53 protein-coding genes and 1 riboswitch are annotated in these 56848 nt (G+C 71.5%); of the genes, 24 read left to right on the top strand and 29 right to left on the bottom strand.

All coding sequences use genetic code 11. The features are described from left to right. The first annotated feature begins 870 nt into the window (after positions 1 to 870). The 3 genes from AWQ71_RS32590 to AWQ71_RS32580 all read left to right on the top strand — a co-directional run bounded on the left by AWQ71_RS32590 (position 871) and on the right by AWQ71_RS32580 (position 3139). Positions 871 to 1194 carry a hypothetical protein gene (locus AWQ71_RS32590; RefSeq protein WP_157570714.1) on the top strand — a complete coding sequence of 108 codons (324 nt, stop codon included), beginning with the start codon at positions 871 to 873 and terminating at the stop codon, positions 1192 to 1194. Between the two features lie 186 nt (positions 1195 to 1380). Continuing rightward, positions 1381 to 1980, top strand: coding sequence for an RNA polymerase sigma factor (locus tag AWQ71_RS32585; protein WP_245658707.1), 600 nt, complete (start codon positions 1381 to 1383; stop codon positions 1978 to 1980). Continuing rightward, complete coding sequence (locus AWQ71_RS32580) at positions 1973 to 3139, top strand: CU044_5270 family protein (RefSeq protein ID WP_067140650.1); 1167 nt, start codon at positions 1973 to 1975, stop codon at positions 3137 to 3139. Before AWQ71_RS32585 ends, AWQ71_RS32580 begins: the two co-directional genes overlap by 8 nt. 28 nt (positions 3140 to 3167) lie before the next feature. Here AWQ71_RS32580 and AWQ71_RS32575 read toward each other — a convergent pair whose 3' ends face one another. Then, on the bottom strand, positions 3168 to 4508 hold the full coding sequence (locus tag AWQ71_RS32575) for an MFS transporter (protein WP_067140648.1): 1341 nt from the start codon (positions 4506 to 4508) through the stop codon (positions 3168 to 3170). Between the two features lie 17 nt (positions 4509 to 4525). Next, the gene (locus AWQ71_RS32570) at positions 4526 to 5125 is read right to left on the bottom strand and encodes a mycothiol-dependent nitroreductase Rv2466c family protein (protein WP_067140693.1); all 600 of its coding nucleotides are present in this window, start codon (positions 5123 to 5125) and stop codon (positions 4526 to 4528) included. 274 nt (positions 5126 to 5399) lie between these two features. Between AWQ71_RS32570 and AWQ71_RS32565 the strand changes: the two genes are divergently transcribed. Beyond that, complete coding sequence (locus AWQ71_RS32565; RefSeq protein WP_067140645.1) at positions 5400 to 6515, top strand: PP2C family protein-serine/threonine phosphatase; 1116 nt, start codon at positions 5400 to 5402, stop codon at positions 6513 to 6515. 58 nt (positions 6516 to 6573) lie between these two features. Here AWQ71_RS32565 and AWQ71_RS32560 read toward each other — a convergent pair whose 3' ends face one another. From AWQ71_RS32560 to AWQ71_RS32545, 4 genes are all read right to left on the bottom strand, one after another. Beyond that, the gene (locus AWQ71_RS32560; protein WP_067140641.1) at positions 6574 to 7107 is read right to left on the bottom strand and encodes a DUF421 domain-containing protein; all 534 of its coding nucleotides are present in this window, start codon (positions 7105 to 7107) and stop codon (positions 6574 to 6576) included. A 194-nt stretch (positions 7108 to 7301) separates the two neighbouring features. After that, positions 7302 to 8480 carry a biotin synthase BioB gene (gene bioB, locus AWQ71_RS32555; RefSeq protein WP_067140639.1) on the bottom strand — a complete coding sequence of 393 codons (1179 nt, stop codon included), beginning with the start codon at positions 8478 to 8480 and terminating at the stop codon, positions 7302 to 7304. Positions 8481 to 8662: 182 nt separating this feature from the next. Then, complete coding sequence (locus AWQ71_RS32550; RefSeq protein WP_067140636.1) at positions 8663 to 9331, bottom strand: hypothetical protein; 669 nt, start codon at positions 9329 to 9331, stop codon at positions 8663 to 8665. 278 nt (positions 9332 to 9609) lie between these two features. Continuing rightward, positions 9610 to 10590, bottom strand: a complete 981-nt coding sequence (locus AWQ71_RS32545; RefSeq protein ID WP_067140633.1) for a patatin-like phospholipase family protein — start codon at positions 10588 to 10590, stop codon at positions 9610 to 9612. Positions 10591 to 10891: 301 nt separating this feature from the next. On the opposite strand from AWQ71_RS32545, the gene AWQ71_RS32540 reads away from it, so the two are divergent. Then, positions 10892 to 14458 (top strand): serine/threonine-protein kinase, encoded by a 3567-nt coding sequence (locus AWQ71_RS32540; protein ID WP_067140630.1) that lies wholly within the window; start codon positions 10892 to 10894, stop codon positions 14456 to 14458. Between the two features lie 251 nt (positions 14459 to 14709). Here the strand turns inward: AWQ71_RS32540 and AWQ71_RS32535 are convergent, their stop codons facing one another. Then, entirely contained in the window at positions 14710 to 15663 is a 954-nt protein-coding gene (locus AWQ71_RS32535; protein WP_067140627.1) for a MurR/RpiR family transcriptional regulator, read from the bottom strand. Positions 15664 to 15754: 91 nt separating this feature from the next. On the opposite strand from AWQ71_RS32535, the gene AWQ71_RS32530 reads away from it, so the two are divergent. The 5 genes from AWQ71_RS32530 to AWQ71_RS32510 are packed head-to-tail and all read left to right on the top strand — an operon-like array spanning position 15755 to position 20740. Next, positions 15755 to 16852: a C45 family autoproteolytic acyltransferase/hydrolase gene (locus tag AWQ71_RS32530; RefSeq protein WP_067140625.1), complete on the top strand. Its 1098-nt coding sequence runs from the start codon at positions 15755 to 15757 to the stop codon at positions 16850 to 16852. 34 nt (positions 16853 to 16886) lie between these two features. Then, positions 16887 to 17891 carry an ABC transporter substrate-binding protein gene (locus AWQ71_RS32525; protein ID WP_067140622.1) on the top strand — a complete coding sequence of 335 codons (1005 nt, stop codon included), beginning with the start codon at positions 16887 to 16889 and terminating at the stop codon, positions 17889 to 17891. Beyond that, the gene (locus tag AWQ71_RS32520; protein WP_067140620.1) at positions 17888 to 18910 is read left to right on the top strand and encodes a FecCD family ABC transporter permease; all 1023 of its coding nucleotides are present in this window, start codon (positions 17888 to 17890) and stop codon (positions 18908 to 18910) included. The genes AWQ71_RS32525 and AWQ71_RS32520 overlap by 4 nt, the downstream gene beginning before the upstream one ends. Next, on the top strand, positions 18907 to 19935 hold the full coding sequence (locus tag AWQ71_RS32515; RefSeq protein WP_084259533.1) for a FecCD family ABC transporter permease: 1029 nt from the start codon (positions 18907 to 18909) through the stop codon (positions 19933 to 19935). The genes AWQ71_RS32520 and AWQ71_RS32515 overlap by 4 nt, the downstream gene beginning before the upstream one ends. Before the next feature lie 7 nt (positions 19936 to 19942). After that, on the top strand, positions 19943 to 20740 hold the full coding sequence (locus AWQ71_RS32510; protein WP_067140617.1) for an ABC transporter ATP-binding protein: 798 nt from the start codon (positions 19943 to 19945) through the stop codon (positions 20738 to 20740). A gap of 141 nt (positions 20741 to 20881) precedes the next feature. Here AWQ71_RS32510 and AWQ71_RS32505 read toward each other — a convergent pair whose 3' ends face one another. Beyond that, the gene (locus AWQ71_RS32505; RefSeq protein ID WP_067140614.1) at positions 20882 to 21436 is read right to left on the bottom strand and encodes a Chromate resistance protein ChrB; all 555 of its coding nucleotides are present in this window, start codon (positions 21434 to 21436) and stop codon (positions 20882 to 20884) included. An 89-nt stretch (positions 21437 to 21525) separates the two neighbouring features. Here AWQ71_RS32505 and AWQ71_RS32500 point away from each other — a divergent pair, with 89 nt between their 5' ends. The 7 genes from AWQ71_RS32500 to AWQ71_RS32470 all read left to right on the top strand — a co-directional run bounded on the left by AWQ71_RS32500 (position 21526) and on the right by AWQ71_RS32470 (position 28124). Next, positions 21526 to 22317, top strand: a complete 792-nt coding sequence (locus AWQ71_RS32500) for a COG4280 domain-containing protein (RefSeq protein ID WP_067140612.1) — start codon at positions 21526 to 21528, stop codon at positions 22315 to 22317. Continuing rightward, on the top strand, positions 22314 to 22520 hold the full coding sequence (locus AWQ71_RS32495) for a hypothetical protein (RefSeq protein ID WP_067140609.1): 207 nt from the start codon (positions 22314 to 22316) through the stop codon (positions 22518 to 22520). The genes AWQ71_RS32500 and AWQ71_RS32495 overlap by 4 nt, the downstream gene beginning before the upstream one ends. 150 nt (positions 22521 to 22670) lie before the next feature. After that, a riboswitch (cobalamin riboswitch) is annotated at positions 22671 to 22874 on the top strand. A gap of 169 nt (positions 22875 to 23043) precedes the next feature. Beyond that, a complete protein-coding gene (locus AWQ71_RS32490; protein ID WP_067140606.1) occupies positions 23044 to 24255 on the top strand; it encodes an ABC transporter substrate-binding protein in 1212 nt (403 codons plus the stop codon). Next, positions 24252 to 25328, top strand: a complete 1077-nt coding sequence (locus tag AWQ71_RS32485; protein WP_245658706.1) for an iron chelate uptake ABC transporter family permease subunit — start codon at positions 24252 to 24254, stop codon at positions 25326 to 25328. The genes AWQ71_RS32490 and AWQ71_RS32485 overlap by 4 nt, the downstream gene beginning before the upstream one ends. Positions 25329 to 25330: 2 nt before the next feature. Further along, positions 25331 to 27211, top strand: coding sequence for an ATP-binding cassette domain-containing protein (locus tag AWQ71_RS32480; protein ID WP_218002053.1), 1881 nt, complete (start codon positions 25331 to 25333; stop codon positions 27209 to 27211). Beyond that, the gene (locus AWQ71_RS32475) at positions 27208 to 27756 is read left to right on the top strand and encodes a DUF7676 family protein (RefSeq protein WP_067140600.1); all 549 of its coding nucleotides are present in this window, start codon (positions 27208 to 27210) and stop codon (positions 27754 to 27756) included. The genes AWQ71_RS32480 and AWQ71_RS32475 overlap by 4 nt, the downstream gene beginning before the upstream one ends. Further along, positions 27753 to 28124: a hypothetical protein gene (locus AWQ71_RS32470; RefSeq protein ID WP_067140597.1), complete on the top strand. Its 372-nt coding sequence runs from the start codon at positions 27753 to 27755 to the stop codon at positions 28122 to 28124. Before AWQ71_RS32475 ends, AWQ71_RS32470 begins: the two co-directional genes overlap by 4 nt. Positions 28125 to 28211: 87 nt before the next feature. Here the strand turns inward: AWQ71_RS32470 and AWQ71_RS32465 are convergent, their stop codons facing one another. Further along, positions 28212 to 29204, bottom strand: coding sequence for a helix-turn-helix transcriptional regulator (locus AWQ71_RS32465; protein ID WP_067140594.1), 993 nt, complete (start codon positions 29202 to 29204; stop codon positions 28212 to 28214). Positions 29205 to 29300: 96 nt separating this feature from the next. Between AWQ71_RS32465 and AWQ71_RS32460 the strand changes: the two genes are divergently transcribed. Beyond that, the gene (locus AWQ71_RS32460; protein WP_067140591.1) at positions 29301 to 30434 is read left to right on the top strand and encodes an epoxide hydrolase family protein; all 1134 of its coding nucleotides are present in this window, start codon (positions 29301 to 29303) and stop codon (positions 30432 to 30434) included. A gap of 144 nt (positions 30435 to 30578) precedes the next feature. Here AWQ71_RS32460 and AWQ71_RS32455 read toward each other — a convergent pair whose 3' ends face one another. Further along, entirely contained in the window at positions 30579 to 31355 is a 777-nt protein-coding gene (locus tag AWQ71_RS32455) for a methyltransferase domain-containing protein (RefSeq protein ID WP_067140588.1), read from the bottom strand. Positions 31356 to 31523: 168 nt separating this feature from the next. After that, the gene (locus tag AWQ71_RS32450; RefSeq protein WP_067140585.1) at positions 31524 to 31979 is read right to left on the bottom strand and encodes a MarR family winged helix-turn-helix transcriptional regulator; all 456 of its coding nucleotides are present in this window, start codon (positions 31977 to 31979) and stop codon (positions 31524 to 31526) included. A 142-nt stretch (positions 31980 to 32121) separates the two neighbouring features. Here AWQ71_RS32450 and AWQ71_RS32445 point away from each other — a divergent pair, with 142 nt between their 5' ends. The 3 genes from AWQ71_RS32445 (at position 32122) to AWQ71_RS32435 (ending at position 34660) form a co-directional block, all read left to right on the top strand. Further along, positions 32122 to 32526, top strand: coding sequence for a DMT family transporter (locus tag AWQ71_RS32445; protein WP_084259532.1), 405 nt, complete (start codon positions 32122 to 32124; stop codon positions 32524 to 32526). Positions 32527 to 32575: 49 nt separating this feature from the next. After that, positions 32576 to 32893: a DMT family transporter gene (locus AWQ71_RS32440; RefSeq protein WP_067140582.1), complete on the top strand. Its 318-nt coding sequence runs from the start codon at positions 32576 to 32578 to the stop codon at positions 32891 to 32893. A gap of 192 nt (positions 32894 to 33085) precedes the next feature. Beyond that, positions 33086 to 34660 (top strand): TIGR03086 family metal-binding protein, encoded by a 1575-nt coding sequence (locus AWQ71_RS32435; protein ID WP_067140579.1) that lies wholly within the window; start codon positions 33086 to 33088, stop codon positions 34658 to 34660. 11 nt (positions 34661 to 34671) lie between these two features. Here the strand turns inward: AWQ71_RS32435 and AWQ71_RS32430 are convergent, their stop codons facing one another. The 6 genes from AWQ71_RS32430 to AWQ71_RS32405 all read right to left on the bottom strand — a co-directional run bounded on the left by AWQ71_RS32430 (position 34672) and on the right by AWQ71_RS32405 (position 39516). Beyond that, a complete protein-coding gene (locus tag AWQ71_RS32430; protein ID WP_067140576.1) occupies positions 34672 to 35220 on the bottom strand; it encodes a YceI family protein in 549 nt (182 codons plus the stop codon). A gap of 75 nt (positions 35221 to 35295) precedes the next feature. Continuing rightward, the gene (locus AWQ71_RS32425; protein ID WP_218002052.1) at positions 35296 to 35526 is read right to left on the bottom strand and encodes a winged helix-turn-helix domain-containing protein; all 231 of its coding nucleotides are present in this window, start codon (positions 35524 to 35526) and stop codon (positions 35296 to 35298) included. A gap of 190 nt (positions 35527 to 35716) precedes the next feature. Then, positions 35717 to 36145: an ester cyclase gene (locus AWQ71_RS32420; RefSeq protein WP_067140570.1), complete on the bottom strand. Its 429-nt coding sequence runs from the start codon at positions 36143 to 36145 to the stop codon at positions 35717 to 35719. A 28-nt stretch (positions 36146 to 36173) separates the two neighbouring features. Continuing rightward, on the bottom strand, positions 36174 to 36989 hold the full coding sequence (locus AWQ71_RS32415; RefSeq protein WP_245658699.1) for a hemerythrin domain-containing protein: 816 nt from the start codon (positions 36987 to 36989) through the stop codon (positions 36174 to 36176). 332 nt (positions 36990 to 37321) lie between these two features. Continuing rightward, a complete protein-coding gene (locus tag AWQ71_RS32410) occupies positions 37322 to 38476 on the bottom strand; it encodes an RtcB family protein (protein WP_067140565.1) in 1155 nt (384 codons plus the stop codon). A gap of 194 nt (positions 38477 to 38670) precedes the next feature. Next, positions 38671 to 39516, bottom strand: a complete 846-nt coding sequence (locus AWQ71_RS32405) for a TrmH family RNA methyltransferase (protein ID WP_245658697.1) — start codon at positions 39514 to 39516, stop codon at positions 38671 to 38673. Positions 39517 to 40069: 553 nt separating this feature from the next. Here AWQ71_RS32405 and AWQ71_RS32400 point away from each other — a divergent pair. Then, positions 40070 to 41248: a cytochrome P450 gene (locus tag AWQ71_RS32400; protein WP_067140560.1), complete on the top strand. Its 1179-nt coding sequence runs from the start codon at positions 40070 to 40072 to the stop codon at positions 41246 to 41248. 82 nt (positions 41249 to 41330) lie between these two features. On the opposite strand, the gene AWQ71_RS32395 is transcribed toward AWQ71_RS32400, so the two are convergent. The 3 genes from AWQ71_RS32395 to AWQ71_RS32385 form a co-directional block, all read right to left on the bottom strand. Next, the gene (locus AWQ71_RS32395; RefSeq protein WP_067140557.1) at positions 41331 to 41891 is read right to left on the bottom strand and encodes a sigma-70 family RNA polymerase sigma factor; all 561 of its coding nucleotides are present in this window, start codon (positions 41889 to 41891) and stop codon (positions 41331 to 41333) included. A gap of 322 nt (positions 41892 to 42213) precedes the next feature. Next, positions 42214 to 43224, bottom strand: a complete 1011-nt coding sequence (locus tag AWQ71_RS32390; protein ID WP_067140554.1) for an aldo/keto reductase — start codon at positions 43222 to 43224, stop codon at positions 42214 to 42216. Positions 43225 to 43282: 58 nt separating this feature from the next. Beyond that, on the bottom strand, positions 43283 to 43822 hold the full coding sequence (locus AWQ71_RS32385; protein WP_067140550.1) for a TetR/AcrR family transcriptional regulator: 540 nt from the start codon (positions 43820 to 43822) through the stop codon (positions 43283 to 43285). 84 nt (positions 43823 to 43906) lie between these two features. On the opposite strand from AWQ71_RS32385, the gene AWQ71_RS32380 reads away from it, so the two are divergent. Both AWQ71_RS32380 and AWQ71_RS32375 read left to right on the top strand, forming a co-directional pair. After that, positions 43907 to 44968 (top strand): aldo/keto reductase, encoded by a 1062-nt coding sequence (locus AWQ71_RS32380; protein WP_067140547.1) that lies wholly within the window; start codon positions 43907 to 43909, stop codon positions 44966 to 44968. Positions 44969 to 45092: 124 nt separating this feature from the next. After that, positions 45093 to 46694: an ABC-F family ATP-binding cassette domain-containing protein gene (locus AWQ71_RS32375; RefSeq protein ID WP_067140544.1), complete on the top strand. Its 1602-nt coding sequence runs from the start codon at positions 45093 to 45095 to the stop codon at positions 46692 to 46694. Between the two features lie 51 nt (positions 46695 to 46745). Here AWQ71_RS32375 and AWQ71_RS32370 read toward each other — a convergent pair whose 3' ends face one another. The 9 genes from AWQ71_RS32370 to AWQ71_RS32330 all read right to left on the bottom strand — a co-directional run bounded on the left by AWQ71_RS32370 (position 46746) and on the right by AWQ71_RS32330 (position 56751). Beyond that, entirely contained in the window at positions 46746 to 47678 is a 933-nt protein-coding gene (locus AWQ71_RS32370; RefSeq protein WP_067140541.1) for a S66 peptidase family protein, read from the bottom strand. A 13-nt stretch (positions 47679 to 47691) separates the two neighbouring features. After that, positions 47692 to 48615: an ABC transporter ATP-binding protein gene (locus AWQ71_RS32365; protein ID WP_245658708.1), complete on the bottom strand. Its 924-nt coding sequence runs from the start codon at positions 48613 to 48615 to the stop codon at positions 47692 to 47694. Between the two features lie 26 nt (positions 48616 to 48641). Further along, a complete protein-coding gene (locus tag AWQ71_RS32360) occupies positions 48642 to 49622 on the bottom strand; it encodes an ABC transporter ATP-binding protein (RefSeq protein ID WP_067140674.1) in 981 nt (326 codons plus the stop codon). A gap of 47 nt (positions 49623 to 49669) precedes the next feature. After that, entirely contained in the window at positions 49670 to 50566 is an 897-nt protein-coding gene (locus AWQ71_RS32355) for an ABC transporter permease (protein WP_067140535.1), read from the bottom strand. Next, complete coding sequence (locus AWQ71_RS32350; RefSeq protein ID WP_067140532.1) at positions 50563 to 51603, bottom strand: ABC transporter permease; 1041 nt, start codon at positions 51601 to 51603, stop codon at positions 50563 to 50565. Before AWQ71_RS32350 ends, AWQ71_RS32355 begins: the two co-directional genes overlap by 4 nt. Continuing rightward, positions 51596 to 53488, bottom strand: coding sequence for an ABC transporter substrate-binding protein (locus tag AWQ71_RS32345; RefSeq protein ID WP_067140529.1), 1893 nt, complete (start codon positions 53486 to 53488; stop codon positions 51596 to 51598). The genes AWQ71_RS32350 and AWQ71_RS32345 overlap by 8 nt, the downstream gene beginning before the upstream one ends. Positions 53489 to 53700: 212 nt before the next feature. Beyond that, a complete protein-coding gene (locus AWQ71_RS32340) occupies positions 53701 to 54336 on the bottom strand; it encodes a protein-L-isoaspartate(D-aspartate) O-methyltransferase (RefSeq protein WP_084259536.1) in 636 nt (211 codons plus the stop codon). 2 nt (positions 54337 to 54338) lie between these two features. Further along, positions 54339 to 55457: a CapA family protein gene (locus AWQ71_RS32335; protein WP_067140523.1), complete on the bottom strand. Its 1119-nt coding sequence runs from the start codon at positions 55455 to 55457 to the stop codon at positions 54339 to 54341. Between the two features lie 109 nt (positions 55458 to 55566). Beyond that, a complete protein-coding gene (locus tag AWQ71_RS32330) occupies positions 55567 to 56751 on the bottom strand; it encodes an RNA-guided endonuclease InsQ/TnpB family protein (RefSeq protein WP_245658695.1) in 1185 nt (394 codons plus the stop codon). Positions 56752 to 56848 lie beyond the last annotated feature (97 nt).

Genomic DNA, 56848 nt, shown 5'->3' with positions numbered 1-56848 from the left:
GACGATGCGCGAACAGGCAGTGACTCGGCGCGGCGGTCGATCACCGGTGATGCGGGCCCACCCACCGACCGGCCCGGCAGCATGGCCGAACTGTGCGTGCCGGAAGTCCAGGTGCCGGCGCTTCACGCGCCGGACATCGGCGGGGGGAGTCGCGCGGGTTCGTGTGAGTTTGCCCAAGTTCATCCTTCGGGGCGTTCGTGCTCTACTGGTGCCCTCCGCATTTGCCGCCATCATCGGAGGCTGCCGTGGCCCGGCTCTGCAGATAGACGGGCACCACCGCTGCTGCCCGTACGGGCGCATCTGCTGGAAAGACCGGCGACACGGCCGGGGCGTACGAACACCACCGGCGCGCCGCGAAGTCCACCGCCAGCATCGCCGAGCGGCGCTACCTCGAATCCCGGGCCAGCGGGGCGGCCGCCCGGCGGCCGGCTTGAAGCGTCCGGCCGATGCAGGCGCCGCCGGGCCCCCGCCGTGCGGTGGAGATGGCCGGGTGGCCGGTGCGGGCCGCGAATGGGCGGGCGCATGCTCCCATTCGTTTGGGTTCTCGTCCCAGATCATCCCCAGCTTGGCCAGCCTGGTGGTCGGGCAGCGCCGAGTAGCGCTGTGGGGATGTCGAGATCTCACCGTTGGTACCGACTCTCGGGTGAAGGGTGCCCACAAGCGCCGCAACCAAAGATCGAGAGGGCATGAACATCATGCAGAAGCTTGTGCAACAGGCCATTGACCAGCTGGTGGAGTCGGGCGCCGAGCTGGGTGTTCAGGTCGCGGTGTAGCGGCACGGTGAGCTGGTGGTGGACGCGGTGGCGGGCGTCGCCGATCCGGACAGCGGCCGCCACCGGCAAGCCGATCTCGCAAGTACTCAGGCAGGAGGTGGCGGCTCCGCTGGGCATCGCCGACGAACTGTTCTTCGGCGTCCCGGAGTCCGAGCTCGGCCGGCTCGCCCGGCTCGCGGAGGCGCCCGGTACCGCCGCGATGATGGCAGCGGTGCCCGCCGACATGCCGATGTTCAAGGCCACGCCGCCCGCCGTGACCCCCAGCGCCGAATACGGCGACAACCCCGTGGTGCTCACTTCGGACATTCCCGAGTACCGGACGCGGGTGCGCGCAGATCGTGCTGCCGGCCGCACGCGACTGGGCCGACGCGCCCGATCGCCCGGCAGGCCACCCGAAGGATTTCCGGAGCCGACCGCTTAGGTAGATCGGATCTTCCACATCGAGTTACGGAGCCGATCGACCGGAGGCCGTGGGACCTGATGGAAAAAGCGTGAAGGGTAATCGGCTCTGCGGCGGAGTACTGGGTGTGATCACACTGAAGGGGCGCCTCCTGCCCGACGACACGAGTAGACGCGGCCCCGGTCGCCGGACGGACGAGGAGGGCCCGTGACAGCGGAGAGAGACAGGCTGTCCGCCGTGATCGACGACGCGACCCTGATCGCGCAGTCCCGCCACCGACCCGACCGTTTCGCGGCGCTGTACGACCGACATTTCCGGGAAATCTACGCCTACATCAGTGGGCGGCTGGGCAGCCAGATCGCCGACGATCTGGCCGCCGAAGTCTTCCTCGTCGCCTTCCGCAAACGGGACACCTTCGACCCGGCGCGCGGAGCCGTACTCCCCTGGCTGTACGGCATCGCGACCAATCTCGTGGCGCAGCACCGCAGGAGCGAGACGCGGAGGCTGGATGCGCTCCGGCGGACACCTCCGGACACCACGGCGGAGCACGGCCACGAGGACCTGGTCGCCACCAGGGTGGCCGCCGCAAGCACACAGGGGCGGCTCGCGGCGGCCATCGGCGACCTTCCGCACCGCGACCGCGACGTGCTGGTGCTCGTCGCGCTCGGCGAGCTGACCTACGAGGAGGTGGCCCAGGCGCTGGACATCCCCTTCGGGACGGTCGGGTCCCGGCTCAATCGGGTCCGCAGAAAACTCCGAGCCCGCCTCGGCAATGTCAACCCCATGCTCGGAGAGACCCATGGATGACCTGACGAAAGTCCGCGACCTGCTGTCCCCGTCCGCGCCGACCGAGGAGGTGGTGGAAGCGGGCCGCGCCAGGCTGCTGGCCACCATCCACGACGCCCCGGCGGGTGCCCGGGTACGCCGAACAGGGCTCAGGACGGCCAGGTGGACGGCCGTGGCCGCCGGGCTTCTCGGCGTCGCCGCGGCGGCCACCGTGGTGATCACCTCAGGGGCGGCGCCACAGCACCCCCTGCCGTCGATCACGGCCACCGCCTCGGCTGAACGGCTGTCGGCCCGGCAGATCCTCCTGACCGCCGCGAACGCGGTCAGGAACACGGAGGACGGCGACCACTGGGTGCAGCGCATCCGCCGGGGCAGCCTGGAGAAGGACCCCACCGGCCGCTACACGCTGCTCCTGACGTACTCCTACGAGCTGTGGGTTCCCCGGGCGGCGGACAAGCCCACCTCGGTGATCAAGCGGTATCTCGGCGCGGCGCCCGCGACCCCGGCGGACGAGGAGGCGTGGCGCGCCGCCGGAGCGCCGAAGGTCTGGACGTACCCGTCCGAAGAGATCGTGAAGGGGGGAGAAACCATCAGGACCCCGAGCGAGGAAATCCGGGCCGAGCCCGAAGAGCCACACGCCTACCAGTGGCCCAGCGGCGGCTCGGTCGGGCGCCTCCTGCCCTCCACCCCGATGACGCTGGCCGATTTGGAGAAGCTGCCGACGACCGGCGAGGGGCTCCGCGCCTACCTGGAACCCCTCGTGGCGAAGGAGATCAAGCGGACGAACGACGCCGACCCCGACATCGGCCGGTACCTGTTCGACATCGGCACGAACCTCGTCAGCAATACCCCGATCTCGCCGGAGGTCACGTCCGCCGTCTACGAGATGCTCGCCTCGTTGCCCGGGGTGACGGCGACGGGCGAGGTCGTGGACGCGCTGGGCCGTACCGGACAGGCCATCACCCGGGTCGAGAAGGGGGTGCCGAGGAAGGAGCGGCTGGTGATCGATCCGAGCTCCGGGAGGCCGCTCTCGTTCGATCTGGTCGCCGGCACGACCACAGACCAGGAGCGGGCGGGGGACGTCTTCTCCTTCAAGGCGATCGAGCAGACCGGCTGGAGGGACGGAGAACCCGACCTGCCGGCCAAGCGGACCAAGCTCCGCGCTCCCCTGTACTTCTGATCGTCGCGGGGCCTCGTGGCCGCCGGACTCAGCAGCCGCTCGCAGACAGGGGCTCCGGTCCGGCGGCCTCCGGTGTGGCATCGGACCCGGCGGGCGTCGTACGTACGGGCTCGGGCCCGGGCGGCTCCGTCGCCCGGGTGCGCTCCGCCCAGCGGACGGCCGGGCCCATCGCCGCGCCCGCCGCCAGGAACAGGCCGCCGAGCAGCAGCCAGCCGGGCGTCCCATGGCCCATGACCAGCGTGGTCAGCAGCAGCGGCCCCAGCATCCGCGCGATCGCCGCGCCGCTGCCGAAGAAGCCCTGGTACTGGCCCTGCTTGTCCGAGGGCGCCAGGCCGAAGCCGATCTCCCACGCGCCGGCCGACAGCGTCATCTCCCCGATCGCCTGCAGGGCGGCGCCCGCGAGCAGGACGGCCACGGCCGTCCAGGCCGAGGCGCCCGTGGCCGAGGCGCCCGTGGCCGACAGTGCGAAGACGGCGCACGCGGCGAGCATGACCACGCCGGAGCGCCGGACGAATCGCGACGCGGTACGCAGACCCGTCACCCCGCGGGCCACCCGTACCTGGAACAGCACGACGCTCGCCGTGTTGACGACCAGCAGTGCCGACACCGTCCAGTGCGGAGCTGCTGTGTGCCCCACGATCCACAGCGGCAACACCAGACTGAGCAGCGGCATGTACAGCATCATGATCATGTTGAGGAACGTGACCAGCGCGTACGGCCGGTCCCGCAGCACGGCGAGCTTCGGGCCGGCGGCGACGACCGGTGCGGTCCCCGGAGCCGGAGCGGCAGGGACCGCCACGGCGGGCAGCCGGCGCAGCACCAGGGCGGCCGCCAGGAAGCTCGCCGCGTCCATGGTGAAGATCGTGAGATATGCCTCCCGGGTGTCGAGCTGCAGGGCCACCCCGCCGAGCGCCGCGCCGAGCGCGAGCCCTCCGTTGACCGTCGACTGGAGGTAGGCGCGGATCTCGGTCCGCCGCTCCCGGTCCACGAGCCCGGCGAGCAGCGCCTGCCGGGCGGCGGTGAGCCCGGACTGGCAGCTCGCATACAGGCAGGCCGCCACCGTGAACGCCCAGGGCGACCGGACGAGGAGGAACGACCCGATCGCCGCGGCGGTGGCGACCGCGAGCAGGATCGCCGTGCCCCGGGGGCCCCGCCGGTCGGCGAGGTGGCCGAGCGGGATCCCGGCCACGGAGCCGACGCCCCAGCCGAGGGTCAGGCCGAAGCCGACCTGTGTCGGGGACAGCCCCACGATCCGGGTGAAGAACAACGCCGAGCACACGATGAACGCGCCGTCGCCGACCGCGCCGGCGAGCTGGGCCAGCGCGAGCAGGCGCGGAGGTCCCTGCGGCGGGAGGATCCGGCGGAGCATCGGTCGCCTCGCCCCTCTCAGCCGACGACCGGACGGGTGCGGGCGCGCTTCAGCTCGGAGAACCCCTCGGTGCCCGCCGTCAGGAGCACGCCGTCCCAGAGCCGCCCGGCCGCCTCGCCCCGGGGCGTCGGCGTCACGACCGGCCCGAAGAACGCGATCGTCCGGCCGTCCGGCCCCGGCACGTGGATCGCCGGCGTGCCGAGGTCCTCGCCCACCGGGTCCAGGCCCGCCCGCTGGCTGACCCGCAGCGCCTCGTCGTAGTCCGTGCCGTCCGCGGCGTCGGCGAGAGCGGTGGACAGGCCGACCTCGGCCAGCGCGGCGGCGTACAGGTCACGGCCGACCGGCGCCTTCTCCAGGTGGATCCGGGTGCCGAGCGCGGTGTAGAGGTCGCGCAGCACCTCGTTGCCGTACTTCTGCTCGGCCGCGATCGCGACCCGCACCGGACCCCAGGCGTCGCGGAGCCACTCGCGGTACCACTCCTCCAGGTCGTCGCGGCCGTCGTTGAGCATCGCCAGGCTCATGACGTGGAAGCGCACCCGCACGTCGCGTACCCGCTCGACCTCCAGCAGCCAGCGCGACGCGATCCAGGCCCAGGGGCACTTCGGGTCGAACCACATGTCCGCGATCGTCACGTCACCGTCTCCTCGTTCGTGTCACCAGGTCTCGCCCCAGGCGGGCGAAGTCCGACACCATCAACGTAAAGTGCCGCTTGGCCCAATGGCAGAGCCAATTTCGATCTACTTGATTGGGCCAACATGGGCCGGTCGCCGGCCCCGGTCATGACGGGCGGCCCCGTCGCGTTCCCGCCGAAGCCGGGCCCTCCTCGCCGCTCCGGACCGCAGCGCGGTACCTACCGGGACCGCGCGGCGCGGCCGGGTGTAAGCAGGAGGTATGCGCCCGCGGCGGCTGATACCGCACCGGCATCGCCCCTGGCAGGCCAGTGACGCCCTGCTGGCGTTCCCGCTCGGCCTGATCGCGGCCATCATGGTGGCCGACCTGCTGACCCCCATCGGGATCCCGATGGGGCCGCTGCTGGTCGTGGCGCCCGCGATCACCGCGTCATTCGCCGGCGCCTTCGCCACCGCGATGGTCGCCGCGATCGCCGTCGTGGGCCTGGTGTCCGTCGGCGTGATCCTGGACCAGCACCTGCTCAGCACGATGTACTTCCAGTCCCAGATCATCTCGCTGGTGGTCGTCTCGGTGATCGTGACGGCGTTCCGGTACCTGCGGGATCGGCGCGTTCGTGAACTGGCGCAGGTGCGTACGGTGTCGGAGGCCGCACAGCGGGTGGTGCTCCGGCCGTTGCCGCAGCGGCTCGGGCCGCTGCGCGTGGCGTCGATGTATCTGGCGACGCAGGAACACGCGCAGATCGGCGGCGACCTTTACGCGGCCGCGCGAACGGCCGACGCCACCCGGCTGATCGTCGGCGACGTAATGGGCAAGGGCCTGACCGCCGTCAGCGACGCCGCCCTGCTGCTCTTCGCCTTCCGCGAGGCCGCCCACCGCCAGGCCGCCCTGTCCGATCTCGTCACCTATCTGGACCACAGCGTCTGCTGGAACCTGGCCGAATCCTCGGAACCGGAGAAGGCCGGGGAGTGCTTCATCACCGCCGTGATCCTCGACATCCCGGACGCGCAGCCGCGGATGCGCATGGTGTCCTGCGGACACCCGCCTCCCCTGCTGCTCCGCGGCCGGCAGGTCATCACGCTTCATGCCATGTGTCCCGCGCCGCCGCTGGGCCTGGGCGATCTGGCCGCCCCGGACTACCGCGCGGACACCTTCACCCTCGAACCCGGCGACCTGCTCCTGCTGTACACCGACGGCGTCGTGGAGGCCCGGAGCCCCGAGGGCCTCTTCTACCCACTCGCCGAACGTGCCGCCTCCTGGGCCGGGGACACCCCTCCGGCGCTCGTCCACCACCTGCGCGCCGATCTGCTCGCCCACGTCGGCGGACGCCTGGCCGACGACGCCGCCGCGATCGCCGTCCAGCGCGCCCCCGATCACTGACCGGCCGGGTGCCGCGGACGTCGCCGGGACGACCGCGTCCGTCGGCGAAGCCGGGGGATCATTCACCGGTGGCCGGATGTTCCACGCGCTCCAGCGCTTCCTGGGCGACGTCCCCCACGTCGGTGCCGCTGCCGATGACGCTGATCACCCCTTTCGCCTCGAAGATCACGTAGCGTACGGAGGAAAGGGACATGACACCCCGCTGGCGCAGGATCGTGTGCAGGTCCCCCTCGGTGAGTCCGGACCGCCTGAGCTGCCTCGGGTGGATCTTTCCTTCGGTCACGAGAACGCGCGGCGCGTGATCGAACCAGTGGGGAAACGGGTAGCGCAGTCGCAGCTGCGTTATGGCGGCGTGGACGGCGATCACCGTGAGGAGGGCCGCCGCTCCGGTGAGGTAGGAGGTGTCCAACGCCGTCGCGGTGCGCCCGACGATCGCGCCGACGGCGACCGCGGCCACGAAGTCGAACGGCGACAGCTCCGCGATCATGCGTCGCTTGGTCAGCCGCAGGCCGGCCACGGCGGTGACGTAGAGCAGGATCGTCTTGACGGCCACCCACCCCAAGGTCGCGACCTGCCCGAACAACAGCGACACGGCTCCTCCCAAAGGATCGCGGGAGGAGCTCGGCCGAGGCGCCGGGTGGCCGCCGTCCTCCCCCACCGGATGGCCTTCCCCCTGTCCCCGGCGCCGCTATCGCCGCTGGGCAAGGACTGGAACGCACCATGGACGACCTTGGTTCGCGGTGCGCCGTCGAGACACGCTCCGGCAGGCCGAGGACGTGCGGTACGTCAGGCGTTCGGCGGTAGATCCGTACCGGCGCCGCGGCGGCGCACCGCCACCAGGTCGGCACGGGCGGATCCGGCGGTTTCCCGCTCCGGGCCGTCGCCGTCACTGTCCTCGTCACCGTCGCCGTCACCGTCGCCGTCGCCGTCGAGCACGCCGTCTCCGGCGGCGACCGGGTCCCGTCGATGCTCGGGCAGCGTGGCGGCGTCCCGCTCCTCCACCTCGAAGCCCGCGTCCGTGATCATGTCCAGGTCGGCCTTGCCCGCCTGGCCTTCGCTCGTCAGGTAGTCGCCCAGGAAGATCGCGTTCGCGATGTGCAGCGCGAGCGGCTGCAGCGTCCGCAGATGGATCTCCCGGCCGCCGGCGACCCGGACCTCGATGTCCGGGCAGACGAACCGCGCCATCGCCAGGATCCGCAGGCAACGCTGCGGCGTCAGGGCCCATTCCCCGGCCATCGGGGTGCCCGTGAACGGGATCAGGAAGTTCACCGGGACCGAGTCCACGTCCAGCTCACGCAGCGCGAACACCACGTCCACCAGGTCCTGGTCGGTTTCCCCCATGCCCGCGATCAGGCCGGAGCAGGCCGACATACCTTCGGCGCGGGCCCGCTGTACGGTGCCGACCCGGTCGGCGAACCCGTGCGTGGTGCAGATGTCGCCGTACACCGCCTCGGCGGTGTTGAGGTTGTGGTTGTAGGCGTGGGCGCCGGCCTCCCGCAGCCGCGCCGCCTGCCCCTCGGCCAGGAGCCCGAGACAGACGCAGATCTCCACGTCCGCGTCCCGCTCCTTGATCGCGGCGATGGTGTCGGCGACCCGCTCCACGTCCCGCCCGGTCGGGCCGCGTCCGCTCGCCACCAGGCACACCCGCTTGGCACCGCCCGCCACACCCGCCTCGGCGGCGGCCGCCGCCTGCTCCGGCTTCAGCCACGTGTAGGTCAGGACCTCCGCCTTCGACCCCAGCCGCTGCGAGCAGTACGAGCAGTCCTCGGGGCACAGCCCCGACTTCAGGTTGACCAGGTAGTTGAGCTTGACCCGGCGGCCGAACCAGCGCCGGCGCACCTTGCCGGCGGCGGCCACCACGTCGAGCAGGTCGTCGTCGCCGGTCGCCAGCACCGCCAGCGCCTCGGCCCGGGTCGGCGTCTCGCGCCGCAGCCCCTTGTCCACCAGAGTGTTCAGCAGGTCCATGGCGCCGATCCTCACCTGATGGGGCGGTCGGTCCAAGGACCGGCACCTACAAGGCGGACCGATCAAGATGTGCCGGTCCCGACAGCGTGCCCGGCGCCGGAGGCCCGCGGTGTCCGCTGCCCGGGACGCACGCCCGCTCGTCGACGGCGGCCATCCTCGACCGTGACGACGGGGCGCGCGGTTCACCTCGCCCGGCGCCGGGCCCTGATGTAGCCCGCCACGGACACCGCCAGGAGGACGGCGAAGACGGCCAGCAGCGGGTTGACGAACCCGGGCACCGTGTCGGCGCCGCACAAGGTGTCGCTGAGCGGCAGCAGGCTCTGCTCTCCACCGGATCCGGCCGCCCCGCCTGACGCGTCGTAGTCGAAGCGGCACACCCGGTCCTTGACATCCACCATCCCGGCGTCCAGGCGGGTGAGTCCGTATCCGTAGGTCGCCAGGAGGCCCAGCAGCCCGGCCCACGACAGCCGCGCCCACGTCCGCCGGGCCGTCAGCCCTGACGACCGTACGGATCTGACGGCCACGACCGCCATCACGCAGGCGGCGGTCGCGGTCAACGGCCACCCCAAGATCAGGAACAGCGCGGCGGCGAGCACCGGCAGCAGCGCGTACCTCGGTTCGATCACAGCCAGGAGCAGCAGCCCGGCGCCCAGCAGAGCGGCGGCCCACCACCCGATCCGGCGTCGGCCGCCGTGGCGGACCGCCGACCAGATCGGCAGGACGAACACCGCGACCAGCAGTCCCGGTACGACGACCAGGAAGAGGCTGTTCAGGGCGCCTTCGCCGAACGCGGCGAACGCCAGCGCCATTCCGCCGACCAGCGTGACGGCGGCGGCCGCCGCGCGTTTCACGAGCGTAGCCCGCTCGGCATTCACCGCGCGTTCCCGGCGCCGGAAAGCGGAGCCGACACGGGCGTACCCCACCGGCGTCCGCGCGTCCGCGTGCGGTCCTGGGCGTACTCGAGAAAATGCGCGCTCTGCGTCATGGCCAGCAAGTCCAGCAATGCGGATAAAACATGTCAAATATCGCTACCAATAATGAACAGATATCCGATCGCATATCGGCCCTGGTCAGCCCACGCACGACGCTCAGTTCGTACGCTCCGCCACGCGAGTGTCCGCCCCCTCGATCACCTGCCCGCCGCCCTCCCGTGGCCCGGATGCCGGGCATGGCGATCGTCCAGGGACCGGGTGAGGCCCGGGTGTGGCTCGCGCCGCTCCAGCCAGTGCGCCGTGGCTCGCGTGGCGCGGTCGATCAGGTCGGCTGTCTGCGCGAAGTCGATGGGCAAGACCTCCACCGGACACAGCGGCGGCAGCACGTGCATCCGCGTACGTGACGTGTTGTGCCGGATGGAGGCGCTGATGCGCTGCTCGCTGAGCAGGTTGTATCCGTGCAACGCCATGGCGATCGCCGTGGACGGCGCCCCCGGGAGATGGCAGGAGAAACCGGGCGCGAGCAGGTACACCTCGTCGGCCCCCGCGTCCACGGCGTAGTCAAGAGTCGTCTGGTCCGCGACCCCGCCGTCCATCAACACCTGGTCGTCGATGGTGACGGTGGGGTAGAGACCGGGGATGGCGGCGCTGGCGAGCAGGGCCGCCAGCGCCGATCCGCGGGAGAGGACGACGGCGTGCCCGCTGCGGACGTCGGCGGTCAGCACCGAGAGCGGGACCCGGGTCTCCTCCAGATCGCGGATCGGAAGTATGCGCTGGAGGAACCGCCGCATGGAGTGGTTGTCGAACAGGTAGTTGCGACGGCCCAGCATCGCCTCGGTGACCGTGACCGGATTGATGGGAAATGCGTAGTTCAACGCCCCGAACGCCTGCAGAGCGCCGCGAAGAGGGTGGAAGGGAAGGTTGGCCGCCAAGCTGCGCAGGGCTTCCGTCCTGCTCAGCGGGTAGACGTCGTGGCTGCTCACCGACAGCCACAGCCGGGCGAGCTCCTCCACGCCCTCCACATCGGGCCGCGCGGCGTAGTACGCGCCGTTGAGCGCGCCCACCGACGCGCCCACCACCATGTCGGCGTGGATCCCCTGCCGGGTGAGCGCGCGGAGCATGCCGACCTGGACGGCGCCGAGGCTGCCGCCTCCCCACAGGATGAACGCTGTCGTCATGATCTCCCCCCGGGTCCCCTGTGCCGCCCGCCTGATGACATGCCCCGGATGCGGTCGTTCGCTCGCGCTCCGAACGCGAGCCGACGAGGCGCGACGCCGGGGAAGCCGCCGTACGCGTCCAACTGAGGCGTACCGGCCGGTGGCCTGAACTCGTGGTGGTTGTCCGCTGCCTCGTCAGCGAGCGGCTCGCACGCTGTCCGGAACTCATGGCCCCGGCACACGGCGAAAGAACGCGGAACTTCTCCCCCTCGTCCGGTGTCTAATCGCTCGTACTCGTGACCAGCCGGAGGGAGCCGATCGTATGGCGCTCGCATCTGCCCTGCTTCCCGGAGACCCTCCGCGGCTGGGGGACTACTGGCTCGCCGGACGTGTGGGCGCGGGCGGGCAGGGCGTCGTCTACGAGGCCTACGACCCCGAGGGCGTCCGGGTCGCCGTCAAGGTCCTCCACGGCGACGCGGCGGGCGATCCCGCCCTACGCGCCCGGTTCGGCAAGGAGGCCACGGCGGCCCGCCGGGTCGCCTCCTTCTGCACGGCCCGCGTCCTCGCCGTCGACCTCGACGGGCCCAAGCCGTACATCGTCAGCGAGTACGTCGAGGGGCCGAGCCTGCGCAGAGCGGTCGCGGAGGGCCGCCGGTTCGGCGGCGACGACCTGCACCGCCTGGCAACGGCCGTGGCGACCGCGCTGGCGGCCATTCACGACGCCGGCGTCATCCACCGGGACCTCAAGCCGGACAACGTGCTCCTCGGGCCGGACGGCCCACGGGTGATCGACTTCGGGGTCGCCAGAACGCTGGAGATGTCCCTCACCGCGAGCGGACTCGTCACGGGTACGCCCACCTACATGGCGCCGGAGGTCTTCATGGGCCGGCGCGCGGGAGCTCCGGCGGACGTGTTCTCGTGGGGCGCGATCGTCCTGTACGCCGCGAGCGGCGACGACCCGTTCCGCGCGGAGAGCCTGGGGGCGGTCATGCACCGCGTGCTGGCGACCGACCCCGATCTCGGCGGGCTGCCCGACTCCCTCCGCCCGCTCGTCGAGGCCGCCCTCAGCAAGGACCCGCTCGGGCGGCCCACCGCACGGGAGCTCCTCCTCGGTCTGCTCACCGGCTCCGGCGACAGCCCCGCCGACCTCCTCAGGGCGGGCAGCGCCGAGGCCGGGCTGCTGGGCCTCGGCCTCGCCCCCGATCCCGGTCTGGCGACGCTCGCCGAGGACGCGTACGGATTCCTCAGCGAGACCGAGCGCAACCTGGTGCCCGACGTCTTCCTCCGGATGGTGCGCGCGGGCGAGGGCGGGGAGATCACGCTCCGGCCGGTCCCCCATGCCGAACTGTTCGACGGCAGACCCGCCGACGAAACGGCGGCTCTCCAGCGGATCCTCGACGTCTTCGCCTACCTGGTCGCGCCCCGGGGCGACGAGATCGCGCTCGCCCGGCCCGGGTTGCTGCGCGCCTGGCCCCGCCTGCGGGCGTGGGTGGACGACGAGCGCCACGGCCTCGCCGTACACGAGATGATCCGGGCGGCGGCCCGGCAATGGGACGGCCACGGGCGGCGCGAGGGCGACACCCTGCAGGGCGGCCGGCTGGAGACCGCCGTGCGCTGGGCCGCCACCGGCCGCCGCCACCTCAGGCTCGGTCCGATGGAGCGCGACTTCCTCGCCGCCTGCGACGGGGCCACCCGCCGCCGCGTCCGCCGCCGGAGGCTGCTGACCGCCGTCCTGGCCGCGCTGCTCGCCGTCTCGGTCGCGGCCGGCGCGACAGCCGTACGGCAGAGCGGTGTCGTCGCGCAGCAGCGGGACCAGGCCCTCGCCGGCCAGGCCGCCGCCGAGGCCGACAGCATCCGTACGTCGGACCCCGTGCGGGCCATGCTGCTCGGCGCCGCCTCCTGGCGGCTGGCCAGGACGACCCAGACCCGGGGCGCGCTGCAGAACTCCTGGGCGCAGCGTGAGCGCGCGGTCTTCACCGACCCCGAGTCCACCGGCGAGTCCGTACGGATGATCTCCGCGGACGGGCGCAGGCTGGTCGGCGTGACCGCCCGGGGCGTCCGGATCTACGACCTCAGGAGCGGGAAGCGGATCGGCGGATGGGACGGCCTGGGCATCGACGGCGACGTGCTGATCGGCGCCGCGCTCAGCGCGAGCGGCAGGATCCTCGCGGTGGCGTCGGGGCGGCGGGACGGCCCGCCGACCGCGGTTCACGTGTGGAACACGACGACCGGCAAGCCGACCGGCAAGGTGTTCAAGCTGGAGCCCGCGGTGCCGTTCACCGGCGTGGTGGCCGGCACGAGTGACCGCTATCTGGAGATCCACCAGGGGGACGGCACGACGCTGTGGGACATCCGCACCGGCGCGACCTACTCCTCACTCTCCGGGGTCATGAACGCGTCCTTCAGCCAGTCGGGCGACCTGGTGGCGTTCGCGGACCTTCGCGGCGGGTTCCACCTCTGGCGCCTGCCGGGCGGCCACCCGGTGCGCCGATGGCACGAGAAGGACGCCTGCACGGGAGCCGCCCAGTCCATCGCGATCAGCCCGGACGGCCACACCCTGGCCTGCGCCACGCGGTCGGGCGTCTCCCTGATCGACCTCAGGACCGGACGGCTGCTCCCGGCTCAGCCGGGTCTGGGCTGGGACTCGAACGGCGGCCGGGTCCGCTTCAGCCCGGACGGGCGCCTCCTCGTGGCCGGAGGTGACAAGAACGTCCAGCTCATCGAGGTCGCGACGGGAAGAACGTTGCTGACCTATCGGGTGGACGCGCAGGCATTCGGCTTCGACGGCACGACCCTGCGCTACCTGGTGGACGACACCGTCGTGGCCCTCGACATCTCCGACCTCCTCGCCCCGCCGCGGCTACCCGGGGCCCCGCCGGACAGCGCGTTGCTCAGCCCCGACGGCCGGCTCCTGGTGACGCACGCGGCCGACGCCCGGGAGCTCGTCCTGTGGGACGCGGCACGCCGCCGCACCCTCGGCGCGCCCATCCGGCTGACGGAGGCGGAGAACATCCTGCAGCTCGCGTTCAGCGGCGACGGGCGCCTGCTCGCCTTCGTTGACGGCCTCGCCGGCGACGTCATCCGCGTCTGGGACACCGGGCGGCACGCGCAGACGGAGCGCGTCACCCTTCCCCGGGGCTGGTACGCGACCGGCCTGGCCGCGAACGCCGACGGCGGCCTTCTCGCCGTACTGGCGGACACCCCTGAGCAGGACGGAACGCAGGAGCGGCATCACCGGCTTCTCGTCCGGGACATGCGGCAGGGCCGCTGGATCAAGACGATCGACCTGCCCGGCAGTATGGAGATCGCCTTCAGGCCCGGGAGCACCATGGTCGTCCCGCTCGGTTCCACGGCCAACCACCTGATCGACCTGTCCACGGGTCGTCCCTCCGGCCCCGCGGTGGGGCCCGGCGGCATCGACGCGTCCATGGTCTTCTCCGCCGCGTTCAGCCCCGACGGTCGGATCCTCACCACCGGAGACATCGCCGGCCGCCTGACCTTCTGGGACCTCGCCGCGGACCGCAGACACGGCCCCGTCTTCCGGCTCACCTCCACGGATTCCGGGATCTCCGGCCTCGCGTTCTCCCCGAGAGGCGACGTGGTCGCGTCCGTGCTCGGGGACGGGACCGTTCAACTCTGGGATCCCGCGACACCCGCCAAGATGGGGTCGTCGATACCCGGCGGGAGCGCCGACGTCGAGACCGCCGCCTTCGCCTCCGGCGGCCGCGTCCTGCGCATCCTCGACGCGACCGGGACGCTGCGGGAGGTCGCCGTCGATCCGGACGACCTCGTCGCCGCCGTCTGCGCCCGTGCCGGGCGCACGCTCACCGAGGCCGAATGGGCCCGTGATCTCCCCGGCGCGTCATATCGGGACATCTGCGCCCCCTGACCGCGGCTCAGGTAACCGCTGAGCGCCCCCTGCAGCCGACCGCCGGCGGCTTCGCCCGTCTTCATGGGAGCGTTCGGCCCGCGTGCCACGACCGGAGCGTTCGCCCCCTTGCGCCCGCGTCGCTCCCGGGGCACTATTGCGGTGAGCCTGTAGTAGTCACTACATAAGGAGCCGAATGAATGTAGGCGACACGTCAGAGCTGCTATCGGGCGCCGGAATGGTCTCCTTGGTCGAGTTCGCGGAAACGCCAGTCATCCCCGTCCGCGGGGATCCTCGGGATCGGTGGGCTCCTCCTCATGGCGTTCTTCGCCATCGGCCGCGCCGGCGTCCGGCCCGAGCGACGACCAGCCCACGTGCTCCTGACGGCCGAGCAGCGCACGGAGCCGCTCCAGCTCCGCGAAGTGGCGCTCGCCGCGCCTCCGCGACCTGGACGCGACTGACAGCGCCAGGGCGTCCGCCACGAGCAGTGACGTCGTATAGGAGCTGAGCATGCTGCTGCGCACGACCGGCGCACTGAGCACCACCTGCACCTGCGGGCCGAGAACCCGGCCCAGGGAGTCGGTGATCAGGATCACCGGGGCGCCGACCCTGGCGGCCTGCTGGAGCACTACCTCGGTCTCCCGCCGGATGCTGTCGTACGCGAACATCACCACGACGTGGTGCCTGGTCAAGTTCAGCAGGTCGTCGGCCAGCCGGAAACCCGTGGCGGTGGCGCCGTACGCCGGGACGCCGACGCGGACCAGCCGCAGCGCCAGGTAGTCGGCGACGAACCCGAGCGGGCCGATGCCGAAGACGAGCACCGACGAGGCCCGGTCCAGGAGCTGGACGGCGCCGCTGAACTGCGCGGGCGACAGCGTGCGCCGCGCGTCCTCGAGCAGGGTCGCGTGCAGCTCCAGGGTGTGCGCGAGCACGGTCTCCGGATCGGCCCCGGCCCAGTCCAGGCTGCGCTGCAGCCGACGGACGGGGTTCAGTCGGTCGTCGATCGCCTGCTTGACCTCCTCGCGCAGCTCGTCGAGCCCACCGTAGCCGAGCCGCTTGATGGTGCGGATCACCGTGGCGTCGCTGGTCCTGGTGAGCCGGCCGAGCTCCGCCGAGGAGAGGAAGACCGTGGTTTCGGGATTCTCCAGAAGGAAGTCGACAACGCGCTGAGCCGCAGGGCTCAGTTCTCCACGCCGCGCCTGCACGCGTTCCAGCAGGGCGTTCACCGGTATCGCTGTAGTAGACACATCACACCCTTGACCGACCTTGTAGTGACCTCTACCTTACCCGTACACCAGCCGATGCGAAGGAGACATCATGGCTGTGGATCTCGTCCAAATCTCCGGAACCCCTCGCGAACGCGGCCGCCAGTACGGCGAGGCGGCCCGGGACAAGATCGATAAAGCCGTCGAGTGGTACGCGCACAGCTTCGCGCAGAAGGCGGGCCTGCCGTGGGCCTCCGTCACCGAGCAGACACAGGGCTGGGTGCCCCTCATCGAGGCGTACCACCCCGAGATCCTCGACGAGGTGCGCGGGATCGCCGAAGGGGCCAATCGCACCTTCCACGAGATCCTCGCCCTGAACGGGCGCGGGGAGATGCACAACGGAAATCCTTTCGCCGCCTCCGAGGAGGAGTGCTCGTCCTTCGCCGTGCTCGCGGAGGCGTCCGGCGACGGACGCGTCTACTGCGGGCAGAACTGGGACTGGCAGTGCGCGACCGCCGAGACGGTCATGATGCTGCGCATCGAGCAGCCGGGCAAGCCGACGATCATCATGCAGGTCGAGGCCGGCCAGGTGGGCCGGCAGGGGGCCAACTCGGCGGGCATCGCCCTGAACGCCAACGGACTCGGTCCCCGCTTCGGCACCGGGCTCGGCGTCCCCGGCCCGTTCGTCCGCCGCAAGGCGCTCGACTCCTGGAACATGCACGACGCGCTCGACGCCGTCTTCCACGTACGCCAGGGGTTCTCCACGAACATCCTGCTCACGCACCGCGACGGCTTCGCCATCGACATCGAGACCACCCCCGGCCGCCACCACTGGATGTATCCCGACGACGGGGTCCTGGTCCACGGCAACCACTTCGAGGCGTTCGTGCCCGAGCAGATCAACGACTCCTACAAGCCCTTCGCCGTCGACTCCCTCTACCGGGTGCAGCGCATCCGGCAGGGGCTGCGCGCGGTGCGAGACACCACGGAGCCGGCCAAGGTCAGAGCGGTTATCCGCGACACGATGTCCGACCACTTCGGCTGGCCGGAATCGGTGTGCAATCATCCGAACCCAAACAAGCCGGACACCGACCGCTACCAGACCGTCGCCTCCAGCCTCGTCGACCTCACCTCCGGCGACTACTGGCTGACCTCCGGCAACCCCTGCGAGAACGGCTACGACCTGATCCCTGTCAACCTCTACTCCTGAACTCTCGGCGTACCGAAGAGGAGTGCCCCTCACCATGAAGTTCTCCACCCTGAGGCCGGCGGCCATCGCGCTGCTCCTCGTCATTTCGCTGGCGGCGTGCGGGGGCACCGCCGGCTCCACGGGCTCCCAGGGGGCCGCCGGCCTCGCCGGCGGCGCGGGAGACGGCGCCGGGGGCGGCGCCGGTCAGTGCGGCAAGACCGAGAGGACCATCGCGCACGCGCTGGGCACGACGACCGTCACAGGCGATCCGTCCCGCGTCGTCGTGACCGAGTTCTCCTTCGCCGACGGGGCCGGCCTGCTGGGCGTGCGCCCGGTCGGCGTGGCGGACGACAGCGACCGGAACCGCATCATCCAACCGATCAGGGAACGTCTGGGCGACTACACCTCCCTCGGACTGCGCAAGTCGCCCAGCCTGCCGGTGATCGCCTCGCTCAGGCCCGACCTCATCATCATCGACGCCAAGCGGAACGCCGACATCTATCCGCAGCTCTCGGCGATGGCCCCGACGATCGCGCTGACCAGCCAGGAGGGCGACCTCGCCGCGAACATCGCGGCGATGCGCGTTCTCGGCCAGGCGCTCAACCGGTGCGCCGAGATGGAGAAGGCCGTGACGGGTCTCCAGGACAAGCTCGCCTCGATCAAGACGAGGATCGACGGGCTGCCCGCCAAGCCGAAGGCCCTGTTCGCCGTCGCCGCGGACAAGACGTTCAGCGCGCACAATGGCGCGGCGTTCGTGCCCAGCGTGCTGTCGGCGATCGGCCTGGAGCCCGCGCTTCCGGCCGACCAATCCCAACCGCAGGCGGACATGGGGCTGGAGACCCTCGTCGCGACCGCCCCCGAGGCGATGTTCATCGCGAACTACACCCCCCAGAACCCGATCACCGCGTGGCGGGCCAACAAGCTCTTCACGGGGATACCGGCGGTGGCGTCGAACCGCCTGTTCTCCGTCGACCCGGACGTGTGGGCCCGCAACCGGGGGGTGACCGCGGCCGAGATGGTCGCCGAGCAGGCGGCCGACCTCCTCCTGAACGCGAAATGACGGCGACCCTCCGGCGACGGCACCCGGCGCGGCCGTGGCTCGCGGCCGCGGCGGGTGGCCTCGTCCTCGTCATCGCGGCCGCCGTGTGGCATCTCACGCTGGGGGCCGTACAGGTCCCGGCCGGTGAGGTGATCAGCGTGCTGACCGGCCACGCGTCCACCCCCGGCGAGATGATCGTGGCCGACATCCGGCTGCCCCGTGTGCTCGTCGCCCTCGCCGTCGGGGCGGCCCTGGCGGCGGCGGGCGTGGTCATGCAGGGCGTCACCGGCAACCCGCTGGCGGCCCCCGACCTGCTCGGCGTCACCGCGGGCGCGAGCTTCGCCGTGGTGCTGGCACTCACGGTGGTGCCGCGGCTCGCCGAGGTGTCCACTGTCGCGCTCGCGCTGTGCGGCGCGGCGGCGGCCGGCTGCGCCGTACTCGCCCTAGCCGGCCGGAGCAAGGGCTCCGGGCTGCGCGAGAACCGCCTGATCCTCGGCGGCGTGACCGTCTCGGCTCTGCTGCTCTCCCTCACCCAGGGACTGATCATCTTTCACGAGAACAACGCGGAGAGCGTGGTCTACTGGCTGGTCGGCGGGGTCAACCTGAGCCAGTGGCGCGAGGCGTGGACCATCCTGCCCGTCGCCCTGGCCGGGATCGCGGGCTGCCTCGCCATGGCGAGCCGGCTCAACGTTCTCGCCCTCGGCGAGGAGATGGCCCGCTCGCTCGGCCAGCGGGTCGCGCTCGTACGGCTCTGCGGGGCCGCGCTGGTGATCCTGATCAGCGGCGCCTGCGTGGCGGTGGCCGGGCCGATCGGCTTCGTCGGCCTGGTGGTCCCCCACATGGCGCGACGGCTGGTCGGATCCGACCACGTCCGGCTCCTGCCGGTGTCGGCGCTCTTCGGGGGCGCGCTGCTGGTGCTCGCGGACGCGGTCAGCCACTTCGTCAACCCGCCCAACGAGGTGCCCGCCGGCGTCGTCACCGCGCTGCTCGGCGCGCCGTACTTCGTCTGGCTGGCCCGGCGAGACAGGAAATCCGCATGACCGCCATCGCGCCCTCGCCGTCGCCGGCCTCGACCGCCGCGTCCCACCGCACCGCGCGGGGCAGGTGGTACCTCGCCGCCGCCGGCCTCGCGGTCGTCGTCACCGCGTACAGCCTCACGGTGGCCTCGGTCCCGCTCCCCTTCGGTGACGTGGTGGACGCGCTCACCGGCCGGGCGGACGACGCGCTGAGCCGGCTGATATGGGACTACCAGATCCCCCGGATCATCCTCTGCTGGGCGGTCGGCGCGGGGCTCGGCGCCTCCGGCGCGGTCCTGCAGAGCGTCATCCGCAACCCGCTGGCCTCGCCGGACGTGCTCGGGGTGACCAGGGGCGCCGGCGTTACCGCCCTGTTCGTGGTGCTGATCCTGCCCGCCACCCCGCTCAGCCTGCTGCCGGTCGCCGCGCTGGCCGGCGGCGTGACCGTCACCGTCGTCGTGTACACGCTCGCGTACCGGGGCGGCACCACGCCGATCCGGCTGGCCCTGGTCGGAGTCGCCGCGAGCGCCTGCTGCGAGGCAGTGATCCGCTTCCTGCTGATGCGCTATCCGCAGAACGTGAACGGCTCGCTGATCTGGCTGGCCGGCAGCTTCTTCGGGAGGACCTGGCAGACCGTGGCGATCACGGTGCCGTGGGTCGTCGTCTGCCTTCCCGTGGTCGTGTTCCTCGGCCGGCGGCTGGACGTGATGGGGCTCGGCGATCCGATGGCGGTCGGGCTGGGCGAGCGGGCCGAGGGCACCCGCCGGCTGGCCATCGCGGTGGCCGTCGTCCTGGCCTCGGGCGCGGTCGCCGCCGCGGGCACGCTGTCGTTCGTCAGCCTGATCGCCCCGCACATCGCCCGGCGGTTGATCGGCGGCCGGATGGCGGCGCTCACGCCCATGGCCGCCGCCGTCGGCGTCCTGCTCACGCTCGGCGCGGACACCCTCGGTCGCGGGATCAGCCCTCCCCTGGAGATCCCCGCCGGCCTGATCACCGCGGTGATCGGCGCGCCGTATTTCCTCTACCTGCTCATGCGAACCGGAAGGTAGGCCCGACATGCGCCTTTCCGCCGAGGGTGTGGAACTGCGCTACGACCGCAAGGTGGTGGCCAGGAACCTCTCCCTGGAGATCCCCGACAACCAGGTGAGCGTCCTCATCGGTCCGAACGGGTCGGGAAAGTCCACCGCGTTGAAGAGCCTCGCCCGGCTGCTACGCCCGGCCGGGGGCCGGGTGCTGCTGGACGGCGCCTCCATCCAGTCCCTGCCCACCAAGGAGATCGCCCGGCGGCTCGCGATCCTCCCGCAGGTGCTCACCACCCCGGAGGCCATCACCGTGGAGGACCTGGTCTGGTTCGGGCGCCATCCGCACCGTCGTACCGTGGGCGCGCCCTCACCGCAGGACCGCGAGATGGTCGAGTGGGCGCTGCGTTCGACCGACACCGCGGCGCTGCGCGACCAGTACGTCGACCAGCTCTCCGGCGGCCAGCGCCAGCGGGTGTGGATCGCGGTGTGCCTGGCACAGCAGACCGGCCTGCTCCTGCTGGACGAACCGACGACCTTCCTCGACGTCACCTACCAGCTCGAACTGCTCGACCTGCTGGCCCGGCTCAACGGCGAGGAGGGCAAGACGATCGCCATGGTCCTGCACGACTTCAACATGGCGGCCGAGTACGCCGACCACATCTTCGTCCTCGCCGCCGGCGAGCTCGTCTGCCAGGGAACGCCGCGGGAGGTGCTGACCAAGGAGACCATGCGGACGGTCTTCTCGCTGGACGTGGAGATCGGCGTCAACCCGCGGAGCGGACGCCCGCTCGTCATCCCGTTGCGCCGGCGTCCGGTGTCCCTCCCGGCATGATCGCCCGTACGAGCTCCTCCGGGGCCTGGCGCCGCCCCGGCGGGACCGTCGTGCGCGGGGCTTCTCCCGCGTACGGCTTGGTGCGGGGTGACCTGGTGCGGCGGGGGCTCCGCGCCGCGCGGTTTCCTGCCGCGCGGCTCGTCAGACCCCGCCGGGGTCGCCGACCCGCTCGTAGACATCGGCTTCGAACAGGTCGAGAAGCCGTTCGCACTCCGCGACCTTCTCGTGGGCCAGGTCCCTGCCGGGGGCGCCCATCCAGTCGCGCGCCTCGACCTTGCGAAGCCAGCGGCGCAGCTTCTCGAGGTCCTGACGGATCTCCTCGGCCTCCTCGAACGTGTAGTTCTCCCGGAACCGCTCGAACTCGATCTCCTTGAAGAACTTCGTCTCGCACTCCTCCACGATCTCGGCGTACTCCTTCGCCGAGTTCTCGCGGAACGACTCGACGAGCGCGTGGCGCTCGCGCTCCTCGACCTCGGTCAGCACGAAGATCATGCTCTCGCCGCCGAGCTCGTCGATGCGCTCGCGGACCTTGTCCAGGCGTTCCCGGACGCCGGGACGGTCCGGCAGCACGCACACGGCCTGCTGGATGTAGAGGGCGCCCAAGCGCTTCAGCTCACGCCACACCGCCACCCGGGCGCGCGATGTCGTCGAGGGGACCCGGTACACGAGCTGCAGGAAACGCTCGTCGATCGTCATGGCACCCAAGGCTACCCAGTTGACATATCCGACATACACCCTGAAGCATTAGATGCAGTGAAACATCTGTTACAAATCAAGGAGCCGCCGTGACAGGCGCAACCTGGGGCCTCGTCGCCTCAACCTTCGCCGCCTCATTCGTCGAATTCGTCGAAGCTCTCACCATCGTGCTCGCCATGGGCGTCACCCGTGGCTGGCGCTCCGCCCTCGCCGGCACCCTCGCCGCACTGGTGGCACTCACCGCGTTCACCGCCGCCGCCGGATACGCCCTCAGCACCTGGCTCCCCGAATCACTCCTCCAACTCGTCGTCGGCACCCTCCTGCTGATCTTCGGCCTCCAATGGCTCCGCAAAGCCGTCCTGCGCTCCTCCGGACTGAAGGCCATGCACGACGAGGAGGAGGAATACGCCACCCAGACGGAGGCAGCGCGGCAGGCCGCACGCCAAAGCCGCTTCGGCATCGACACCTTCGCCTTCGTCATCTCATTCAAGGGCGTCTTCCTCGAAGGCGTCGAAGTCGTGTTCGTCGTCATCACCTTCGGGCTCAGCGCCGCCAACATGCCCGCCGCCATCGGCGGCGCCGCCGCCGCCGGCATCCTCGTCCTGCTCGCCGGCCTCATCCTGCACCGCCCGCTCGCCGCCATCCCCGAGAACGCCCTCAAGTACGGCGTCGGCCTGCTCCTGGCCAGCTTCGGCGCCTACTGGGCCGTCGAAGGCCTCGGCGTCTTCACCCACACCGGCGAAAGCCTCGAATGGCCCGGCGGCGACTGGGCCATCCTCGCCCTCATCGCCTGCTGGCTCCTCATCTCCCGCGTCCTGGTCCGCTACCTGCCCCGCCTCAAGCCGCAGACCGCCCACCTCAAGCCGGAGACCGCCCGATGAAACTCATCAAGGGATTCGCCCACTTCTGGTACGACTTCATCATCGGTGACGACTGGAAGATCGCCGCCGCCGTCGTCGCCGCCCTCGCCCTCACCCTCGGCGTCGTGCTCGCGGGCGCGTCCGCCGCCACGGCCGCGATCGCCGGCGGCGCCCTGCTCGTGCTGTTCTTCGTCGTCAGCGTCGTCATCGACGTCCGGAGCTGACCGATGACCGCCCCAGCCGTGGAACTCCACACCCACGTCATCGCCTGACGGTCAGGCCCGCCACCCCCACCGGAAACCACCGGCCCCTCAACCGCCCCGCGCCTTGCGGCCCCGTTGAGGGGCCGAGGCATTGCCCCGGCCCCTCAACCATGGCCTTTGTGTCGGCTATGCGCCGTATGCGATCATGACCACAAAGGCGACGGCGGAACGAGGAAGCCGGTGTGAATCCGGCGCGGTCCCGCCACTGTGATCGGCGAGCGAACCCCGACGACGCCACTGCCCATACGCGGGTGGGAAGGCCGGGGCGAGCTTCGACCCGAGAGCCAGGAGACTCACGCGGTCGCCTCCTCATGGAAATTGGGGCGGATCTCCCCAAGAGAGGACGGTGGCCGCATGCCGTACGACCGGCGTGGCGTGCTTCGCGCTGCCCGCACAGGCGGGCCTCTCCCGGGCGATCCGACCCTCGGCCGCCGCGTGTGCCGTCGAGGAACGGTGGGCGCGGCTTATCGCCAGGAGATCATCGATGGGTATCCCCCGCCCGATCGGCGGCGCGCTGCTCGCCGTACTGCCCGCGGTTCTGCTCACCGCCTGCGGCGGAACCGAACCGTCCGCATCCCCCGCGACGGCCGCCTCGGCGGCTGAAGGTCGCTGTGTCACCTCCTATGACGCGAACACGGACTACTTCCCGGTCAAGCAGACCCTGAGGCACGCCGCCAACTTCACCCTGACGTATGCCAAGAACTACCAGGTCGTCACGGTCAATCAGCCCGCCCCCGGCGCCAAGCCGGAGACGTACGTGCTGGTGCGCTGCGGCACGCCCGCCCCCAAACTGACCGGGGAACTCGCGGGCGCGGTCACCGTCGAGACGCCCATCGAGTCGCTGTACTCCGCCTCGACCACACACCTTCCCTTCGTCACCGAACTGGGCGTGCTGGACCGGCTCAAGGCCGTGGCCTCCGCCGGACAGATCACCTCCCCCGAGGTACTGGAGCGGGTGAAGTCCGGCGCGATCACCGAGTACGCCTCCGGAAAGGAGGTGGACACCGAGAAGGTCATCGGCGCCAAGCCCGACGTGCTCATGACGCAGGGCACCGAGGACAAGGCGTACGGACCGCTGCGCCAGGCCGGGATCAAGGTGGTCGCCAACGCCGAATGGCTGGAGTCCACCGCCCTCGGCCGGGCCGAGTGGATCAAGCTGATGGCCGCGCTCACCGGCACCGAGGTCGAAGCGAACGAGGTGTTCGGAAAGATCGAGTCCGACTACACGGCGCTGGCGGCCAAAGCGAAGGCGGCCACGCCGGTCACCGTGCTGCCCGGCCAGATGTACCAGGGCCAGTGGTACATGCCCAACGGCGGCAGCTACGTCGCCGGGCTGATCAAGGACGCGGGCGGGACCTACCCCTGGGCGGGCACCTCCGGCTCCGGCAGCTCCACACTGGATCTGGAGGCGGTGCTGGCGAAGGCCAAGGACGCGAAGGTGTGGCTGGCCCAGGTCAACGAGTGGACGTCCCTCGGCGACGTGCGGAAGTCCGACGCCCGCTACGCCAAGTTCGCCGCGTACGAGACCGGTGAGGTGTGGTCGGCGAACAAGACCATGGGCCCGGGCGGCGGCAACGACTACTGGGAGCGCGGCGTCGGCCGTCCCGACCTGGTCCTGGGCGATCTGGTGGCGATCCTGCACCCCGACCTCGCCCCCGGTCACGAGTTCGCTTTCTACCAGAAGATGACCAAGTGACCGCGGCGGCGCTGAAGGTCGTCCCGGCAGCGCTCCGCCGCCGGACGACGGCCCTCTCGATCATGGCGATCGCGGTGCCGATCGCGTTCGCGCTGGCGGTCACGCTCGGCTCGACCTCGATCCCTCTGTCCCGGGCGTTGCCCGCGCTGCTGGGCGACGGCTCGGCCGACCCCGCCGTCCGCGAGATCATCTGGACGGTACGGCTGCCGCGCGCGATCACCGCCGCGCTGGCCGGAGCCGCCCTCGGCACGGCGGGTGTGCAGATGCAGACGCTGTTCCGCAACCCGCTGGCCGAGCCGTACATCCTCGGGGTGAGCTCCGGAGCGAGCCTCGGCGTGTCACTGATCATCATCGGCTGGGGCGGGGCGGCGGGCGCGTTCACCGCGGGTGTGGCCGGGCTCGGCCGGGCCGGAGTCGTCGTCGCGGCCTCCGCGGGGGCGGCGGCGGTGCTCGCCCTCGTGCTCACGCTGTCGCGGCGGGTACGGTCCGTGATCACGCTGCTCATCGTCGGGGTGATGGTCGGCTCGGCCGCCACCTCGGTCATCACGGTGCTGCTGACCTACACCGACCCGCAGCGCGCCCAGCAGTTCATCAGCTGGGGCCTGGGCAGCTTCGCCGGGACGACGTGGGCCGATCTCGCCCTGTTCGGCCCGGTCTGCCTGGTCGCGCTGGCGGCGGCGCTGGCCGGGGTCAAGCCGCTCAACGCGCTGCTCCTCGGCGAGAACTACGCCCGCACCATGGGGGTGCGGGTGCGGCTGACCCGCACGCTCACCCTGCTGGTGTCCTCGGTGCTCGCCGGCACGGTGACCGCGTTCTGCGGGCCGGTCGCCTTCCTCGGCCTGGCCGTCCCGCACATCGCCCGGCTGGCGCTCGGCACGGCCGACCATCGGCTGCTCATGCCCGGGGTGGCACTGCTCGGCGCCGCGGTCGCGCTGCTGTGCTGCGTGGCCGCCCAGGTGCCGGGCGGCGGGGTCGTGCTTCCGCTCAACGCGGTGACCACCATCCTCGGCGCGCCCGTGGTGATCGCCGTACTGCTGCGCAGCCGCGTGGCCAGAACCGGACTGGCGGTGTGACCGTGGACGAACGAGGTCTGCGCCTGGAGGGCGTGTGCGCCGGATATCCCGCGCGGCGCGGCCACAGTGCGCGTCGGGTGCTGGACGGCCTGGACGCGACCGCCCCGCCCGGCGCGCTCACCGCGCTGATCGGCCCGAACGGCGCCGGGAAGTCCACCCTGCTGCGGACGATGGCCGGGCTGCAGCCCGGCCTGGCCGGGCGGGTCCGGATCGACGGCGTCGCCGTCGAGTCGGTGCCGGCGGCCGCGTTGGCCCGGCGGCTCGCCGTCGTGCTGACCGAACGGGACCTGCCCGCCCTGCTGACCGCCCGCGAGCTGGCCGGGCTGGGACGGCACCCGCACACCGGGTTCACCGGGCGGCTGTCGGCCGCGGACGGGGAGATCGTCACGTGGGCGCTGGAGGCGGTCCACGCCGGCCACCTGACCGACCGTCCGGTGACCGAGCTGTCCGACGGGGAGCGCCAGCGGGTGCTGGTCGCCCGCGCTCTGGCGCAACAGCCCTCGGCGATCCTGCTGGACGAGCCGACCGCGTTCCTGGACGTCACCTCCCGGGTGGCCCTGATGGGCCTGCTGCGCCGCCTCGCCCGCGAGCGGGATCTGACCGTCGTGGTGTCCACCCACGATCTGGAGCTGGCGCTGCGGGTCGCCGACCGGATCTGGCTCCTCGCGCCCGGCGGCGTCCTGCACGCCGGGACACCGGAGGAGCTGACCGCCCGGGGAGTGATCGGCGCCGCGTTCGACGGGGACGAGCTGTCCTTCGACCCCGCCTCCGGAGTGTTCGTGCTGCAGGCGGGCAGCGGAGGATGCGTGCGTGTGACCGCCGACGACGTCCACCGCCCGCTGCTGGAGCGTGCGCTGGCCAGAGAGGGCTGGCGTCCGTCCCCGGTCAGTCATGCCGACGCGGGCGAGTCGGCCGAACCGTCCAGCCCGGTGGAGGCCACGGGCGATGGAGGCTCCCCGCTGTCCGCCGGTCCCGAACTGGCGGTACAACAGGCGGGCGACGGATACCTCGCCGCTTTCGACGGCGACGTCGTCAGGTTCGCCACGCTGCCCGAGCTGGCCGCATGGAGCCGCCGGGCGGCGGACGCGCTGAGGGAGGAACCTCCGGCGTTGCTCCCCGCCACTCCCCTGACCGTTTCCGGCGCGGTCGCCGACGTCTCCACCGTCAGCGGCTACTTCGAACTCGGCATCGGTCACATCGAATCCGGATGGCGGCCACTCGCCGACCTGTTCACCGATCCGGGCGTCCTGGAGGCCAGGATCGGCGAGACAGCCGAGCGGCTGAACACCACCGAGACCCGGGTGGCCGCCTCGATCCTGTTCCAGGGGATCGCCGCCCGGATGTGGTCGCCTTCGCTCGGCGCGGCGATCGCCCACGACCTGCTCGTCGACCTGGATCCCGGACGGGTTCACTGGCAGGCCGTGACCGGTGGCCCGCTACCGCTGCGCGCCACCGACCTGCACGGATGGCGAGTCCACGATCCGGCCCGAATCGCCGAACGGCTGCACCGCACCGTGGTGTCCGGCCTGCTGGAACCGCTCGCCGCGGCGGTTCAGCGGAACGTGAAGCTCGCGCCCGGCCTGCTGTGGGGAAACGCGGCCTCCGCGCTGGCCGGGAGCGTCCGCACCCTGGCCCGCGTACGCCCCGAACTCACCGGGGCCGCCGTCGCGCTGGGCCGCGAACTGCTGGCCCTCAGCCCGCTGCGCGACACCGGGGAGCTGGCCGAACCGGCGCCCGGCCATCCCTTCTTCGTCCGTCGCAGCTGCTGCCTCTACTACCGCCTGCCCGGCGGCGGCAAGTGCGGCGACTGCGCCCTGATCGACCCCGACACCCGCCACGCGCAGTGGGCGCGTGCCGTACGAGAATCTCAAGGAGCCCGATGAGCCACACCGTCGTCGAGGAACAGGGCAACGGCACCCTGCACGTGTGGGCGCTGCCCACCGACGAGCAGACCCTGTTGTCCCTGGTGAAGGACATCTTCGAGAAGTACTGGGAGCACATCTGGTTCGGCGTGCTCGTCCAGGGGGCCGCCTGGGAGGTCGCCGCGCCGAACGCGCCCGAGCGGATCAGTCTGTACGACGGCTACGTCACCGTCGACTTCGGCCGCTGGCACTTCCACCTGTGCATCGGCGAGCACACCGCGAGCGGCCCCGAACTCGGCCGGATCCGCCGCTGCTCCCGTGCCGAGCTGTACCGCCGCATCGGCGCCGACGGCAGCCCGACCTCGTGGGGGGTGCGTCTGTTCAACGGCCGGGACGAGCAGATGATGACCGTGATGCTGCCCAACCCGTTCCTCACCGACCGCCAGCAGATCCAGGACCCGCCGGCTTTCGCCCAGCTGGCCGCCTGGGACGAACTGCGCGCCACCTACCTCGGCCTGGAGCCGGATCCGCTGGACCGCACCGGCAAGGGGTTTGCCCACGGATGAGCGGGATCGTCGTCTGCCGCGGCTGCTGCTGCGGCAGCAGCCGTAAGGTGCCGCAGCTCGACCACGACGCGCAGGTGCGCAGGCTCGCCGAGGTCGCCGACGTCCGCATCACGGACTGCCTGGACGTGTGCGAACAGGCCAACGTCGTCGTGGTGCGGCCCTCACCCGCCGGGCGGGCGGCGGGTGGCCGCCCGGTCTGGCTCGGCCTGGTCAACCAGCCGGAGGCGGCCGACGACATCGCGGAGTGGATCAGTGCCGGCGGCCCAGGACTGGCCGAACTACCCGCGGTTCTCGGGCTTCACGTCTTCCAGGGGCCCCGGTCGGCACGCCGCCGCGTCGATCCACGAGGGGACCCGGTCACTGGCTGATGCTCAGGAAGTTGCTCGACCAGGCCGGCCGCGCATGGGCGGCCTGGTCACCAGGGACCACCAGACGACGATCCCGGGCCGCCCGGATCATCCGGCCGCCGCCGCGCCTCCCCTCTCGGAGGCGTCGTCGGTCGCGCGGAGCGCGCGGGCCGCGATCGTGCGCAGGTGCGCCCGCAGCTCCGGCGGCTCGTGCACCTGGAACTCGCAGCCCAGCAGGAGCAGCCGGGACGCCAGCCACTCCAGGGTGTCGGCGTGTCCGCGCAGGCGGCAGCTCTCCTCGTCGATCGGCTGGACCTCGCCCGGCGCGGCGCCGAGCCGCTCCGCCGCCTGGGCGGCGGGAAGACGCACCGTGGCGAGGACCTCGTAGGTGGGAGCGAGCGAGTACATCTTGCCGGTGACGAAGGCGGCCGCGTCCCCGCCGGGCGGCTCCCGCGGCGGGACCCGTACGCCGGTCGGCCGGACGTCGGTCATCCGGTCGACGCGGAAGATCCTCCAGTCCTGCCGCTCGTTGTCGTACGCCAGTAGGTACCAACGGCGCCCGGCCAGCACCAGACGGTGTGGCTCGACCAGCCGGCGGGTCTCGTCGCCGTCCCGCGTCCGGTAGGCGAACCGCAGGCGTTCGGAGGCGGCGGCGGCTCCGGCGGTCACGGCGAGGACGCTCGGGTCGGCGCCGGGGCCGTTCCCGGTCAGCATCGACACCGCGGCGGCCCGGAAGGCGCCGACCCGGTGCCGCAGCCGGGACGGCAGCACCTGTTCCAGTTTGGCCAAGGCGCGCAGGGACGCCTCCTCGATGCCGTTCACCGGGTTGCCGGCCACCGTGCTGAGGCCGACCGCGATGGCCACCGTCTCCTCATCGTCCAGCAGGAGCGGCGGCATGGCCGTGCCGGCGGCGAGCCGATAACCACCCGCGGCCCCCATGGTCGCCTCCACCGGGTACCCCAGCTCGCGCAGGCGGTCGACGTCGCGGCGGACGGTACGGGGACTGACCCCCAGCCGCTCCGCGAGCTCGCTGCCGGGCCATTCCCGAGGGGTCTGCAGGAGCGACAGCAGGGTGAGCAGCCGGGCCGAGGGATCGTTCATGGCGTCCATCATGCCCCGCCATGTAGGCCGGGATCTGACCTATATGGCCTCTACGGTCGGGGACGTTCACATGAGATCCCGAGGAGAACAGCACCCATGACCAATGGCATCCGCCCTTTCCGCATCGACGTCCCCCCGAGCGAGCTGGACGATCTGCGTGACCGCCTGGCCCGAACCCGGTGGCCACGGCAGCTTCCCGGCGAGGGGTGGCGCCGCGGCGTGCCCGTCGCCTGGTTGAAGGAGCTGGCCGACTATTGGCGCGACGGCTACGACTGGCGCCGCCACGAGGCGCGCCTGAACGAGTTCGCCCAGTTCATGGTCGAGATCGAGGGGCAGGACATCCACTTCCTGCATGTGCGGTCGCCGGAGCCCGACGCCCTGCCGCTCATCCTCACGCATGGGTGGCCGAACTCCTTCGTCGAGTTCGCCGACCTCGTCGACCGCCTCACCGACCCCCGTTCGCACGGCGGCCACCCGTCTCAGGCGTTCCACGTCGTGATCCCCTCGCTGCCCGGTTTCGGGTTCTCCGCACCCCCGCGGGAGGCCGGCTGGGACGCCGCCCGCGTGGCGCGGACCTGGGCCGAGTTGATGCGCCGCCTCGGCTACGACCGCTATGGCGCCGAAGGAGGGGACTTCGGCGCGTACGTCGCCCCCGAGCTGGCCAAGGCGGCCCCGGAGCATGTTGTCGGCGTTTACGTCATCAGCGGGCTCGGGTTCCCCACCGAGGAGGACGTCCCCGGCATGACACCGGAGGAACTCGCCCAGTACGAGGGGATGCAGCAGTGGGCGGGCGGCAGCACCGTCGACCATCACGCGCTGCTCCGCACGGCACCCCAGACGTTCGCGTACGGGTGGCATGACTCCCCGGTCGCCGCGCTGGCGTGGATGATGCAGAAGTTCGAGGATTTCAACACGGCCCCGCAGCCGGCGGACGAGCTGATCGACCGCGACCTGATCCTCACCAATGTGAGCCTGTACTGGTTCACCGGGACGTTCGGCTCCTCGTCGTGGCCCTACTACGACAGCACCGGCTTCGGCTGGCCGGAGGGCCAGAAGGCCGCACCGACCGGTGTGTACAGCGGACCGCCCGGATTCCGCCGGCTCGCCGAACGGCACAACACCGTCGTGCACTGGCCGGTGGACAACCCGGGCCGCCACCATTTCGTGGCCATGGAGAGGCCCGACGCGGTCGCCGCCGACATCCGCGCGTTCTTCGACAAGATCCGCTGACCACGGGCACCGACGCGCCGCCTGGTCAGGGGCCTCGGCCCGGCGGCGCGCCCCTCACCCGCCGCCGGCGGATCCATCGCCTTCCGGCGTCGATTGCCGCGGAGGGCGCGTTCACTGCGAGACGGACCGGCTGCCGAAGACGAGTCAGGCGGGCACTTCCGCCGTCACCAGGAACAACAGGGCCGTGGCCAGGAAGGGGCCGGAGGCTAACGTCTCGATCCATTGGGCGGCATCGCCGTCGAGATAGCCGGCGTCGGCGGCACGGGCCGCGTTACGGCGCAGACCGAAAATCTGGTCAGCCACGGCGAAGTCGCGGAACACCGGCGCCACGGTCAGCACGGAGCGCACGCTGAGGCCGGATTCCACACAGAGCCGCGCCAAACTGCGGCCGACAGTCGCGTTGCGGACGACCTCGCCGGTGATGAAGCGGGTCAGCTCTCGGCTCCTCGCCGGTTGAGGAGAGTCGATCAGCAGGCCATCCCAGTCAGGTTCGGCCATGACGATGCGCCCTCCGGGCCGAGCGACCCGGCGAAACTCGCTCAACACCCGGGCCGGGTCCGCCACGTGCTGGAGCACACGATCGGTGCGCGCACGATCGACACTGCCGTCTTCCAGCGGCAAGGCATGGACGTCGCCGGAGCGCACTTCCACCAGCGGGTGCTCCGCGACGCGGGCTTGTGCCTCCGCGATCATGGCTGGATCTCGGTCGACTCCGATCACTCTGCCACCCGGCGCGACAGCGGCCGCCATCGCTGCCAGGTCGGTGCCCGGCCCACAGCCGATGTCGAGCACACACTGCCCCGGATGGAGATCGAGCAGGTGGAGAACCCGCTGCTTGTACGCCTGGCCTGGCAGGCTCGCCGCTACCCCGTCGAGGTAGGCGATCGGGTCGGGACGGAACACGCTGTTGGCGTCGATCATGACCTGAAGCCAACCAGACGCCCATGCAGACCGTGAGCAGAAGCCGTCAAGGTCTTGTACAGGCCGGCCCGATCCCCGCTGGTCGCGATCACTCGCCGTCGGCCGGGCGTGCACGCGTTCCGAACGAGCCGGTTCGAATGGCCGGCCGCCAAGGATGCGGCGCCGGCGTCACAGTGCGTTGCGCAGCGCCTGGACGACGCCGGCGAGTTGGGGGTCGGCGCCTGCGGCGTCGAGTTCGGAGGCGAGCACCTCGGCGTAGGTGCCGCGTGCCGCGTTGTAGCGATCGCGGCCCTCGCCGGTGATGACCGCGTAGACACCTCGCCCGTCGACAGTGCAGACGTCTCGGTACGCGAAGCCGACCGCGTCGAGCCGACCGACCAGGCGCGTCACCGAACTCTGGTTGAGCCCGATTCGGTCGGCCAGCTCTTGCATGCGCAGTTCGCCGTCGTCGGCCTGGGCGAGGTCCGCCAGCGCGCGGTATTCGGAGAGTCCGATGCCGTGTGCGCGCTGGAGGCTCTGGGTCAGCTTGCGTTCCACCCGTGTGTGCAGGGCCAGAACCTTGCTCCAGACAGCTTGGTCGGAGGAGGCGGGCAGGGCGTCAGCGCTCAAGTTCGTCTGCGCCATGGTTCGAACGGTCCTCCCGTGGTCGGTGCGTTTGACAACAGGATACATGTACATGCAAGCTCTTGTTCGCCACCCCTTCCCGCCTCATGGCGGAGCACATCCACACTTATATGCATGTACAAGCAATCTTTGGAGGCTCTTCATGTCCGCCAACCCGACGCCTGCCGGCTCGACGTCCGGCTCAACGTCCAACTCGACGTCCAAAGGCTGGGCCTGGCTGCTCTTCTCGTCCCTGTTCGAGATCACGTTCGCGCTCAGCACCAATGCCACCGACGGATTCACCCAGCTGTGGCCGTCCCTGCTGACCGCCGCCGCGGCCTCGTGCGGCATCTTCACCCTGTCTCAGGCCCTCAAGACGATCGACGTGGGCGTCGGTTACACCGTCTGGTCCGGCATCGGCGCCGTCGGAACGGTCATCTTCGGCACGATCATCTACGACGAGCCCATGACCGTCTGGAAGGTCATCGCCTTCATCCTCATCATCGGCGGCGCCCTCGGCCTCCGAATCTCCGACAACGTCGCGGCCAAGAGGGCCGCGGTCGCCTGACCTTCCCATCCAATTCGGCTCAGCCACCCCGCACAGAAAGATCACCGTCATGACCTGGGTCTACCTCGGCGTCGCCATCCTCTTCGAAATCGCCTTCGCCCTCGGCACCAACGCCACCAAGGGCTTCACCCGCCCGGTCCCTTCCATCCTCACGCTGCTCGCCGCGGCGGGCGGCATCTACACGCTCTCGCTCGCCCTTCGCCAGCTGGACGTCAGCGTCGGCTACACCATCTGGACCGGCATCGGCGGCGTCGGAACGGTCGTGCTCGGCGCGATCTTCTTCAAGGAACGGATCACCGCCGCGCGGCTGATCTCCTTCGCCTGCATCATCAGCGGTGCCATCCTGCTCCGCCTGACCGCGGTCTGAGCCGGGAGCGCACGCTGCGCGCGAGGTGATTCCTGGTCGGTCACGACCGGGGCGGCGTGCCACCCCGAGGGCACCCGTGGCGTAGCCGTACTCGCCGTTCGGCCATACTTCGGGGGCTGTCGACTCCGGGGCCGGTCGCCGTCCCGCGAGGAATTTGACTCTCCCATCGTGGGAGACCCGAAGGTAGGACATGTGAGTGACGACCTGCTCAGCATCGGCGAGCTGGCCGAGCGGACCGGCCTGTCCGTGAAGCTGATCCGGCACTGGTCCGACATCGGTGTCGTGCCTCCGTCGGCGCGTACCGCGGCCGGCTACCGGCGCTACGCGCCCGAGGCGGTGGCCCGGCTGGAGCTGGCCCGGACGCTGCGCGAGCTCGGGCTGGCCATGCCGGTGATCCGCGAGGTCGTCACCCGGGAGCGTGACCTCGCCGAGGTGGCCGCCCTGCACGCGGACGCGCTGGAGGCGCGGATCCGCACGCTGCGGACGCGTCAGGCGGTGTTGCGCTCGTTCTCCCTGCAAGGATCGACGACCGAGGACCTGACCGACATGACTGACCTGGCACACCTGTCCGCCGCCGAACGCAACGCGATCGTGCACGACTTCATGACCGAGGCGCTCGGCGACCTCGACCCGTCCGCGTACCGGGAGGGGCTGCTGCTGGCCATGCCCGACCTGCCGCCCGACCCCACCGCCGGGCAGGTCGAGGCGTGGATCGAGCTGGCCGCGCTCATCCGCGACCCGGAGCTGCGCGCCTCGGTCCGCCGGATGGGCGAGTACGCCGCCGCGCAGGCCGTTCGCGAGCACCGCGAGGAGGATGTGCGGGAGGCGCAGGAGATCACGGATCTGTGGGTCGCCCGCGTCGAGGCGGCCGTCGCGGCCGGGACCGCCGCCGACTCGCCGGCGGCCGAACCGGTCGTGGCGGGCATCGTCGCGGCCTGGCTGCCCGGCCAGATCCGCGCCGGCTTCTCCCCGGACGGCCGCGGCGACGGTGACGGCCCGGCGGCCCGGCGCCGGCTTCTCGAACAGCTCGAGACCGCCGCCGACATCCGGCTGGAACGGTACTGGCAGCTGATGTGCCTGATCAACGGACTGCCGATGCGCCCCAACATCGCCGCGGCGGGCACGTGGCTCGCGACCGCGCTGCGCGCCAACCCCGAGCCCGGCGCGCGGGCCGACCGCATCGGCGAGATCCTCGACCAGGGGCCCGACGTCGATCCCGAGGCCAAGCTGGAGGCGTGCGCGCGGGTGCTCGCGGAGGTGGAGGAGCTCGTCGCGGCCGTCCCGCCGGACCGGTTCGGCGATCCGACTCCCTGCGGCGACTGGGACGTGCGCGCCCTGCTCGACCACCTCGTCTGGGAGAACCTCGTGTGGACCGGGCTCGCCGAGGGGACGCCCCGCTCCGACTTCGACGCCGACCATCTCGGCGCCGACCATGTCGCGGCGTTCCGCACGGCGGCTCGCGCCACGCTCGCCGGATTCCGCCGCCCGGGGATGCTCCGGCGGCTGTACGGCGGGGCCCCCGGCTGGCGCCTGGTCGAGCAGCTCACCATCGAGATGCTGGTCCACGGCTGGGACCTGGCCCGGGCGATCGGCAGGCCCACGGACCTCGCTCCCGACGCGGCAGAGGCGATCCTGCCCGTCGTGCGGGAGATCTACGGCGACCTGCCGCGCACTCCTGGCGGTTCCTTCGGCCCGGCGCGGCCCGCGCCCGGCGACGCGACGGCCGCCGACCGGCTCGCGGCCTACCTGGGCCGCCCGGTCGGCTGAGCGAGCGCCGGTCAGGCGCGGGGGGTGAGGGCGAGGTCGAACTCCACGCCCACCTCGTCGCTCAGTTTCAGCGCGCCGAAGAGTGCCGAGTAGGGGCGGATCCCCCACCTGCTCTGCACCACCGTCGTCGATCCGCGCACTCGGTCACCGACGGATCGTCCGTCCAGCGTGACGGTGTGGGTGGCTCCGGAAATGGTGAGGTCGCCCTCGACGTGGAACACCTCCGCGGTGCCGTCCACCCGGGAGGACCGGAACGTGATCGTCGGATGCTCACGCGCGTTCAGGACCTTCTCTCGCAGATTGCGTACGATGTCCGCCCGGTCGGAGTCACTGAGCGGCTTGATGCCGCCGACGCCCTCCTTGACCTCGATCGACGCGACGTCGACCTCAACCGTGACCGAGGAACCGGCGGGGTCGGCCACGACGGCCTCGCCGCGCCAGCGCGCGGGTTCGAGGGTGAGATCGTGGCCGGCCTTCGCGCCCAGACCCGCGCGGGTCGTCCTGATGAGGAGCCGCCCGGACTCCGGACCGATGGTGTAGCTGCCAGGCTCGATTCCCATGTCTTCAGCCTAGGTCGGCCCGCGTCGCCTCTCGTTGGGCCGAGAGCGAACCGGGCGGCGGGCCGCTGCGGGCGGTCAGCCGCCGCCGGTCTCCTCGGCCCGGGAGGACACGTACGCCCCCTCGCCGGCGAGGACGTAGACGAGGCCCTCGTCGCTGAGCTCCTGGATCGCCCCGCGCACGTCCTCGGGCCGCACGCCGTACCGCTCGCACAGGCTCGCCTCGGAAGGGAGCGGACGGTCCGGCTCGATCCGGCCGCTCAGGATCTCGTCGCGGAGGATGCCGGCGAGCTGCCGATGCACGGGCACGGGGCCCTCATGCTCGATCCTCGTGGCCACGACCGGTAGATGTCCCCACTCTCACCCTTTTCACCCCTCCCACAGCAAATATCCGGCAATATCCCCTTTCCTCCCGACCACGCGGCGGTAACCGGGCGCGTACGCCTCCACTCCACGAGCAGCGCCGCTCGATCGCCCCCGGGCCGGGACGCCCGCGCGGTCAGACGGGCGGCTCGACGGAGACACCGATCTGGGCGAGCAGTTCCACCTGGTCGAAATAGAGACGCAGGCTGACGATGAGCCGGTTCTCGACGGCGGCGAAGGAGCAGCAGCGCAACCGCAGAGGGCGTCCGGACGGGGGAATCACGTGTCCGCCCGGGGTCACGTAGGGCCCGTCGTGGGTGCCCACCATCACCAGTTCGTCGACCGCGAGATCGTCCTGCTCGGTCACGGTCTCCACCACGAGGCGGACGTCCGGGAACGCCTCCCAGAACTGCCAGACGAAGGAAGCGAGTTCCCCGTGCCCCTCGCACACTCCCTCGGGGCTGACCGCCACGCCGGCCGGACTGAACGTGGCCAGAAGCGCGTCCATGTCATGGGCGCTGAACGCGGCCGTGTACCGGTCCCGCACCTCCCTGGTCTCGGACATCCTGTCGCCTCCTTCGGACGCGCGGCCCTCACACCCGAGGGGTGAACTGGGACAGGTTGTAGATCCCGAGGGACTTCTCGATGCCGGCGACCTGGTTCACCACGCCGGTGAACCCGCTCGGGCCGAACCGGCGGTGCTCCTCGTCCTCGAAGATCTCGCCGACCTCCCTGAATCTCGCGGGCGGCACCACGTCCCGGAACGCCGGGAAGACGACGGTGTCCTCGCGCGCTTCGTGCGGCTCGTACATCCGGATGAACGCGGCCATGTCGGCGCGGAGGTCGCGAGGGCTCCGCGTCCCCGGCGTTCCGGCGGTGCCGGGTGTCGCCGCGGGGGACGACCCGCCGGTGGCGTCGATGATGCGGCCGGTGAGCACCCGCCCGCGCCGGTGCTGCAGGCGCAGGACGGCGACGGTGTCGGTGAGCTTCCCCGCCTTGACCAGGGGAGGGAAGACGTACTTCTCCTCCAGCTCCTCGTGGTATTGCTCGATGAAGCTCCGGATGAGCCGCGCGCCGGCGTTCAACTCGTGCGCCGGAACCGGCTGGCCGCCGTCGATGCGCCGGATTCCCTCCCGGTAGATGAGCAGGATCCGCTTGAGGACGCCGTGCTCGCGCATCAGGTCCTCCGGCGGCGTCACCGGCACCTGCGCCTCGGCGGGCGAGGCGCCGGGCGAACCGGGCGGCGCGATCACCGAGGGTGAGCCGGGCGCGCGGCCCTTCACCAGGTTCAGGTTTCCGGGCCCGCAGGCCGTCAGCGCGAGGCCGCCCGCCAGGGCCGCGGGCACCCGCAGCAGGTCGCGCCGGCGCATCTCCGGCGTACGGGACTCCCCCGAGCCGTCCCCACTCACCCTGCCATCGCCTCCCCCATCGTCCGGCGGTCCGCGCAGGTCAGGTCCTTCCCCGGACATCTGATCGGTTCGCCGACGGCCGGGTAATCCTTCGGCCACTCCTCGGTGCGCCCCTTGGCGATCTGATCAGAACCCCGCCGCCACCGACCTCCCTCGAGGAGATCCGGCAGGACACTCCCTCCCGGCACAGCGGAGCGTCCCAGGAAACGCGAGCGCCCGCCCCCGAGGGAGCGGGCGTGGAGCGGGTCGGCGGACGCGGGCGATTCAGGATCCCGCGGGACCCATATCCGCGAACACGTCGTTTCCATTGACCCAGGTGGATCGGAACCGCCCTATCCCTTGTAGTTGAAGACCTGCCGCAGGGTGTGCTCGACCTCGACGAGGTCCCGCTGGTCCTCCATCACCTGGTCGATCGGCTTGTACGCCTCAGGGTGCTCGTCGACCAGCGCCGTCGCCCGGTCGGCGTTCCAGGTGCGGCCGGCCATCGCCTCGGCGAGCGACTCCGCCGACAGCCTGCGCCGCGCCTCGGCCCGCGACATGCGGCGGCCCGCGCCGTGGGAGCAGGAGTTGTACGACGACGGGTTGCCGAGGCCGCGCACGATGTACGAGCGCGTACCCATCGAGCCGGGGATCACGCCGTGGTCGCCGGCGTCCGCCTTGATGGCGCCCTTCCGGGTGATCCACATGTCCTTGCCGTGGTGGCGCTCCTGCTGCGTGAAATTGTGGTGGCAGTTGATCGTTCGCACCCGCTCGCCCGTGCCGACGACGGAGAACAGCGCGTCGGAGAGCACCGTGTCCATCCGGGCGCGCGAGGCCATGGCGTACTGCTGAGCCCAGAGCATGTCGCGGATGTAGCCGGTGAACTCGGGGGTGCCCTGGACGAGGTAGGCCAGGTCCGGGTCCTCAAGCGTGATGAAGTAGCGCGCCATCAGCTTCTTGGCCTCGGCGATGTGCCGGGTCGCGAGCTGGTTGCCGATGCCGCGCGAGCCGGAGTGCAGCACCGTCCAGACCCGGTCGCGCTCATCCAGGCAGACCTCCACGAAGTGGTTGCCCGAGCCGAGGGTGCCGAACTGGCAGGCCGTGGTGTTCCGCTGCTTGGTCGAGAGCTCGGTGTGCGGGTGGCCGATCGCGTCGAGCGCGTCGTCGATCGCCGGATCATCGTGGCCCTTGCCGACGCCGGCCGGGATGCTCCGCTCGACGAGCGGCATCAGCGCGTCCAGGCTGTCGGGCAGGTCGGCGGCGGTGAGGGTCGTCTCGGTCGCGACCATGCCGCAGCCGATGTCGACGCCGACGGCGGAGGGGATGATCGCCCCCTGGGTTGGGATGACGGAGCCGACCGTGGCGCCGAGGCCGACGTGCGCGTCCGGCATCAGCGCGACGTGGCCGGGCACGAACGGGAGCCGGGCGGCGCGGGCCGCCTGCTCGATGGTGCCCTGTTCGATGTCGGTTGCCCACGAGAGCAGGTTCGGGGCGACCCGGTTCGGCATGGTTGCTCTCCTTTACGTCGCCGCCAAGTCTGCCCGGGACATGATGAAGAATCGACTCATTTGATCTCGTGTCGGGTCGGCACGGCGAGAGTCCGGAGCCGGCTTCTCGAAGCCGGCGGCGCGCGCCTCGAGATCGGCGGGGCGGGCCGTCGGCCCGGCCCGGCTCAGCAAGGCGAGATTGCGTTGGGCCAGGCTCAGCGCCCGCTGCGGCGTTGGCGGGCGGCCTCGTACAACGTCACGGTCGCCGCGCTGGCGGCGTTCAGGGAACTGGCCGAGCCGGCCATCGGGATGCGCGCCATGGTGTCGCACGCCTGCCGCCATCCCGCGCTCAGCCCGGTGGTCTCGTTACCGATGACCAGCAGGGTGGGGCCGGTCAGGTCCAGTTCGGCGACGTCGCAGCTGCCGTTCTCGTCGGTGCCCACCACCAGGAGCGGCAGGCCTTGGGCGCGCAGCTGTGCCACCCACGCGAGCACCTCTCGGTGTGAGGGGGACCGCACCACCGGCAGCGCCAGCAGCGACCCGGTGGAGGCCCGCACCGAACGAGGATCATAGGGGTCGGCGGCGTGCCCGGTGACGATCAGGCCCGTGCCGCCGAATGCGTCCAGTGAACGTGCCATCGTCCCGATGTTGCCGGGGTTGTTCGGCCGGTCGAACACCGCGCCCAGGAAAGACGGCCCCACGTGGATGCGGGACAGCTCATCGTCCGGCAGCTCGACCACCGCCACCAGCTCGGGCACGTCCTCGTCTTTGCCGCCCAGCTCCCGCAGCAGGTCGGGGGCCATGGCCACCCGCTCGCCGCCGGCCACCTTGAGCATCTGCGTGGCCCAGCTCGACAGCGGCCGCTCGGCGTCGTAGAGGAGCGCATGCACCGGCCAGCCGAACTCGACCGCCAGGCTGATCGGGCGCACGCCCTGGATCAGGAACTCCTTGGCCCGCTGCCGCTTGGTCCGGTTGCCCAGCAGGGCCTGCCACTGCTGGAAGCGCGCGTTCGCCCGCGTGATGCGCAACTGCGCCGATGCCGATTGCCCCCGATCAACCACGCTCTACAGAATAGGATCAGTTTCACCATGTGATGGCAAGCCATGCGTCGCCGGCAGACGTGGCCTTGGCTCCCATGAACGCCGAACGTTCCTGGCCCGAGCCACGCGGCGCGCGCCGCCGCCCCCTGCCGGGGAGCCCACGACCTCGCGTTTCTCCTGGTCAGGCGGCTGGCCATCAGAGTCACGGAGGCCCGGCTGAGGTGTGCCTCGCTGTGCGAGGGCTTGCTCGGCCACAACCGGGTCCGCCTACGGCTTATGCCGCGCACCGGGACACATCCCGAGATTCTGGAAGAAATCTAAACAAATCCGCTTTCGTCGGGAACTTCGCGGCGCGCTGGAACGACATGTCTCTATGGGGGGCTCTCATCGTCGGCGTACCAGCGACGGTCGCGCGGAGGGAGCGGCCGGATGTCGGACGCGAAGGGCATCGACATCCCGCGGGGACGACTGCCACCGGCCGTCGCCACGGCGCCCGCCGGCCCTTGGACCAACCTCGGCGTCGGCGCGCTTCCCCGCGCACCGGCGCCGGGCGAAACAATGAGGATCCGAATAGATGTCAGAGACGGAATTTCCCCTCGTGCAGTTCATGCGAGAGGGGATGGACCCGGTGCCCGAGCTCGCCCGCATCCGGGCCGAGCAGCCGGTCTATCCGCTGCCCATGCCGGACGGCTCCACGGTGTGGCTGGTCACCCGATATGAGGACGTGCGCGCCGTACTCGGCGACCACAACAGGTTCAGCAACGACTTCGGGAACGTCATCGCCGCCGGTTCCCAGCAGGACGACCCGGGCGGGCTCGGCTTCCGCGACCCGCCGGAGCACACCCGGCTGCGCCGCTTCCTGACCCCCGAGTTCACCGTACGGCGGCTGCGCCGGCTGGAGCCCCGGATCGAGGCCATCGTCACCGAGCGCCTCGACGCGATGGAGAAGGCCGGCACCCCGGCCGACCTGGTCCAGTCCTTCGCCCTGCCCATCCCCTCGCTCGTGGTGTGCGAGCTGCTGGGCGTGCCGTACGAGGAGCAGGCCGACTTCCTGCGCCTCAGCACCGGCCGGTTCGACTTCTCGGCCGGCCCCGAGGCGTCGTTGCAGGCGATCAACGACTCGATGACGTACCTGCGGAAGCTGGTCGCACGCGAGCGTGAGAACCCCGGTGACGGCCTGCTCGGCATGCTGATCCGCGACCACGGCGACGACATCAGCGACGAGGAGCTGGCCAGCCTCTCCGACGGGTTGCTGACCGGTGGCCACGACACCAGCACGAGCATGCTCGCCCTGGGCACCCTGTGGCTGCTGCAGCACCCCGAGCACCTCGCGCTCGTCCGGGACGGCGACGAGGAGCAGGTCGGCCGTGTGGTGGAGGAGCTGCTGCGCTACATGACCGTGGTGCAGGTCGCCTTCCCGCGCTTCGCCCGCGAGGACCTCGTCCTGGCCGGGCAGCCGATCGCGAAGGGCCAGATGGTCCTCTGCTCGCTGGCCGCCGCCAACCGCGACCCGCAGCTCGGACCGGACACGGAGACCGTCGTCCCGGAGCGCGACGCCTCGTCGCACCTCGCGTTCGGGCACGGCATCCACCGCTGCGTGGGCGCGCCGCTCGCGCGGATGGAGATGCGCATCGCCTACCCGGCGCTGCTGCGACGCTTCCCCGAGCTGCGCCTCGCCGTACCGGCCGAAGAGGTGGAGTTCCGGAAGATCGCGATCGTGTACGGGCTGGAGGCTCTGCCCGTGGAGTGGTGACCATCCCGGTTTCACCCCCGCATCGCGCCGTGAGGTGAGGACGCCGGGCCGGAGACTCCGGCCCGGCGTCCCGCCGCCCCGGTCAGGCGGCCTGTTCGGCGTCGAGCAGCGACATGGCGAGCTGGCCGCGGGCCCGCGCCACCCGGGAACGCACCGTGCCGACCGGGCACCCCATCAGCTCCGCCGCCTCGGCGTACGGCAGGCCCATGATCTGCGTGAGCACGAACGCGTCGCGGCGATCGCGCGGCACCTCGGTGAGGAGCGCGTCCAGCGCCACCGTGTCGTCCGGGGCGGGCAACCCGCCCGGCTGGGACCGTTCCGCCACGGCCCGCCAGTCGGGCACGTCGGCGATCACGGGCCGGGCGGCGGCCGAGCGGATCCGGTCGACGACGACCCGGCGGGCGATGGCGCGCAGCCAGGTTCGGGCGGAGGCTCGTCCGGCGAACCGGGGAAGGCTGCCGAGGACCCGCACGAACGTCTCCTGCGTGAGGTCCTCCGCCGACTGGGCGTCGGTCAGGTAGACGAGGAACCGCAGCACATCGGGATAGACGGCGCGGGTGAACGCCTCGACGTCCGCGGGAGCGCCCGCGCGGGCCGCGAGGGCGAGCACGGTCAGCCGCTCGTCGTCGGAGATCCGGTCCACGGCCGACCCGTCATGCGGCGTGCCGGCGACTCGGCCGCCGCTCGCGAGTTTCGCGGCCCTGCCGCCCGTGCGACCGGCGACGCGGGCATCGATCGTGCGTATCGGGGGTCGATCGCCGCTCCCACGATCCGGGACGGGGGCGTCGCTCGCGCGCTGGAGGGCTCGTGCCGGGGGCGATGCCGGCTCGTCGGGGGACACGTACGCAATCCTCGCAGTTGGGTACGTCGGTACGCAGATCGGCCCGTACTGTCCCCGGCCGGAGGGCCACGTCAATCCCCGGGCGGCCCGCCCAGAGGTGCGGGACACGAACGGGCAGCGGGGCCTACGCTCCGCCGGGCAGGGGCGCCAGCGGGCTGACCAGGCCGGAGGCGCGCAGGGCGGTCCAGAAGCCGGCGGGGATCTCCTCGTCGAGAGCGGCAAGGTCTTCGGCGATGCGGCCGGGCTTGGTGGCGCCCGCGACGACCGCCGTGGAGACGGGGTGGGCGAGGGAGAACTGGAGAGCCGCGGCCTTGATGCTCACGCCGTACTCGTCGGTGAGCTGCTTGAGCCGCCGGACCTTCTCCACGATCTCCGGCGGCGCGTCCTGGTACTCGAAGTGGGTACCGCCGGCGAGGACGCCGGAGCTGTAGGGACCGCCGACGACCATGCCGACGCCCTGCTCTTCGGCCATGGGCAGCAGCCGCTGCAGGGCGTGCTCGTGGTCGAGCAGCGTGTACCGGCCGGCCAGCAGGAACCCGTCGGGCCGCGGCTCGTCCAGGGCGAGCGTGAGCTCGATCGGCTCGGTGCGGTTGACGCCCAGCCCCCAGGCCTTGATGACCCCTTCGTCACGCAGCCTGGACAGCACCCGGAAGGCGCCCGTGCGGGCCTCTTCGAACTTCTGCAGCCAGACGTCGCCGTGGAAGTCCTGGGCGATGTCATGCACCCACAGAATGTCCAGACGGTCGACCCCCAGCCGCTCGAGACTGCCCTCGATGGAGCGCTCTGTGGCCTCGGCCGTCCATTCGTGGACGATCGTGTTGGGGCGCCCGTGCTCGAACAGGTTGCCCTTCTCTCCGAGGTCGCGGGACCCGCTTTCGACCTCGTCCAGGATGACGCGGCCGACCTTGGTGGAGAGCACGAACGAGTCCCGCGGCTTCTGGGACAGGAGTCCACCGAGCCGGATCTCGGAGAGGCCGGCGCCGTAGAGCGGGGCCGTGTCGTAGTAGCGGATGCCGTGATCCCAGGCGGCGTTCAGCGTGGCGGTCGCCTCGTCGTCCGGAACGGACCGGAACATGTTCCCCAGCGGCGCCGAACCGTATCCGATGCGTCCGGGAAGGATCTGATCGAGCTTCACAGCGATTTCCTTTCAGGGGCGCGTCAGCGGCCGGCCTGAGTGAAGCCAGACTCCAAGTCTACGGCTGGGTCCGTAGCCCGTCGAAGACCACGGCGAGCGCGCGGTCGCGCAGTCCGGGGTCCCAGCCTTGCTGCTGGGCGGCCAGGCAGGCCGCGCTGAGCAGTGCGAGCAGCTCCGGCATGCCCACGTCCGGCCGCACCGCGCCGGCGTGCTGTGCCCGGACCAGCAGCGTCTCGATCGGCCCGCGTAGGTCGGGGGACCCGGCTTTGGGATCCACGCCGGCGGCGCTGAGCGCGTCCACGAACACCTTCTTGGTCGTCGCGTGCTCCACGATCATGGCGAAGAACGTGAAGAACGCCCGGCCGGGGTCGCCGCCCTCGGCCAGCTCGGCCGCCCGCTCGGCCAGCCGCCGCGTCCGGTCGGCCACGATCGCCTGGTAGAGGGCTTCTTTGGTGGGGAACTGCCGGTAGATCGTGCCCACACCGACCCCGGCGAGCTCGGCGACGGCGCGCATCGACGCGGCCAGGCCGTCGCGGGCCAGCACCTCTTCGGCCGCCTCCAGCACTCGGGCCCTGTTGCGCTGGGCGTCCGCGCGCATGCCGCTCCTCCTCGTTGACAACCGGAACACGTGTTCCGTAACGCGCCCACCCGGAACACGCGTTCCGATTCTAGGAGGTTCACTGTGGAATACCGGAACTTGGGTCGCTCCGGACTGCGCGTCTCGCGCGCCTGCCTGGGCACCATGAACTTCGGCACCGCGAACGGCCTGGCCGCCACCGGCGAGGCCGAGGCCCGCCGCATCGTCGACGCCTTCCTGGACGCGGGCGGCACGCTCATCGACACCGCCGACCTCTACCACCGGGGCGAGACCGAGGAGATCGTGGGCCGGGCCGTCAAGGGGCGCCGCGACGCGGTCGTGCTGGCCACCAAGGGCGCGATGCCCACCGACCACGAGCCGCGCGGCCTGTCGCGCCGCCGGCTCACCGCCGCGCTGGACGCCAGCCTGCGCCGGCTCGGCACCGACTATGTGGACCTGTACCAGTGCCACCTGTGGGACGAAGGCACGCCGATCGAGGAGACCATGGCCACGCTGCACGACTTCGTGCGCGCCGGCAAGGTCCGCTACCTGGGCTGCTCGAACTTCACCGCCGCCCAGATCGTGCGGGCCCAGTGGGCGGCCGAGCGGGTGGGCGGCACGCCATTCGTCAGCCTGCAGCCGCAGTACTCACTGCTGGTACGGGTGATCGAGGAGGAGATCCTGGACGTCTGCCACCAGCTCGGGCTCGGCACGATCGCGTACGGCACGCTCGGCGGCGGCCTGCTCAGCGGCCGCTACCGCAGGGACGCCCAGCCCGACCCGGACAGCCGGATGGGTCGTCTACTGACCTCCTCCGCACCCGGTTCCCGCGGGTGGGCGGAATCGCTGCTCACGTCCCGGCACCTGGACATCGCCGAGGAGGTCGCCGCGGTCGCCGCCGGCCTGGGCGCCACGCCCGCCGACGTGGCCCTGGCCTGGGTGGCCGGGCGGCCCGGCGTCACGTCGGTCGTCCTCGGTCCGCGCTCCGCCGACCAGCTCACCGCCGCGCTCGCCTCCCTCGACCGCGCGCTTCCCCAGGAGGCCCGGTCCCGCCTCGACGAGATCTCCCACGAGCGCCGCGCGCCGTCGAACGGCACGTTCTTCCCACCGCCGCTCCACCGCCGCTCCACCGCCGGTGAGCCTGCCGCCGATGTGACGGCCGGATAATCGGATGCGGTCGGCGGACGGCCCGGGTTACCCTGTCCGCCATGTCGACGCCCCGCATTTCCTAGATCGAGGACCCGCTTCCACGCCACCCGTGTGTCCTCGATCTGTTCCGGAGCGTCATCCAATGATCACCGTTCGCGGTGTCGACCTGCGCGTCGGCGCCCGCCTCCTGCTGTCCGGTATCTCCTTCCACATCTCCCCCGGCGACCGCATCGGCCTGGTCGGCCGCAACGGCGCCGGCAAGACCACTCTGATGAACGTCCTGTCCGGGCAGGCCCGGCCGGCCGCCGGGACCGTCCTGCCTACCGGGACGGTCGGCTACCTGCCGCAGGACTCACGCGCGGCCGACCCGTCGATCACCGTCGCCGACCGCATCCTGTCCGCCCGCGGCCTGGACCGGGCCGTACGCGCCCTGCGCGCCGCCGAGACCGCGATGGCCGAGGCGACGAACCCGGCCGCGCAGGAGCGGGCGATGAACGCCTACGCCCGGGCGGAGGCCCGGTTCCAGGCCGGGGGCGGGTACGCGGCCGAGGCGGAGGCGGCCCGGGTCGCCGCCGGTCTCGGCCTGCCGCCGGGGGTGACCGACCGGCCGCTCGGCACCCTCTCCGGCGGCCAGCGGCGGCGGGTCGAGCTGGCCAGGATCCTGTTCGCCGATCACGGGACGCTGCTGCTCGACGAGCCGACCAACCACCTGGACGCCGACTCGGTGGCCTGGCTGCGTTCCTTCCTGCTCGACCACCGGGGCGGGCTGATGGTGATCAGCCACGACACGGGGCTGCTCGCGGACGTCGTCAACCGGGTCTTCCACCTCGACCCGCACCGGGCCGCGATCGACGTGTACAACACCGGCTGGGCCGCCCACCTCGCCCAGCGGGACGCCGACGACCGCCGCCGGGCCCGCGAGCGGGCGAACGCCGAGCGCAAGGCCGCCTCGCTGCACGCGCAGGCGGACAAGATGCGGGCGCACGTGGCGACGGCCGTCGCGGCGAAGAACATGACGCGCCGCGCCGACCGGATGCTGGCCACCCTGGAGCCGGTCCGGCGCGCGGAGAAGACGGCCCGCATCCGGCTGCCCGAGCCCGCCCCCTGCGGCCGGACGCCGCTCGGCGCGATCAGCCTGGCCAAGGCGTACGGCGGGCGGCCCGTCCTGACCGGCGTGGACCTGGCCGTGGACCGCGGATCCCGCCTGGTGATCCTCGGGCTGAACGGCGCGGGCAAGACGACGCTGCTGCGGATTCTCGCCGGGCACGACACGGCGGACAGCGGGCGGGTGGTGCACGGCCACGGCCTGCGCCTCGGCTACTTCGCCCAGGAGCACGACACCCTCGACACGGCACGGACCGTACGGGAGAACCTGGCGGCGGCGGCCCCGCACCTGAGCGACGGCGAGGCGCGCCGGGTGCTCGGCGCGTTCCTGTTCGGCGGGGACGACGCCGACAAGCCGGCCGCGGTCCTGTCCGGCGGTGAGAAGACCCGGCTGGCCCTGGCCGGGCTGGTCCACTCCGGCGCGAACGTGCTGCTGCTGGACGAGCCGACCAACAACCTCGACCCGGCTTCCCGGGACGAGGTTCTGGCGGCGGTCGGCGCCTATCCGGGCGCGATCGTCATGGTGACCCACGATGAGGGCGCCGTCCGGGCGCTGCGCCCCGAGCGCGTCCTGCTGCTCCCGGACGCCGACGAGGACCTGTGGAGCGACGACTACCTGGACCTGATCGCGCTCACCTGATCCGGTACGCACCCGGGGGCGGCGGGTGAGAACGCCGCCCCCGGGAGCAGTTCAGGAGGTGAGGACCGGCTCCAGGAAGCGGAGCGTGCCCGCCTCGGTGTCGAGCCGGGCCCGGACGCCGATGGGGTAGGTCTGCATCGAGATCCCGTGCCCGATGTCGGCCCCGGCGAGGACGGGCACGCCGAGGTCGCCCAGCCGCTCCGCCAGCATCCGGTCGACGTCGCGCGGCTCGCCGCAGTTGGTGAACGTGCCGAGCAGGATGCCGGCCACGCCGTCGCTGTAGGTGGCCCGGCGGAGCTGGGTGATGTACCGGTCCATCCGGAACAGCTCCTCGTCCACGTCTTCGAGGAAGAGGATCGCCCCGCGCGCGGGCAGCGAGGTGTCGGTGCCGAGCGAGGCGGCCAGCAGCGTGGCGGTGCCGCCGAGGGTGTGGCCCTCGGCGACGCCGGGCACGACCGTCCGGGCGTTGGGGAAGACCAGTTCGGTCACCGACTCCGGGTGGAAGAGCAGCTTCATCAGCTCGTCGAAGTCGTACTCCCCCGGCCCCTGGTAGAAGCCGTCGCAGGCGACCATGGGCCCGAACAGCGAGACCCAGCCGAGCTTGACCGCGATCGCCTCCAGCAGCGCGGTCACGTCGGAGTACCCCACCACGACCTTGGGCCGGGCCGGGTCGATCGCCGACCAGTCGACCAGTTCGAGCGTGCGCTGCATGCCGTACCCGCCGCCGGCGCAGAAGACCGCGTCGTACGCGGGGTCGCCGAGCGCCTTGGTCAGGTCGGCCGCCCGCAGGGCGTCGCCGCCCGCGAGGTAGTCGTACTCGGTGCCGCCGACGCGGGTGGAGGAGAACACCTCGGGCTTGAGGCCGACCTCCTCCATGGCGGCCAGGCCGCGGTCGAGGTTCGCCTGGTTGGGCGGGCTGCTGGCGGCGATGACCGCGACCCGGGCGCCGGGCCGCAGAGCGGGCGGGTGGAGGAAATCGGTCACGGGGAAAGCTCCTTCACTGGACGAGGTGGCAGGCGGCGAGGCTGGACGCCGACGGGTCGCCGGTCAGGACGGGCAGGTCCTGGCCGTCACAACGCGAGTCCTGCTCGGCCGCCCTGAGCGGGCATCGGGGGTGGAAGCGGCAGCCACCGGGGACGGAGGTCGGGTCCGGCGGCTCGCCGGTGAGCAGCACGGGCGGCTCGCCGGAGTCCGGCAGCACCGACAGCAGGGCCCGCGTGTACGGGTGCTTGGGGCGCAGCAGCACCTCCTCGACCGTACCGGTCTCGACGATCCTGCCGAGATACATGACGGCGACACGGTCCGCGATGTTCCAGGCCAGGCCGAGGTCGTGGCTGACGACCAGCGCGGACAGGCCGAGCGAGTCGCGCAGCTCCAGGATCAGTTTGAGGATCTCACCCCGGACCGAGGCGTCGAGCGAGGCGACCGGCTCGTCGGCGACGATGACCGACGGTTCGAGCGCGAGCGCCCCCGCGATGACGACGCGCTGTTGCTGGCCGCCGGACATCTCGTGCGGGAACCGGCCCGCGAACTGCTCGGGCGGGCGCAGCCCCGCCTTGGCCAGCGCGGTGTGCACCCGCTCGCCGAGCCGGTCGGTCAGGCCGTGCAGCCGGGGGCCTTCGGCGACGGCGTCGAAGACGTTCTGCCTGGGGTTGAGCGCGCCGCCCGGATCCTGCAGGACGAGCTGGGTGTGGCGACGGTACGCCTTGAGCGCGGCGGCGGAGTAGCCGAGCGGCACTCCGTCGCTGAGCACCTGGCCGCCTGTGGGTTTGACCAGCCCGACCAGCGCTCTGGCCAGCGTGGACTTGCCGCATCCGGACTCGCCGACGAGTGCGACGATCTCGCCCTGCCCCACCTGCAGGTTCACCCCGTCGACGGCGCGCGCGGGCGCGGCGCCGCGGCGCGCCGGATAGGTGACCATCAGGTCGCGGACTTCGAGCACGGGCTTCACGCGCCGCTCCCTTCCAACACGCGCAGGCACGCGGCCTCGCGCCCCGGGCCGCTCGGCCACAGCTCCACGGTCTCGGTACGGCAGGCGTCCGTGGCCTCGGGGCAGCGCGGCTCGAAGGCGCAGCCCCTGCTCTCGTTCAGCTTGGCCAGCTCGGACGGCGTGGGCGGGTCACCGGGCAGCCCCGCGGGCGCGAGCCGCGAGGCCGGATCGCCGATCGTCGGGAAGGCCCGGCCGAGCGCCCGCGTGTACGGGTGCCGCGGCTCGGTGATGAGCTGCTTGGACGGGCCGATCTCGGCGACCTGCCCCGCGTACATGACGGCCAGCCGCTCGCACATGTGGGACAGCACCGACAGGTCGTGGCTGATCATGATGACGCCGATGCCCGACTCGCGCACCAGCTCGCCGAGCAGGTTCAGCACCTGTGCCTGGACCATGACGTCGAGCGCGGTGGTCGGCTCGTCCGCGATGATCAGGTCGGGGCGGCAGGCGAGCGCCATCGCGATCATGATGCGCTGGCGCTGGCCGCCGGAGAACTCGTGCGGGTACGAGCCGAGCCGCCGCGACGGCAGGCCGACGCTGTCGAGCAGTTCGGCCGCCCGCGCGCGGGCCGTCTTCTGGCCGACCTTGTCGTGCAGCAGGATGGGCTCGCAGATCTGCTCGCCGATCGTGCGCACCGGGTTGAGGGCGCTCATCGCGCCCTGGAACACCACGGAGGCCGCCGACCAGCGCACCGCGCGCAGCCGTGCCCACTTGGCGGTCAGCAGGTCCTCGCCCTCGAACAGAACCTGGCCGGTCACCTGGGCGGAGGACGGCAGCAGCCGGAGCAGGCTGAGCGCCATCGTCGACTTGCCCGAGCCCGACTCTCCGGCCACGCCGAGGGTCTGGCCGCGGTCGAGGGTGAAGCTGACCCCGCGTACGGCGGGCACGGTCCGCCCGCCGCCCCGGTAGTTCACCCGCAGGTCGCGCACGTCGAGCATGGGCACCGCGGCCCGCTCCTCCGGCGCGTGGCTCTGATCCGTCGCCGTCACCGGCCCACCATCCTCGGGTTGAGCACGTGCTCGACGGCCCGGCCGACGAGCGTGAAGCCGAGCACGACGATGAGGATCGCGATGCCCGGCGGCATCAGGTACCACCACGCGCCCGCCGTCACCGCGCCGCCCAGGAACGCCGCCTGGAGCATCGACCCCCAGGTCACGCTGGTCGGGTCGCCGAGGCCCAGGAAGGTCAGCGTGGCCTCCGACAGGATCGCCGAGGCGACGGTGAGCGTGCTGGAGACGAGGATCAGCGGCATGACGTTGGGCAGCACGTGCCTGATCATGATCTGGGTGTTGCCCGCGCCCAGCACCTTCGCCCGTTCGATGAACGGCCGCGCCTCGACGGAGAGCGTCTGGGCGCGGACGAGGCGGGCGGTCGCGGTCCACGAGGTGACCGCGATGGCGATCGTGATCGACGCCGCGCCCTGGCCGAGCACGGCCGAGAGCGAGATGGCCAGCGGCAGGCTGGGCAGCGCGATGAACCAGTCGGTCACATGCATGAGGATCTTGCCGATCCAGCCCTGGTAGTGCCCGGCGAGCAGACCGACCGTGCTGCCGAGGACCACGGTGAGCGCGGTGGCGATGAGGCCGATGCTGAGCGACTCGCGCGCGCCCCAGATGACCAGCAGCAGGACCGAGCGGCCCGCCTGGTCGGTGCCGAGCGGGTAGCCGTCGACGGGTGGCGACAACTGCGGGCCGTCCACCTTGATGACGTTGAGCTGGTCGTCGCCGATGAACAGCGGCGCGGCGAGGGCGAGCACGCCGAAGGCGACGAGCAGGCCGAGCCCGGCCAGCCCGGCGGGCCGCTTGGCGAACGCGCGGCAGAAGCGGCTGAACGCGTGGTGGCGCGGGACGTCGAGCCCGGCCGGAGTGTCGAGCGCGCTCATTGGGCCCGCACTCTCGGGTCGAGGAAGCGGTAGACCACGTCCGCCAGCAGGTTCATGATGATCACACTCGCGCTGAAGACGATGAAGGTGCCCTGAAGCAGGGGCAGGTCGGGGATCCTGAGCGCCTCGTAGGTCAGATAGCCGAGGCCGGGCCAGGAGTAGACGGACTCCACCGTGATCGCGCCGCTGACCAGGATGCCGAGGTGCATGAAGATCATCGTGACCGAGGGCAGCAGCGCGTTCGGCACCGCGTGACGACGCCGTACGGCGTCGTCGGTCAGGCCCTTGGCCCTGGCGGTCAGCAGGTACGGGCTGCCCATCTCGTCGATGATCGAGGAACGCATGACCGTCACGTACTGGGCGAAGACCACGAGCACCATGGTCAGGCAGGGCAGCACCAGGTGCTTGGCCACGTCGACGATGTGCGCCCAGCCCTCCTGCGGCAGCGAGGGGTCGCTCATGCCGCCCGCGGGCAGCAGGCTCGGGATCGGGCCGATGCCCACGCTGAAGGCGATCAGGAGGATCATGCCGAGCCAGAAGGTCGGCACCGACCACAGCATGAGTGAGGAGCTCGACGCGATCCGGTCGAACAGGCTTCCGTGCCGCCAGCCGCTGCGGATGCCCAGCCACAGGCCGAGCGCGATCGACAGGGCCGCGGCCGTGCCCATGAGGAGCAGGGTCGGCCCGAGCCGGTCGAGCACCAGCGACGAGACCGACTGCTGGAACTGCCAGGAGTAGCCGAGTTCACCCTTGAGCGTGTTGCCGACGAAGGTGAGGAACCGCTGCCAGATCGGGTCGTCCAGGCCGAGCTGGAGGCGTACCTGGACGAGCTGCGCCTCACTCGTGGGGCGGCCCCTGGTCAGGGTGCGGACCGGGTCGGCCGGCATCAGGCTGAAGATGACGAAGCCGATGACCAGCGTGACCATGAAGCTGACCAGGGCCGCGACCAGCTTGGAGCCGAGGTAGGGCAGGAGGTCGGATCGCCTGACCCCCTGCCCCTTGGCCTTGGCGGGGCCCGCGGTGGTGAGGCTACTCACGGTCGTCCGCGCTCGAGCGGCGCTTGAGCGCGATCCCGCCGCCGACGAGGACGAGGAGCAGGACGGCGCCGCCGATCCACAGCGCGCTGCCGCCGCCGCTCTCCTCCTTGGCCGCGGTCGCCTCGGCGGCGGCCGGCGTGGCCTTGAGGTAGCCCCAGAACGAGTAGCTCTGCGCCGGGTACATGCCCTGCGCGTCCGGCTGTCCGGTGACTATCCCGGTCACGGTGTCGGTACGGGCCACGTCGAGCATGTTGTGGTTGAAGTGCATCTGGTTGACGTCGGCCTTGTAGAGGATGCTCTGCATCTCACCGACGATCTTGGCTCGCTCGGCCTGGTCGAACGTGGTGAGCTGCTTCTTGAACAGCTCGTCGTACTTCTCGTCGCAGAAGAACGAGTCGGTGTTGCCCGCGGTGCCGTCGTCCTTGGGCAGCGCGGCGCAGGTCTGGATGCCGAGCAGGAAGGTCGGGTCGGGGCCGGTGGTCCAGCCGTCCATCAGCAGGTCCCAGTCACCCTTGGCCAGGTCGCTGTTGAGCGCGCTCATGCTCAGGGTCTGGATCTTGAGCTTGATGCCGACCGTCTCCAGCCAGCCCTTGAGGTAGTTGGAGATGCCCGCGTCGTCCGTGTCGTCGGCGTGGATGCCGAGGCGCAGCTCCAGCGGCTTGCCGCTCTTGGGGTCGACGCGTACGCCGTCGCCGCCCTTGGTGTAGCCGGCGTCGTCGAGGATCTTGTTCGCCTGGTCGAGGTCGAACGGCGTCTCCTCGCCGGGGGCCGGCTTCCAGGTCCACTGCGGCCAGGCCGGGGGCAGGTAGCCGGCGCCGGGCACGGCCAGGCCGTCGCGCACCTTGGCGACAAGGGTCTTCCGGTCGGTGGCGAGCGCGATCGCGTGGCGCACCACCGGGTCGCCCAGCGCCGGGTGGCCGGTGCCGATCTTCTTGCCGGTGCGGGTCCGGGCGTTGTAATTGATCTCCAGGCCGGTCCAGCCGTTGCCGACCTCCTGGATGGTCAGCAGGTTCTTGTCCGCCTGCAGCGCCTTGAACTGGGTCGGGTTGACGTTGTTGATGTAGTCGAGCTGGCCGCTGCGCAGCGCGGCGACCGCGGCGTCCACCGACTTGAAGCTCTGCTGGACCATGTGGCCGAAGCCGGGCTTGCCGAGGACGAAGTCCTTGTTGGCGTCGAACTTCGCGTACTGCTCGGGCTTGTAGTCCGTGAGCGTCCACGGGCCGTAGCCGACGAGCGGGAAGGTGTCGTTCTTGTAGTCCTTGAGGTTCTTCGCCTGCGACTCCCAGATGTGCTTCGGCACGATCGGGATGCCGCTGCGGGGGACGCTCACATAGGTGACGTTGGCCTGGGGCTCCTTGGTCTTGATGACCAGGGTCGTCGCGTCGGGCGCGGTGACCGACTCGAAGTTGCTGACCAGCGAACCGTTGGCGGTGCCCGCGACCGCGTCGGTCATGATCAGGTTCAGCGTCCAGGCGGCGTCCTCAGCCGTGATCGGCGTGCCGTCGCTCCACTTCAGGCCGTCCCTGAGCGTGAAGGTCCAGGTCAGCTTGTCGTCCGACTGCGTCCACGACTCGGCGAGGTAGGGGCCGGGACTGCCCTGCTCGTCGAGGGAGTTGAGCGTCGGGTAGACCCCGGCGAAGACGTCGTAGGCGCCGTCGAAGAAGGCGAGGAACGGGTTCAGCGTGTCGACGCCGGAGCCCGACATCTTCACCCGCAGTGTGGTCTCTCCCTGCCCCGACGGCGCGGACGCCGCGGCGGCGGATCCGGACGATGACGCGGTCGCGGTCGCGGTTCCGGCGGGGAGCGTGACGCCGGCGAGCAACGTCCCGCTCAGCGCGCAGGCGGCCAGGGCCGACCGGCCGCGCCGCGAATTGCTTGTCCCCATTGATATCTCCTGGGTGGTTCAGCAGCCATGTGTCCAGGAATGCTGGCGATCACGGATCACATCCCCAAGAGCCGTGAGGCTTTACGGCCCTCAGCATCGAAAAACGCGACGGTTCTGTTTCTCCGGCCTCGCGGGGGCCTAGCCTGAGCCGGTACGAGCGCCGCTTCCGGAGACCCCCGGTCAGCGCGGACAGCCGTACCGGGAGTGCCTGGTCAGCGCGGGTAACCGTACCGGCCGTGGAGGCGGACGAACCTGGCCAGCGTGAGGACCTGACGGCGCTCCAGCCCGGCCGGGACGCGCTCGAACAGCACAACCTCCTCCTGCCCGCCGGTGCCGATCGGCTGCACCAGGCGGCCGCCGACCCGGAGCTGCCCGGTCAGCGGCGCGGGCACCTCGGGATAGGCGGCCGACACGAGGACCGCGTCGTACGGCGCGCGCTCGGGCACCCCACGGCTTCCGTCGCCCGTGAAGACCTCGACGTTGCCCACGCCGTGGCGGGCCAGGTTGTTCCGGGCCTCCGCGCAGAGGTCGGGCCGCAGCTCGATCGTCACGACGTCGGCGGCGAGGCGCGCGAGCAGCGCGGTCTGGAAGCCGAGGCCGGTGCCGACCTCCAGCACGTGCTCGCTCCCGGTCAGCCCCAGCCCCTCGATCATCCGCGCCGACAGCGACGGCTGGGTGGTCACCTGGCCGTGCCCGATCGGCAGCGGCACGTCGTCGTAGGCCCCGTCGGCGAGGTCGGCCGGGACGAAGCCGGCCCGGGGCGTCGTCCGCACCGCGGCGAGCAGGCGCTCGTCGCGGACGCCCTCGGCCCGCAGGATCTCGGCGAGGGACTCGGGCGACCCGGGCACGGTCACGCCTCTCGCGCCGCGAGCATGCCGTCGACGTCAGGATCGCCGACGACCCGGACCCCGAAGCCGTGGCTGACGCGGTCGAGGGTCGCCCGCAGCCACTCGACGTCGTCCGGCGCGGCGCGACACAGCCGCATCCGCCGGGCCCGCAACGGCGCCATGCGCAGCGCGGTCGCCCGCCCCGACTCGGGGTCGAGCGAGGCGAAGTACAGCAGGCGCAGGTCGTCGCGGAACTCCTCGTACCCGGTGATGCCCTCGTAGTCGTCCACCAGGTCGCCGCAGCCGTACAGCACGATCCGGCCCCGGTGCAGCTCGATCGGGCGCGGATGGTGCGAGGAGTGGCCGTGCACGAGGTCGACGCCGCCCGCCACGAGCGCGTGCGCGAACCGGACCTGCGTCCGGGAGACCCGGTACCCCCAGTTGGAACCCCAGTGGATGGAGGCGACGGCGAGGTCGCCGGGCCGCTTCGCGCGGCGGACCCGCTCGGCGATCGCCGCCGCCGCGTCCTCGGAGAGGTCGTCGACGAAGTCCACACCCGAGCGGCCCGCGGTCGCCGCCCAGTCCTCCGGGATGCCGCTGGAGGCCATGCCGAACGAGAAGAACAGCAGCCGCCCGCCTCCCGGCAGCGGCACGGCCACCGGCGCCCGCGCCTGATCCACGTCCCGCCCGGCGCCGGCGGCGGGCAGGCCGGCGGCGGCGAGCGCGTCCAGGGTCTCGGCGAGGCCCGCGCGGCCGAAGTCCAGGACGTGGTTGTTGGCGAGCGCGCACGCGTCCGGCCGGGCCGCGGCCAGGCAGGGCAGGTTGGCCGGGTTCATGCGGTAGTGGACGCCCTTGCCGGGGACGAACGCGCCGTCGCGCGTGACGCTCGTCTCCAGGTTGAGCAGCCGCGCGTCGGGGGCGGCCTCGTCGAGCAGCGCGAGCGCCTCGCCCCAGGGCCAGGTGACGTCCACCGGGCGCGGGATCGGCCCGTTCACCGCCTCGGCCAGTTCGACGTACGTGCGGGCGTCGCCGACGTGCGCCTCGCGCAGCGCGGGGTTGCCGGGGTGCGGCAGGATCTGGTCCACACCGCGGCCGAGCATGACGTCGCCGCCGAGGAACAGCGTCACCGGACGCGCGCCCATACCTCCATGCTATGCCGAGCGAAAATAGAACAAGTTCTTGCCAGCCGGCCGCCGGTCGGTGATGCTGAGGCGCGTGACTCCTCCGCTCCGTGAAGGGAGCGGCTTCTCGCTAAGCCGCATCCGCAGCCTCACGAAGGGCAAGCCCTGCCCTGAGGATGTTGATCGCCGCGTTTGCATCGGCGTGCGCGGCATGCCCGCACGCCACGCAGGCGAACTCGGCCTGGGTGACGCGGTTCTCCTTCGCGCAGCGCCCGCAACGGGCGCACGTGCGGGAGGTGTTGGCGGGATCGACTGCGATCAGCTCACGACCGGCGCTTTCAGCCTTGTGCGCGAGGACCGTCAGAAACACCCCCCAACCCGCGTCCAGAATCGAACGGTTCAGACCGGACTTGGCCGCGACATTCCGGCCGGGCGCCTCGGTCGTGCCGCACGCGCTGCGGGTCATGTTCGCGATCCGCAGGTCCTCATGCACGATGACGTCATAGTCGCGAACCAGCGTGAGCGCGGTCTTGTGTGCGGTATCCAGACGTTTACGGCGGACCTTGGCATGCAACGCCGTGACCCTGGCCACGGCCTTACGGCGCCGCTTGGAGCCCCGCTTCTTACGGGCGAGAGCCTGCTGGGCCGCCGCGACACGATCGGCGGACGCTTGCAAGTGGCGCGGGTTTGCCAGGTGTTCCCCGTCGCTGGTCGTGACGAGCGATGCAACGCCCATGTCCAGGCCGACGACCGCCCTCGTGGCCGGGAGCTGTTGGGCGGGAACGTCGTCGCAGGACAGGACCACATACCAACGGGAGCCTTCCCGCTTCACGCTGACCGTCTTCACCCGGCCGCGTATCGCGCGGTGCTGATGCACACGGACATGCCCGACCCCTTGAAGGCGGACGAACGTGGCGGTGGGGTGCTCCGGTTGGGAGACCCACCGGCAGCCGTCGCCGTCCTTGGGCCACTCGACGGTGTCGAACCAGCCACGTCCTTTGAAGCGGGGGAAGCCCGGCTTCTGCCCGGCCTTGACGCGGCGGAAGAACGCGGTGAACGCCTTCTCCAACCGGCGGAGCGTGGCCTGCTGGGAGGAGAACGACCAGCGGCCCTGACCGGCGGGGTCGTCGGCGCGGATGTGCTTCAGCTCGCCGGACTGGTCGCCGTAGCGCACGGTCACGCCCGCCTTGCCGTAAGCAGTACGGCGGTGCTCCAACGCCGCGTTGTACAACATCCGGTGGTCTTCCAAGCACTGCGCGAGCGCGGCGGCCTGTTTGCCGGTGGGGCGCAGCAAGAACTTGTACGACCTGCGCACTCCCACCTCCCACGTTCAGTAACGAGATCGCCACGCTATCGGCAGCCGCCGACAAAACCCGAAGGGAGGGAGCGCGGATTGCCCCGCCGGCTAAAGC

It is taken from the genome of Microtetraspora malaysiensis, assembly GCF_001528665.1.
GTDB lineage: Bacteria > Actinomycetota > Actinomycetes > Streptosporangiales > Streptosporangiaceae > Microtetraspora_A > Microtetraspora_A malaysiensis.
Note: the sequence above shows the minus strand (reverse complement) of the source record. Positions and strands in the feature narration are given on the sequence as shown.

Coding starts and splice junctions, on each gene's coding strand:
- AWQ71_RS32565 (WP_067140645.1), top strand. CDS start 5,400: ATGCGCCCGCGGCGGCTGATACCGCACCGGCATCGCCCCTGGCAGGCC.
- AWQ71_RS32495 (WP_067140609.1), top strand. CDS start 22,314: ATGAAACTCATCAAGGGATTCGCCCACTTCTGGTACGACTTCATCATC.
- AWQ71_RS32355 (WP_067140535.1), bottom strand. CDS start 50,566: ATGAGCGCGCTCGACACTCCGGCCGGGCTCGACGTCCCGCGCCACCAC.
- AWQ71_RS32515 (WP_084259533.1), top strand. CDS start 18,907: ATGACCGCCATCGCGCCCTCGCCGTCGCCGGCCTCGACCGCCGCGTCC.
- AWQ71_RS32430 (WP_067140576.1), bottom strand. CDS start 35,220: ATGGGAATCGAGCCTGGCAGCTACACCATCGGTCCGGAGTCCGGGCGG.
- AWQ71_RS32465 (WP_067140594.1), bottom strand. CDS start 29,204: ATGAACGATCCCTCGGCCCGGCTGCTCACCCTGCTGTCGCTCCTGCAG.
- AWQ71_RS32580 (WP_067140650.1), top strand. CDS start 1,973: ATGGATGACCTGACGAAAGTCCGCGACCTGCTGTCCCCGTCCGCGCCG.
- AWQ71_RS32530 (WP_067140625.1), top strand. CDS start 15,755: ATGGCTGTGGATCTCGTCCAAATCTCCGGAACCCCTCGCGAACGCGGC.
- AWQ71_RS32455 (WP_067140588.1), bottom strand. CDS start 31,355: ATGATCGACGCCAACAGCGTGTTCCGTCCCGACCCGATCGCCTACCTC.
- AWQ71_RS32475 (WP_067140600.1), top strand. CDS start 27,208: ATGAGCCACACCGTCGTCGAGGAACAGGGCAACGGCACCCTGCACGTG.
- AWQ71_RS32360 (WP_067140674.1), bottom strand. CDS start 49,622: ATGCTCGACGTGCGCGACCTGCGGGTGAACTACCGGGGCGGCGGGCGG.
- AWQ71_RS32545 (WP_067140633.1), bottom strand. CDS start 10,590: ATGACGACAGCGTTCATCCTGTGGGGAGGCGGCAGCCTCGGCGCCGTC.
- AWQ71_RS32520 (WP_067140620.1), top strand. CDS start 17,888: ATGACGGCGACCCTCCGGCGACGGCACCCGGCGCGGCCGTGGCTCGCG.
- AWQ71_RS32365 (WP_245658708.1), bottom strand. CDS start 48,615: ATGGTCACCTATCCGGCGCGCCGCGGCGCCGCGCCCGCGCGCGCCGTC.
- AWQ71_RS32540 (WP_067140630.1), top strand. CDS start 10,892: ATGGCGCTCGCATCTGCCCTGCTTCCCGGAGACCCTCCGCGGCTGGGG.
- bioB (WP_067140639.1), bottom strand. CDS start 8,480: ATGGACCTGCTGAACACTCTGGTGGACAAGGGGCTGCGGCGCGAGACG.
- AWQ71_RS32570 (WP_067140693.1), bottom strand. CDS start 5,125: ATGTGGTTCGACCCGAAGTGCCCCTGGGCCTGGATCGCGTCGCGCTGG.
- AWQ71_RS32335 (WP_067140523.1), bottom strand. CDS start 55,457: ATGGGCGCGCGTCCGGTGACGCTGTTCCTCGGCGGCGACGTCATGCTC.
- AWQ71_RS32400 (WP_067140560.1), top strand. CDS start 40,070: ATGTCAGAGACGGAATTTCCCCTCGTGCAGTTCATGCGAGAGGGGATG.
- AWQ71_RS32575 (WP_067140648.1), bottom strand. CDS start 4,508: ATGCTCCGCCGGATCCTCCCGCCGCAGGGACCTCCGCGCCTGCTCGCG.
- AWQ71_RS32450 (WP_067140585.1), bottom strand. CDS start 31,979: ATGGCGCAGACGAACTTGAGCGCTGACGCCCTGCCCGCCTCCTCCGAC.
- AWQ71_RS32445 (WP_084259532.1), top strand. CDS start 32,122: ATGTCCGCCAACCCGACGCCTGCCGGCTCGACGTCCGGCTCAACGTCC.
- AWQ71_RS32385 (WP_067140550.1), bottom strand. CDS start 43,822: ATGCGCGCGGACGCCCAGCGCAACAGGGCCCGAGTGCTGGAGGCGGCC.
- AWQ71_RS32460 (WP_067140591.1), top strand. CDS start 29,301: ATGACCAATGGCATCCGCCCTTTCCGCATCGACGTCCCCCCGAGCGAG.
- AWQ71_RS32345 (WP_067140529.1), bottom strand. CDS start 53,488: ATGGGGACAAGCAATTCGCGGCGCGGCCGGTCGGCCCTGGCCGCCTGC.
- AWQ71_RS32375 (WP_067140544.1), top strand. CDS start 45,093: ATGATCACCGTTCGCGGTGTCGACCTGCGCGTCGGCGCCCGCCTCCTG.
- AWQ71_RS32470 (WP_067140597.1), top strand. CDS start 27,753: ATGAGCGGGATCGTCGTCTGCCGCGGCTGCTGCTGCGGCAGCAGCCGT.
- AWQ71_RS32525 (WP_067140622.1), top strand. CDS start 16,887: ATGAAGTTCTCCACCCTGAGGCCGGCGGCCATCGCGCTGCTCCTCGTC.
- AWQ71_RS32420 (WP_067140570.1), bottom strand. CDS start 36,145: ATGTCCGAGACCAGGGAGGTGCGGGACCGGTACACGGCCGCGTTCAGC.
- AWQ71_RS32505 (WP_067140614.1), bottom strand. CDS start 21,436: ATGACGATCGACGAGCGTTTCCTGCAGCTCGTGTACCGGGTCCCCTCG.
- AWQ71_RS32510 (WP_067140617.1), top strand. CDS start 19,943: ATGCGCCTTTCCGCCGAGGGTGTGGAACTGCGCTACGACCGCAAGGTG.
- AWQ71_RS32490 (WP_067140606.1), top strand. CDS start 23,044: ATGGGTATCCCCCGCCCGATCGGCGGCGCGCTGCTCGCCGTACTGCCC.
- AWQ71_RS32440 (WP_067140582.1), top strand. CDS start 32,576: ATGACCTGGGTCTACCTCGGCGTCGCCATCCTCTTCGAAATCGCCTTC.
- AWQ71_RS32410 (WP_067140565.1), bottom strand. CDS start 38,476: ATGCCGAACCGGGTCGCCCCGAACCTGCTCTCGTGGGCAACCGACATC.